General features: G+C 50.1%; 55 protein-coding genes (2 of these 55 running past the window's edge). 28 read left to right on the top strand and 27 right to left on the bottom strand.

All coding sequences use genetic code 11. From position 1 onward, the window contains the following. From sucC to O3681_RS05200, 6 genes are all read left to right on the top strand, one after another. Positions 1-377: the 3' end of an ADP-forming succinate--CoA ligase subunit beta gene (gene sucC, locus O3681_RS05225; RefSeq protein ID WP_371459443.1), read on the top strand. Its footprint begins 844 nt before the window's first position; only the last 377 of its 1,221 coding nucleotides appear in the window; its start codon lies off the left edge, out of view; the stop codon is at positions 375-377. Positions 378-387: 10 nt separating this feature from the next. Then, a complete protein-coding gene (sucD, locus tag O3681_RS05220) occupies positions 388-1,278 on the top strand; it encodes a succinate--CoA ligase subunit alpha (protein WP_002221113.1) in 891 nt (296 codons plus the stop codon). 192 nt (positions 1,279-1,470) lie between these two features. Further along, complete coding sequence (locus tag O3681_RS05215) at positions 1,471-1,905, top strand: DUF883 family protein (RefSeq protein ID WP_315611051.1); 435 nt, start codon at positions 1,471-1,473, stop codon at positions 1,903-1,905. A gap of 108 nt (positions 1,906-2,013) precedes the next feature. After that, positions 2,014-2,421, top strand: coding sequence for a phage holin family protein (locus tag O3681_RS05210; RefSeq protein WP_371459442.1), 408 nt, complete (start codon positions 2,014-2,016; stop codon positions 2,419-2,421). Then, positions 2,402-2,668, top strand: coding sequence for a hypothetical protein (locus O3681_RS05205; RefSeq protein ID WP_036491527.1), 267 nt, complete (start codon positions 2,402-2,404; stop codon positions 2,666-2,668). The genes O3681_RS05210 and O3681_RS05205 overlap by 20 nt, the downstream gene beginning before the upstream one ends. Positions 2,669-2,894: 226 nt before the next feature. Next, a complete protein-coding gene (locus O3681_RS05200; protein ID WP_371459441.1) occupies positions 2,895-3,707 on the top strand; it encodes a phosphatidylserine decarboxylase in 813 nt (270 codons plus the stop codon). Positions 3,708-3,791: 84 nt separating this feature from the next. Here the strand turns inward: O3681_RS05200 and znuD are convergent, their stop codons facing one another. From znuD to O3681_RS05185, 3 genes are all read right to left on the bottom strand, one after another. Beyond that, on the bottom strand, positions 3,792-6,080 hold the full coding sequence (gene znuD / locus O3681_RS05195; RefSeq protein ID WP_371459440.1) for a TonB-dependent zinc receptor ZnuD: 2,289 nt from the start codon (positions 6,078-6,080) through the stop codon (positions 3,792-3,794). Between the two features lie 218 nt (positions 6,081-6,298). Then, on the bottom strand, positions 6,299-6,781 hold the full coding sequence (locus tag O3681_RS05190) for a cupin domain-containing protein (RefSeq protein WP_128581507.1): 483 nt from the start codon (positions 6,779-6,781) through the stop codon (positions 6,299-6,301). Between the two features lie 101 nt (positions 6,782-6,882). Then, on the bottom strand, positions 6,883-8,292 hold the full coding sequence (locus O3681_RS05185; protein ID WP_371459439.1) for a leucyl aminopeptidase: 1,410 nt from the start codon (positions 8,290-8,292) through the stop codon (positions 6,883-6,885). A 157-nt stretch (positions 8,293-8,449) separates the two neighbouring features. Here O3681_RS05185 and lptF point away from each other — a divergent pair, with 157 nt between their 5' ends. The 4 genes from lptF to hflX all read left to right on the top strand — a co-directional run bounded on the left by lptF (position 8,450) and on the right by hflX (position 13,176). Continuing rightward, entirely contained in the window at positions 8,450-9,565 is a 1,116-nt protein-coding gene (gene lptF, locus O3681_RS05180) for an LPS export ABC transporter permease LptF (RefSeq protein ID WP_004519285.1), read from the top strand. Beyond that, positions 9,562-10,632, top strand: coding sequence for an LPS export ABC transporter permease LptG (gene lptG, locus O3681_RS05175; protein ID WP_063075941.1), 1,071 nt, complete (start codon positions 9,562-9,564; stop codon positions 10,630-10,632). Before lptF ends, lptG begins: the two co-directional genes overlap by 4 nt. 118 nt (positions 10,633-10,750) lie before the next feature. Continuing rightward, positions 10,751-11,971, top strand: a complete 1,221-nt coding sequence (locus O3681_RS05170) for a glycosyltransferase (protein WP_371459438.1) — start codon at positions 10,751-10,753, stop codon at positions 11,969-11,971. 44 nt (positions 11,972-12,015) lie between these two features. Continuing rightward, positions 12,016-13,176, top strand: coding sequence for a GTPase HflX (hflX, locus tag O3681_RS05165; protein WP_371459437.1), 1,161 nt, complete (start codon positions 12,016-12,018; stop codon positions 13,174-13,176). Between the two features lie 68 nt (positions 13,177-13,244). Here the strand turns inward: hflX and O3681_RS05160 are convergent, their stop codons facing one another. Then, positions 13,245-13,370: a hypothetical protein gene (locus tag O3681_RS05160; RefSeq protein ID WP_003678791.1), complete on the bottom strand. Its 126-nt coding sequence runs from the start codon at positions 13,368-13,370 to the stop codon at positions 13,245-13,247. A gap of 361 nt (positions 13,371-13,731) precedes the next feature. Here O3681_RS05160 and O3681_RS05155 point away from each other — a divergent pair, with 361 nt between their 5' ends. Beyond that, positions 13,732-16,218 (top strand): heavy metal translocating P-type ATPase, encoded by a 2,487-nt coding sequence (locus O3681_RS05155; RefSeq protein WP_371459484.1) that lies wholly within the window; start codon positions 13,732-13,734, stop codon positions 16,216-16,218. A 37-nt stretch (positions 16,219-16,255) separates the two neighbouring features. Beyond that, positions 16,256-16,696, top strand: a complete 441-nt coding sequence (locus O3681_RS05150) for a DNA polymerase III subunit chi (protein ID WP_371459436.1) — start codon at positions 16,256-16,258, stop codon at positions 16,694-16,696. A gap of 87 nt (positions 16,697-16,783) precedes the next feature. Here the strand turns inward: O3681_RS05150 and O3681_RS05145 are convergent, their stop codons facing one another. The 3 genes from O3681_RS05145 to rph form a co-directional block, all read right to left on the bottom strand. Then, entirely contained in the window at positions 16,784-17,434 is a 651-nt protein-coding gene (locus tag O3681_RS05145) for a hypothetical protein (RefSeq protein WP_371459435.1), read from the bottom strand. A gap of 337 nt (positions 17,435-17,771) precedes the next feature. After that, positions 17,772-18,992 (bottom strand): aspartate kinase, encoded by a 1,221-nt coding sequence (locus tag O3681_RS05140; protein WP_371459434.1) that lies wholly within the window; start codon positions 18,990-18,992, stop codon positions 17,772-17,774. Between the two features lie 171 nt (positions 18,993-19,163). Beyond that, positions 19,164-19,892, bottom strand: a complete 729-nt coding sequence (rph, locus tag O3681_RS05135; protein WP_003745651.1) for a ribonuclease PH — start codon at positions 19,890-19,892, stop codon at positions 19,164-19,166. Positions 19,893-20,029: 137 nt separating this feature from the next. On the opposite strand from rph, the gene O3681_RS05130 reads away from it, so the two are divergent. Beyond that, positions 20,030-20,917, top strand: a complete 888-nt coding sequence (locus tag O3681_RS05130; RefSeq protein WP_371459433.1) for a YicC/YloC family endoribonuclease — start codon at positions 20,030-20,032, stop codon at positions 20,915-20,917. Between the two features lie 204 nt (positions 20,918-21,121). Next, positions 21,122-22,072 (top strand): bile acid:sodium symporter family protein, encoded by a 951-nt coding sequence (locus O3681_RS05125; protein WP_371459432.1) that lies wholly within the window; start codon positions 21,122-21,124, stop codon positions 22,070-22,072. A 68-nt stretch (positions 22,073-22,140) separates the two neighbouring features. Here O3681_RS05125 and O3681_RS05120 read toward each other — a convergent pair whose 3' ends face one another. Next, a complete protein-coding gene (locus O3681_RS05120) occupies positions 22,141-22,686 on the bottom strand; it encodes a TIGR00645 family protein (protein ID WP_004519303.1) in 546 nt (181 codons plus the stop codon). A 195-nt stretch (positions 22,687-22,881) separates the two neighbouring features. Between O3681_RS05120 and O3681_RS05115 the strand changes: the two genes are divergently transcribed. After that, the gene (locus O3681_RS05115; RefSeq protein ID WP_371459483.1) at positions 22,882-23,652 is read left to right on the top strand and encodes a sulfite exporter TauE/SafE family protein; all 771 of its coding nucleotides are present in this window, start codon (positions 22,882-22,884) and stop codon (positions 23,650-23,652) included. 49 nt (positions 23,653-23,701) lie between these two features. Here O3681_RS05115 and O3681_RS05110 read toward each other — a convergent pair whose 3' ends face one another. The 4 genes from O3681_RS05110 to O3681_RS05095 form a co-directional block, all read right to left on the bottom strand. Next, complete coding sequence (locus O3681_RS05110; RefSeq protein WP_070645472.1) at positions 23,702-25,297, bottom strand: peptide chain release factor 3; 1,596 nt, start codon at positions 25,295-25,297, stop codon at positions 23,702-23,704. 213 nt (positions 25,298-25,510) lie between these two features. After that, a complete protein-coding gene (locus O3681_RS05105) occupies positions 25,511-26,653 on the bottom strand; it encodes an NADH-dependent flavin oxidoreductase (RefSeq protein WP_371459431.1) in 1,143 nt (380 codons plus the stop codon). Between the two features lie 118 nt (positions 26,654-26,771). Continuing rightward, positions 26,772-27,836, bottom strand: a complete 1,065-nt coding sequence (locus tag O3681_RS05100; protein ID WP_003745670.1) for a 2,3-butanediol dehydrogenase — start codon at positions 27,834-27,836, stop codon at positions 26,772-26,774. Between the two features lie 234 nt (positions 27,837-28,070). Then, positions 28,071-29,129 carry a histone deacetylase family protein gene (locus tag O3681_RS05095; RefSeq protein WP_371459430.1) on the bottom strand — a complete coding sequence of 353 codons (1,059 nt, stop codon included), beginning with the start codon at positions 29,127-29,129 and terminating at the stop codon, positions 28,071-28,073. Between the two features lie 177 nt (positions 29,130-29,306). Here O3681_RS05095 and yajC point away from each other — a divergent pair, with 177 nt between their 5' ends. From yajC to O3681_RS05075, 4 genes are all read left to right on the top strand, one after another. Further along, on the top strand, positions 29,307-29,573 hold the full coding sequence (gene yajC, locus O3681_RS05090; protein ID WP_003675720.1) for a preprotein translocase subunit YajC: 267 nt from the start codon (positions 29,307-29,309) through the stop codon (positions 29,571-29,573). Between the two features lie 75 nt (positions 29,574-29,648). Further along, positions 29,649-31,502 carry a protein translocase subunit SecD gene (gene secD, locus O3681_RS05085; protein ID WP_371459429.1) on the top strand — a complete coding sequence of 618 codons (1,854 nt, stop codon included), beginning with the start codon at positions 29,649-29,651 and terminating at the stop codon, positions 31,500-31,502. A 3-nt stretch (positions 31,503-31,505) separates the two neighbouring features. Continuing rightward, a complete protein-coding gene (gene secF / locus O3681_RS05080; RefSeq protein WP_003686183.1) occupies positions 31,506-32,441 on the top strand; it encodes a protein translocase subunit SecF in 936 nt (311 codons plus the stop codon). Between the two features lie 324 nt (positions 32,442-32,765). Further along, a complete protein-coding gene (locus tag O3681_RS05075) occupies positions 32,766-33,647 on the top strand; it encodes a carbohydrate kinase (protein ID WP_049330901.1) in 882 nt (293 codons plus the stop codon). Between the two features lie 80 nt (positions 33,648-33,727). Here O3681_RS05075 and O3681_RS05070 read toward each other — a convergent pair whose 3' ends face one another. From O3681_RS05070 to rimP, 5 genes are all read right to left on the bottom strand, one after another. Then, positions 33,728-34,285 carry a nitroreductase family protein gene (locus O3681_RS05070; RefSeq protein ID WP_371459428.1) on the bottom strand — a complete coding sequence of 186 codons (558 nt, stop codon included), beginning with the start codon at positions 34,283-34,285 and terminating at the stop codon, positions 33,728-33,730. Between the two features lie 110 nt (positions 34,286-34,395). Further along, on the bottom strand, positions 34,396-37,134 hold the full coding sequence (locus O3681_RS05065) for a calcium-binding protein (protein WP_371459427.1): 2,739 nt from the start codon (positions 37,132-37,134) through the stop codon (positions 34,396-34,398). Between the two features lie 351 nt (positions 37,135-37,485). Next, positions 37,486-40,380, bottom strand: coding sequence for a translation initiation factor IF-2 (infB, locus tag O3681_RS05060; protein WP_107723606.1), 2,895 nt, complete (start codon positions 40,378-40,380; stop codon positions 37,486-37,488). 11 nt (positions 40,381-40,391) lie between these two features. Next, the gene (gene nusA, locus O3681_RS05055; RefSeq protein WP_003678742.1) at positions 40,392-41,897 is read right to left on the bottom strand and encodes a transcription termination factor NusA; all 1,506 of its coding nucleotides are present in this window, start codon (positions 41,895-41,897) and stop codon (positions 40,392-40,394) included. Between the two features lie 27 nt (positions 41,898-41,924). Then, positions 41,925-42,356, bottom strand: coding sequence for a ribosome maturation factor RimP (gene rimP, locus O3681_RS05050; protein ID WP_199903854.1), 432 nt, complete (start codon positions 42,354-42,356; stop codon positions 41,925-41,927). Between the two features lie 343 nt (positions 42,357-42,699). On the opposite strand from rimP, the gene serC reads away from it, so the two are divergent. Then, on the top strand, positions 42,700-43,806 hold the full coding sequence (gene serC, locus O3681_RS05045; RefSeq protein ID WP_107723603.1) for a phosphoserine transaminase: 1,107 nt from the start codon (positions 42,700-42,702) through the stop codon (positions 43,804-43,806). Between the two features lie 61 nt (positions 43,807-43,867). Here the strand turns inward: serC and O3681_RS05040 are convergent, their stop codons facing one another. The 4 genes from O3681_RS05040 to rnhA form a co-directional block, all read right to left on the bottom strand. After that, positions 43,868-45,061 carry an LD-carboxypeptidase gene (locus O3681_RS05040; protein ID WP_070504482.1) on the bottom strand — a complete coding sequence of 398 codons (1,194 nt, stop codon included), beginning with the start codon at positions 45,059-45,061 and terminating at the stop codon, positions 43,868-43,870. A 73-nt stretch (positions 45,062-45,134) separates the two neighbouring features. Beyond that, the gene (locus O3681_RS05035) at positions 45,135-45,533 is read right to left on the bottom strand and encodes an HIT family protein (RefSeq protein ID WP_371459426.1); all 399 of its coding nucleotides are present in this window, start codon (positions 45,531-45,533) and stop codon (positions 45,135-45,137) included. Beyond that, positions 45,530-45,844 (bottom strand): hypothetical protein, encoded by a 315-nt coding sequence (locus tag O3681_RS05030; protein WP_070504477.1) that lies wholly within the window; start codon positions 45,842-45,844, stop codon positions 45,530-45,532. Before O3681_RS05030 ends, O3681_RS05035 begins: the two co-directional genes overlap by 4 nt. Positions 45,845-45,854: 10 nt before the next feature. Continuing rightward, positions 45,855-46,292, bottom strand: a complete 438-nt coding sequence (gene rnhA, locus O3681_RS05025; protein ID WP_049350717.1) for a ribonuclease HI — start codon at positions 46,290-46,292, stop codon at positions 45,855-45,857. 325 nt (positions 46,293-46,617) lie between these two features. Between rnhA and O3681_RS05020 the strand changes: the two genes are divergently transcribed. The 4 genes from O3681_RS05020 (at position 46,618) to tehB (ending at position 48,729) form a co-directional block, all read left to right on the top strand. Beyond that, on the top strand, positions 46,618-47,013 hold the full coding sequence (locus O3681_RS05020) for a DUF5376 family protein (RefSeq protein ID WP_070504471.1): 396 nt from the start codon (positions 46,618-46,620) through the stop codon (positions 47,011-47,013). Then, on the top strand, positions 47,010-47,360 hold the full coding sequence (locus O3681_RS05015; protein ID WP_070504467.1) for an EndoU domain-containing protein: 351 nt from the start codon (positions 47,010-47,012) through the stop codon (positions 47,358-47,360). The genes O3681_RS05020 and O3681_RS05015 overlap by 4 nt, the downstream gene beginning before the upstream one ends. Positions 47,361-47,362: 2 nt before the next feature. After that, complete coding sequence (locus O3681_RS05010) at positions 47,363-47,737, top strand: DUF5376 family protein (RefSeq protein WP_049330917.1); 375 nt, start codon at positions 47,363-47,365, stop codon at positions 47,735-47,737. Between the two features lie 122 nt (positions 47,738-47,859). Continuing rightward, positions 47,860-48,729, top strand: a complete 870-nt coding sequence (tehB, locus tag O3681_RS05005; RefSeq protein ID WP_371459482.1) for an SAM-dependent methyltransferase TehB — start codon at positions 47,860-47,862, stop codon at positions 48,727-48,729. Positions 48,730-48,785: 56 nt separating this feature from the next. Here tehB and O3681_RS05000 read toward each other — a convergent pair whose 3' ends face one another. Both O3681_RS05000 and O3681_RS04995 read right to left on the bottom strand, forming a co-directional pair. Beyond that, positions 48,786-49,286, bottom strand: a complete 501-nt coding sequence (locus tag O3681_RS05000; RefSeq protein ID WP_107723600.1) for a GNAT family N-acetyltransferase — start codon at positions 49,284-49,286, stop codon at positions 48,786-48,788. A 13-nt stretch (positions 49,287-49,299) separates the two neighbouring features. Then, positions 49,300-49,836 carry an isochorismatase family protein gene (locus O3681_RS04995; protein WP_371459425.1) on the bottom strand — a complete coding sequence of 179 codons (537 nt, stop codon included), beginning with the start codon at positions 49,834-49,836 and terminating at the stop codon, positions 49,300-49,302. A 153-nt stretch (positions 49,837-49,989) separates the two neighbouring features. Between O3681_RS04995 and argS the strand changes: the two genes are divergently transcribed. Further along, a complete protein-coding gene (gene argS / locus O3681_RS04990) occupies positions 49,990-51,708 on the top strand; it encodes an arginine--tRNA ligase (protein WP_371459424.1) in 1,719 nt (572 codons plus the stop codon). A 154-nt stretch (positions 51,709-51,862) separates the two neighbouring features. Here the strand turns inward: argS and O3681_RS04985 are convergent, their stop codons facing one another. Further along, complete coding sequence (locus O3681_RS04985) at positions 51,863-52,219, bottom strand: STAS/SEC14 domain-containing protein (RefSeq protein WP_003678720.1); 357 nt, start codon at positions 52,217-52,219, stop codon at positions 51,863-51,865. An 18-nt stretch (positions 52,220-52,237) separates the two neighbouring features. Then, positions 52,238-53,128, bottom strand: a complete 891-nt coding sequence (locus O3681_RS04980; RefSeq protein ID WP_188211391.1) for a DMT family transporter — start codon at positions 53,126-53,128, stop codon at positions 52,238-52,240. Positions 53,129-53,303: 175 nt separating this feature from the next. On the opposite strand from O3681_RS04980, the gene O3681_RS04975 reads away from it, so the two are divergent. After that, on the top strand, positions 53,304-53,651 hold the full coding sequence (locus O3681_RS04975; protein WP_003686176.1) for a hypothetical protein: 348 nt from the start codon (positions 53,304-53,306) through the stop codon (positions 53,649-53,651). A gap of 73 nt (positions 53,652-53,724) precedes the next feature. On the opposite strand, the gene O3681_RS04970 is transcribed toward O3681_RS04975, so the two are convergent. Beyond that, positions 53,725-54,477: a type II CAAX prenyl endopeptidase Rce1 family protein gene (locus tag O3681_RS04970; RefSeq protein ID WP_371459423.1), complete on the bottom strand. Its 753-nt coding sequence runs from the start codon at positions 54,475-54,477 to the stop codon at positions 53,725-53,727. Positions 54,478-54,684: 207 nt separating this feature from the next. On the opposite strand from O3681_RS04970, the gene O3681_RS04965 reads away from it, so the two are divergent. Then, positions 54,685-55,083, top strand: coding sequence for a DUF350 domain-containing protein (locus O3681_RS04965; protein WP_039861961.1), 399 nt, complete (start codon positions 54,685-54,687; stop codon positions 55,081-55,083). Positions 55,084-55,281: 198 nt separating this feature from the next. On the opposite strand, the gene O3681_RS04960 is transcribed toward O3681_RS04965, so the two are convergent. Beyond that, positions 55,282-56,112 carry an outer membrane beta-barrel protein gene (locus O3681_RS04960; RefSeq protein ID WP_371459422.1) on the bottom strand — a complete coding sequence of 277 codons (831 nt, stop codon included), beginning with the start codon at positions 56,110-56,112 and terminating at the stop codon, positions 55,282-55,284. A 429-nt stretch (positions 56,113-56,541) separates the two neighbouring features. Here O3681_RS04960 and O3681_RS04955 point away from each other — a divergent pair, with 429 nt between their 5' ends. Then, a protein-coding gene (locus O3681_RS04955; RefSeq protein WP_070838552.1) for an SPFH domain-containing protein crosses the window boundary here: on the top strand, positions 56,542-56,652 show its start. 903 nt of this gene lie beyond the right edge of the window; only the first 111 of its 1,014 coding nucleotides appear in the window; it begins with the start codon at positions 56,542-56,544; its stop codon lies off the right edge, out of view.

Here is a 56,652-nt window from a genome sequence, read left to right as displayed (position 1 = left end):
TTAACGGTGCCGGTTTGGCGATGGCCACTATGGACATCATCAAACTCAAAGGCGGCCAACCTGCCAACTTCTTGGACGTTGGTGGCGGCGCAACCAAAGACCGCGTGGTTGAAGCGTTCAAACTGATTCTGGAAGACAAATCCGTTAAAGGCGTATTGATCAACATCTTCGGCGGTATCGTACGTTGCGACATGATTGCGGAAGCCATCGTGGCAGCCGTTAAAGAAATCAACGTCAACGTTCCTGTCGTTGTTCGTTTGGAAGGTAACAACGCCGAACTCGGCGCGAAAATCCTGAACGAATCAGGTCTGAAACTGACTTCTGCAGACGGCCTGAATGACGCAGCCGAAAAAATTGTTGCAGCCGTAAACGCCTAAGGAGAAAAGAATGAGCGTATTGATTAATAAAGACACCAAAGTATTGGTTCAAGGTTTCACCGGTAAAAACGGTACTTTCCACTCCGAACAAGCTCTGGCTTACGGCACTAAAGTTGTCGGCGGCGTTACCCCAGGCAAAGGCGGTCAAACCCACCTGAACCTGCCTGTATTCAACACCATGAAAGAAGCCGTTAAAGAAACCGGCGCGGACGCATCTGTAATTTACGTTCCAGCTCCGTTTGTTTTGGATTCTATCGTTGAAGCCGTTGATTCAGGCGTAGGCTTGGTCGTTGTGATTACCGAAGGCGTGCCTACTTTGGACATGCTCAAAGCCAAACGTTACTTGGAAACCAACGGCAACGGTACCCGCTTGGTCGGCCCTAACTGCCCGGGTGTGATTACTCCGGGTGAGTGCAAAATCGGTATTATGCCGGGCCACATCCACACTCCGGGCCGCATCGGTATTATTTCCCGTTCCGGTACATTGACTTACGAAGCCGTGGCACAAACCACCAAACTGGGCTTGGGTCAATCAACCTGTATCGGTATCGGCGGCGACCCGATTCCTGGTATGAACCAAATCGACGCACTGAAACTCTTCCAAGAAGACCCAGATACTGACGCCATTATCATGATTGGTGAAATCGGCGGTACTGCGGAAGAAGAAGCAGCCGAATACATCCAATCTAACGTAACCAAACCTGTTGTCGGCTACATTGCCGGTGTTACTGCTCCTAAAGGCAAACGTATGGGCCACGCCGGTGCGATTATCTCCGGTGGTAAAGGTACTGCCGAAGAAAAATTCGCTGCTTTCGAAAAAGCCGGTATCGCTTACACCCGCAGCCCTGCCGAGTTGGGTACTACCATGCTGGAAGTGTTGAAAGCAAAAGGTTTGGCATAAGACCTAAGTCTTTAAGCTGAATGGAAAAGGCCGTCTGAAGTTTTCAGACGGCCTTTTTTAAATTTCATTTGCTTGTTTTCATAATAAGCACTTAATTTTATTTAAATTAACATTTATTTTAGAATAAACGGTTATAATTTATTAACAGATAAATATTCTGTAACCATATCAACCTATATCAAGGAGAAAAGCATGAAAAAACACGATTTTGAAGCACGTCGCGAGGCTTTGCTGAAAGACATCCGAGAAGTGATGGATGATGTGGAAGAGTTGTACCGCAATGGTGTTGAAGCCGGTTCGGAAGAGGGCAGTAAAGCCCGAGCCAAATTGGAAGAAAAATTGGCTGTGGCCAAAGAGCGTTTGAGCCGTTTTGAAGAAGAGGCCGGCGAACGTTTGCGCCATCATGCCGAGCGTGCGCGTGAGAAATACGAGCAGTTTGAAGAAGCGGCTCAGGAGCGTTTTAAAGAAGGCAAAGAGCGCTTTGCCGAATTTGAAGCTGATGCGGGCGAGCGTTTGAAACGCGGTGCCAAACACGCTGATGAAGTGGTGCATGAAAAACCATATTATGCGATGGGTTTTGCCGCATTGGCCGGTTTGGTTGTGGGTGTGTTGTTGAACCGCCGTTAATGCGAATATGTTAAGGCCGTCTGAACAGGCGTGCAATGAAATCATGGATTTCATTGCACCGTGCAGACGGCCTCTGCCTTATGTTTCCTGAGAAAAAGGATAGTTAAGATGGGAATTCGCCAGCGTTTTGAACATGGCAAGGCTTTGTTGAATCAGGGCGCGGATTTGCTGCTGCTGCGTTTGCAGGTATTGAGCTTGGATTTGACGCGTCAGGCGGAGAATGTGTTTCGTTTGGCGATTTGGCTGGTGTTGTCCGGCGCGCTGTTGATGGTGGGCTTGGTCGGTTTGCTGTTCGGCTTGAACCGCGTGCTGTCGGATATGGCCGCTTTGTGGGTATTTTTCGGCATTTTCTTTGTAAGCCTGTTGATTATTGCTGTATTGTTCCGCAAAGTATCGGCAGATTATCGGGAGCAGGGCAGTCGTGTGGCTGAAACCTTGCAGGATATTCGATCGGACATTGCGTATTTGCGCGGTGAGATAGATAAGGATGCGGACGATGAAGCAACAGGAGTATGAAGAAGCGCGCGAGCTGCTGCTTTTGGAAGCTAAGCTGGTGCGGCTGCGGATTGAAGCGGAAAATTTGAAACTGCGTAAAGCGGAAGAAGGTAATGCTCGGCAGACTAATCGCTTGGTAATGTTGGCCGATGTGGCGTATCAGTTGAGCCAAACGCGTTTGCTGTCTCAACGCGCTTTGTTTTCTACATCGCGCCGTCGGCATTGGATTTGGCTGGTATTGGCGGTCATACTGGGCTTATCGAGATAATCGAGGGCAGAGGTTTGGTCAAAATGATATTTGCGGCGAGTTGTTGGAGCGTGTGAGCCGCTGGTTGAGGACGCTGCGTCATTGTGTTGCTAAAACTGAAACTTTATCTATTTTGAGTATTTTTTACAAAAGATACCGGCCGTCTGAATATTTCAGACGGCCTCAATGTTTGGAGTTTCAGATATAATGGCGGCAATTTTGAAATTATTAAATGAAGGATAAGTGGATGAACCGTTTGTATCCCCACCCGATTATCGCCCGTGAGGGCTGGCCGATTATCGGCGGCGGTTTGGCTTTGAGCCTGCTGGTGTCGATGTGTTGCGGCTGGTGGTCTTTGCCGTTTTGGGTGTTTACTGTATTTGCTTTGCAGTTTTTCCGTGACCCTGCGCGTGAAATTCCGCAAAATCCTGAAGCGGTGTTGAGCCCGGTTGACGGCCGTATCGTGGTGGTCGAGCGCGCACGCGATCCGTATCGTGATGTCGATGCTTTGAAAATCAGTATTTTTATGAACGTGTTCAACGTGCATTCGCAAAAATCGCCTGCCGATTGTACGGTAACGAAAGTGGTCTATAACAAAGGCAAATTCGTGAATGCGGATTTGGATAAGGCCAGCACGGAAAATGAACGTAATGCGGTTTTGGCGACTACGGCTTCTGGTCGTGAAATTACTTTTGTTCAAGTGGCCGGTTTGGTGGCGCGCCGTATTTTGTGTTACACCCAAGCAGGTGCGAAACTGTCTCGCGGCGAACGCTATGGTTTTATCCGCTTTGGCTCGCGCGTGGATATGTATCTGCCTGTCGATGCGCAGGCGCAAGTGGCGATTGGCGATAAAGTCACCGGCGTCAGCACGGTATTGGCACGTTTGCCGCTGACTGCGCCGCAAACTGAATCTGAGCCTAAAGCCGCAGCTCCACAAGCCGCGCCAGTTTCACAAGCGACTCCGGCTGAAACAGTGGCAAGCCAATCTACCGAACAGCAGCAAATCGAAGCAGCGGCGGCTAAAATTCAAGCGGCTGTGCAAGATGTATTGAAAGATTAATAGTCAGTTTTAAATGATTGGTTAAAACAAGAAAAAGGTTTTCAGACGGCCGTCTGAAAACCTTTTTTGTTTGCCTGTCCGATTTTAAAACTTCACGTTCACGCCGCCGGTAAAGCTGCGACCCATTTGCGGCGTATCAGAGAGGAAGCTGCTGTGGGCGTAAACGGATTGGTTGAGCAGGTTGTCGGCTTTGACGTACCAATTCCACTCGCCATAGCGCGTATTGCGGCGGTAGTTTGCACCAAGGTTGAGCATATGGTGTCCGGGCGTGCGCGTTTCGTAGCGGGCGAGTTTGTTTTGGGCGAACACACGGTAGTAGTCCAAATTGGCATCGATGCGGTCGGTCAGTGCGGCTTTCAGATGGACGCCGAGGCGCGCAGCCGGAACGCGAGGCGCGTTTTGGTCGTCCTGTGCGATGAAAGGACGGTTGCCGTAGGCATCTTCTCTGCCGGGCAGGGAAGGCAGGTTTTTCAGACGGCCTCTGACGTAGTCGCCGGAAACGCCGATGCGGTAGCGCGGTGTCGGTTTGAAGTAGATTTCGCCTTCCGCGCCGTAGAAGTCCGCGCCGGATTGGTTGTAGCGCACGAGCTTCATTTCGCTGTCGTCTTCGATGGATTTGGGGCCGCGTCCGTCGTTTAAGGTTTGGGCGTAAATGTAGTTGCCGAAGCGGTTGCGGTAGAGTGCCAGATTGTATTGCCAGCGGTCGCCTTCGTAGCCCAGCGCGAGTTCGATATTGTTGGAACGCTCTTTGTTGAGGTGTTTGTTGCCGACTTCAAAGGTGTTGGTAGCGACGTGCTTGCCGTGTGCGTACAGCTCTTGCGTTGACGGCAGGCGTTCCTGATGGGATGCGGTCAGGCTGAGTTTGTGTTGGGGCGTGAAATACCAGTTGCCCGAAAGTGCGAACGAACGGGCGGTTTGGCGGTGCGCGCCGAGGTCGGGCAGGGGTTGGTTGTAGTAGTTTTCCCGATCAATCAATGCTTTGTCGTACTGGATGGAGGCTTTTTGTTTTTCCACGCGTACGCCGCCTTCAAGCGTGAAGTTGTCCCAGTTTGCCTGTTCTACACCGAAAAAGCTGTAATGGCGCACATTGTTGTCAATCAGCATCGGTTGTTGGACGGTCTCGGGAATGGCGGAAAGCGCGCTGGATTTTTGTCCCAAATATTGCACGCCCCAGCTGCCTTTCAGACGGCCTATGGGTTGGTGGCGCAACTCGATACGGGCGTTGTGTGTTTTGTTGTTGAAGAAGTTTTCTACTGCATCACCTGCTTTTTCGTCGTGGTGGTAGTCGTTGCGGTTCAGGTGTACGCGCAGGGCTTCAAAACCGGGGAATGGCTGCTTCCATTCGGCGCGGAGTTCGTAGTGTTTGTTGCGCAGGTCTATCCACGGTTTGCCGTTGTGGGCATGGGCGTGTGCATCATCGTCGTCGTGGAAGCCGCAGCTTAAGCCCGGATTGTCGTAATCGACATCTTCTTCGGTCAATAGGTGCGGATAAAGCTGCAAATAGCGCTTGTTAATCAAGCTCTTTTGCCAGATGATGTCGGCGTGGCAGTCGTCGTAGAGATGGCTGTGGGCAGGCAGGCCGTAGCGGTCGCGACGGTCGCTGTACGCTACGCCGAGAAAACCTTTATCCCCAACCCAAGACAGCCCGATGCTGCCGGTTTTTGAATCGGCATGGCTGTCGGGCAGTCGTTTCAGACGGCCTTCTTCTTTTTGATAGCGCGGTACGGCGTAATCGCCCGATTTGCGGTACAAGCCTTCGGTATGCAGCACGAAGTTGTTGCCCAGTCCGATATTGATGCCTGCGGATGTCAGTTTTTCCAAATTGCCGCTGCTCAAACGCAATCCGGCTTCGCCCGATACGCCGTTTTCAGGCATTTTTTCGGGGATTTTTCCATCGGCAACATCGACCAAACCGGCTACATTGCCCGAGCTGTACAAGAGCGTAACCGGGCCGCGCAGGATTTCGACCTGTTGCGACAAGGCACTGTCCACCATCAAGGCATGGTCGGGAGAGAAGTCCGCCATGTCGCCCGTTTCGCCGTGATGGTTCAGCACTTTAATCCGTCTGCCTGTTTGACCGCGAATAACGGGAGCGGACGCGCCGCCGCCGTATTGCGAGGCATGAATGCCCGGTACGCCGTCTAAAGCATCGCCCAAGTTGACGGCTTTTTGGCGCAAGGTATCGCCGGAGATGATTTTGTCGGAGGCGGTCGAAGTGTGCAGCAGCCCCGAAGTAGCGCGCGGACGGCTTTTGCCGACGACGGTAACCTCGTCCAAGTCAACCGACTGCTCGGTTTCATGCGCTTGGGAGAGGATGGGGGTGCTGATTAAAAGAATATATAAAACAATGGGTTTGAGTGTGGTTTGTGTCATTTTAGTTTCTCATCATATTTCGAAAGGCTGTTATTATATAACATTTCATTGTTTATATGATAAGATTTTTGAGAAAAAAGGCCGTCTGAAAACGAAGCGTGGTTTTCAGACGGCCTTTAGCTTGTATGTAGGTTTAAATGAAAACGGAACAATCTCTCTGCTGCCTGGTTTGGGTAAGGCAGAAAGTCATGGCAGATTGTTTGCTTTCATTGAAAGCATTACTTGGTTTCGGCAGCTTTAGCGCCAGCAGTCTCTGCAATCAAATCTAAGAATACCAACGGCTTTTTGCCGATATTTTTGAGTGCGTGGGACTGGCCGGGGCGGGCGATGGTAATGTCGCCGGCGCCGACTTCGGTTTGTTTGCCTTCGCTATCGGTAAACAGGCCTTTGCCGGATACGATGATGTAAACGTCTTCATTGCCGGTATGTTTGTGTTGCCCAATGGAGGCGCCCGGCGGTAATGTGAGCCAGCCGATTTCTTTGAATGCATCTTGTTCTGCGGTTTGATGGCGCGTGAAGGCAAAGCTGCCGAGTAGCGGGCCTTGACCTCCGGCTGCATTTTCGCGGTTCCATTCGGCTAAGTCGGCTTTTTTATACACTTGGATGCTGCGGTCGGTGGGGGTGGTTTGTTCGGCAGCTTGCGCGCTTATGGATGTGCCGAGCAGAAGGGTAACAGATAATGCGGCAAATAGTGGTTTCATGGTGGTTCTCCGTTTGTCAGGTTGAGTCAGATAATGCGGATTCCGTTTTCAGACGGCCTGCGGGGTTGAAATGTGTAACCCCGCAGGCTTCCCCCCAAGATTTATTTCACATTGCGCAAATAGTTCAACAATAAAGGAACAGGACGGCCGGTAGCGCCTTTTTCACCGCCGGATTTCCATGCGGTACCTGCGATGTCGAGGTGTGCCCATGGATAGTCTTCGGTGAAGTAAGACAGGAATGTTGCGGCAGTAATCGTGCCTGCACCCGGTGTGCCGATGTTTGGAATGTCGGCAAAGTTGGATTTGAGTTGGTCTTTGTAGGTTTCAAAGAGCGGCAGTTGCCATGCTTTGTCGTCCACATTGCGGGAAGCGGCCAGCAGGCTGTCGACCAAATCTTGATTGTTGCCCATCACGCCGCTGACGTCATGACCCAAGGCGATAATGCACGCGCCGGTCAGGGTGGCGACGTCGATAACGGCTTTGGGTTTGAATTGTTCGGCGTAAGTGAGCGCGTCGCACAAAATCAGACGGCCTTCGGCATCGGTGTTCAACACTTCGATGGTCAAGCCTTTCATGCTTTTCACGACGTCGCCCGGTTTGTTTGCCGCGCCGGAAGGCATGTTTTCGCAGGTGGCGACGACGGCGATGAGGTTGATCGGCAGTTGTAGTTTGACAGCGGCGCAGAAGGTGCTGATGACGGTTGCCGCGCCGCACATGTCGAACTTCATTTCGTCCATGTTCAGGCTGGGTTTGAGGGAAATGCCGCCGGTGTCGAAGGTAATGCCTTTGCCGACCAATACCACAGGTGCGGCTTCTTTGTCGGCCGCACCAAAATAGCTCAGTTCGACCAAATATGGATCTTCGACACTGCCTTTGGCGACAGACCAGAACGAACCCATGTTTTCTTTGATGTAGTCTTTTTCAATGATTTTAGCGTGTGCGCCCAATTTTTCGGCTTCGGCTTTGGCGGTACGCGCGAGGAATTCAGGCGTGCATTCGTTTGGTGCGGCATTGCCCAAGTCGCGGCAGAGGCTTTGTCCGTAAACTTGCGCTTCGGCAATGCGCAGGGCTTCTTTGACGGCGGCTTCGTGCGCGCTGTGGAACACGGCTTCTGCAAATTTGGCCGGTTTGGCTTCTTTTTTGTAGCGGTCGAAACGGTAGGCGGCATTGCCGAAAGCAATCGCAAACGCTTCGGCAATGGCTGCTGCTTGCGCTTCTTCAAAGGCGTGAACGTCCACATTGACCGTTTCTTGGTTTTGCGCCCATTTGGCGGCTTCGGCTGCGGCTTTGTTCAATGTGGCGCGGTCGGTTTTTTCGAGGCGGGCAACGGCAATGGCTTGCAAACCGTTGTCCGTCGGGATTTTGGTGTCGGCGAAATTTTGACCTTCTTCAAGGGAAGCGAAGAGGGCGAGGGCAGTCGGGTTGCTCAGTTGCGATGCGTCGGCGCAGACAAATAATTGCGCACCTGCCTGTTGAGCCTGCAAAGTTTCGGCTTTTGTGCTAAATTTCACGTTTATTCTCCTGATTGGAACGGTTGTCGGTTGTTCAGACGGCCTGTGACCAACCGTCCGAACAGATGAAAATCATTGTACTCCATTTGTGTCATGCCGTCTGAAGCCTTATTAATAAATATAGGTTTCCCATAAACCGTATACCACGCTCAATCTTATGATTTACCAAAGAAACTTTATTAAAGAACTTTCCTTTACCGCCGTCGGCATCTTTGTCGTCCTCTTGGCGGTATTGGTGTCCACGCAGGCCATCAACCTGCTTGGCCGCGCAGCCGACGGGCGTGTCGCCATCGATGCCGTGTTGGCCTTAGTCGGCTTCTGGGTAATCGGCATGACACCGCTTTTGCTGGTGTTGACCGCATTTATCAGTACGTTGACCGTATTGACCCGCTACTGGCGCGACAGTGAGATGTCGGTTTGGCTTTCCTGCGGATTGGCATTGAAACAATGGATACGCCCGGTCATGCAGTTTGCCGTGCCGTTTGCCATTTTGATTGCCGTCATGCAGCTTTGGGTGATGCCGTGGGCAGAGTTGCGCAGCCGCGAATATGCCGAAATCTTGAAGCAGAAGCAGGAATTGTCTTTGGTGGAAGCCGGCGAGTTTAATAGCTTGGGTAAGCGTAACGGCAGGGTTTATTTTGTCGAAACCTTCGATACCGAATCCGGCATCATGAAAAACCTGTTCCTGCGCGAGCAGGACAAAAACGGCAACGACAACATCGTTTTTGCCAAAGAGGGCAATTTTTCGCTGACCGACAACAAACGTACGCTTGAATTGCGCGACGGCTACCGTTACAGCGGTACGCCCGGCAAAGCCGATTACAACCGCGTTTCTTTCCAACACCTCAGCCTGATTATCAGCACTACGCCGAAACTCATCGACCCTGTATCACACCGCCGTACCATTCCGACAGCCCAACTGATTGGCAGCAGCAATCCCCAGCACCAAGCGGAATTGATGTGGCGTATTTCCTTGACCGTCAGCGTTTTGTTGCTGTGCCTGCTCGCCGTGCCGCTTTCCTATTTCAATCCGCGCAGCGGCCACACCTACAATATCTTGATTGCCATCGGTTTGTTTTTGGTTTACCAAAACGGGCTGACCTTCCTGCGTAACGCCGTGGAAGATGGCAAAATCCATTTTTGGCTCGGACTGCTGCCTATGCACATCATCATGTTTGTGATTGCCGTCGTCCTGCTGCGCGTGCGCAGTATGCCTAGCCAACCCTTCTGGCAGGCGGTTGCCAAAAGTCTGACATTGAAAGGCGGAAAATGAACCTGATTTCACGTTACATCATCCGTCAAATGGCGGTTATGGCGGTTTACGCCCTCCTTGCCTTCCTTGCTTTGTACAGCTTTTTTGAAATCATCAACGAAGTCGGCGATCTTGGAAAAGGCAGCTATAACGGCGCAAAATTGGGGCAGTATGTTTTAATGCAGATGCCTGCGCGCGCATATGAACTGATGCCGCTTGCCGTTTTGATCGGCGGCCTAATTTCTCTCAGCCAACTGGCTTCGGGCAGCGAGCTGACCGTTATCAAAGCCAGCGGCATGAGTACCAAAAAGCTGCTGTTGATTCTGTCGCAGTTCGGTTTGATTTTCGCCATTGCCACCGTTGCGCTTGGCGAATGGGTTGCACCCACGCTGAGCCAAAAAGCTGAAAACATCAAAGCTGCCGCCATCAACGGCAAAATCAGTACCGGCAATACCGGCCTTTGGCTGAAAGAAAAAAACAGCATTATCAACGTGCGCGAAATGCTGCCCGACCATACGCTTTTGGGCATTAAAATTTGGCAGCGTAATGATAAAAACGAACTGATCCAAGCGGCAGAAGCCGAATCAGCCGTTTTGAATCCTGACGGCAGCTGGCAGCTGAAAAATATCCGCCGCAGCATATTGGGCGAAGATAAAGTCGAGGTTTCTACTGCTGCCGAAGAAAACTGGCCGATTTCCGTCAAGCGCAACCTGATGGATGTATTGCTCGTCAAGCCCGATCAAATGTCTGTCGGCGAATTGACTACCTACATCGACCATCTGGAAAAAAACAACCAAAATACCCAAGTCTATGCCATCGCATGGTGGCGCAAGCTGGTGTATCCCGTAGCCGCATGGGTGATGGCGCTTGTTGCCTTCGCCTTTACGCCGCAAACCACGCGCCACGGCAATATGGGTTTGAAACTTTTCGGCGGTATCTGCCTCGGGTTGCTGTTCCACTTTGCCGGACGGCTCTTCGGTTTTACCAGCCAGTTGTACGGCGTGCCGCCGTTTTTGGCCGGTGCATTGCCGACGGTTTTGTTTGCACTGTTGGCGGTGTATCTGATACGTCGTCAGGAAAAAAGATAAGCAAAATAAACTTTAGGCCGTCTGAAAGGCAATCTTCAGACGGCCTGAGTATTTTGTGTGCAAAAAACAAAATGCTAAAGTAAAATAATACCTTTCCAAACCAATGCGGCTATTGAAAATGTCCCAAACCATCTGCTTGAATATGATTGTCAAAAACGAAGCGGCAATCATCGAAGAAACACTGGCCAACATCACCGACCACATCAAACTTGACTACTACGTCATCAGCGACACCGGTTCGACCGATGATACCGTCGGCGTGATCCGCCGCTTTTTCGATGCAAAGGGTATCGCGGGTGAGATTCATCATGATGGTTGGCAAAATTTTGCATACAACCGCAATCAGGCATTGAAACATGCAAAAGGCAAAACCGATTACGTGTTGATTTTTGATGCGGACGACCGCTTTGAAGGTAAATTGGAATTGCCCGAGCTGACCGCCGACCGTTACCGCCTCCGCATGAGAAATGCCATGGGCAGCGTGGTTTATTACCGTCCGCTGTTGTTGCGCAATGACGGCACATTCTACTGGCGCGGCGTGTTGCACGAGTTTATCGAAACCGACAAACAAGATACCAGCGAAGCCACACTTCATGGCGACTATACGGTTCTCAGCGGCCGTTTCGGCGCACGCAGCAATATGGCGAACAAATACCTGCTTGATGCGGTTTCGTTGGAAAAAGCGTTTTACAGTCCTGAAGATGAAGACCTGAAACCGCGTTACGCCTTTTACGCGGCGCGTTCTTATTGGGATTCTGATATGCCCGAGCGTGCGAGCGAATGGTTTAAAAAACGCATCGAGTTGGGCGGTTGGATCGAGGAAGTGACGGTTTCTTACCAACAGCTGGGCGAGTGCTACAAATTAATGGGCAAACGCGATGAAGCCTTGGCGACTTGGTTGGCAGGCTACGATTACAACCCGCGCCGTGCCGAGTGTCTCTACCTTGCGCAAACCATGCTGCGTCAGGAAGGGAAATACCGTATTTCCCATGCAATCGGCCTGATGGCGAAACGCATTCCGTTCCCGCAAGACGATATTCTTTTTGTCCAAAACAATGTTTATCAGTTGGACATCGACTATGAATTGTCGGTTACCGCTTATGCGGCCGGCGATTTGCGCCAAGGCTATGAGTCTTGCCGACACTTGCTCTTGCTGAATGTACGCGAGGCATTGACCACGGTGACCATGCAAAATATGTGGCTCTACCGCGAATACGCGCAAACCGAAACGCGCGAAGTATTGGAGCAGCTGGTGGCCGTAATGCAGCCTTATGCCGCGCAGGGCGGACGTTTGGCAGAAGTGACCGAATATTTCGCCGATATTTTGAAAAACCGTTAATCAGCACTTAGATCCCGCCGTCAGGCCGTCTGAAAGGAAATTTTTTGAGCAAGCGCAATCTGTTTTCCGTCGATAAATCTTTGGAAAAGCCCGAACGCGTCCTCTTGGTCGGCGTGATGCTGACGGCGGACTATTCCGGCGCGAACGAAACGCGCGAACGCGGCTTTCAGACGGCTTTGACCGAAGCGGCAGAATTGGTGAGCGCGGCCGGCGGTGATTTGGTTTCTATCGAAACTTCACGCCGCGACAAACCGCATCCGGCTTTGTTTGTCGGTACGGGCAAGGCGGAAGAGTTGGCGGCAGTGGTCAAGCAGCATGATGTCGGGCTGGTCGTGTTCAACCACGAACTCACGCCGACACAAGAGCGTAATCTGGAAAAAGAGCTTCAATGCCGCGTCCTCGACAGAGTGGGTTTGATTTTGGCGATTTTTGCCAAACGCGCCCAATCGCAGGAAGGTAAGTTGCAGGTGGAATTGGCCCAGTTGAACCATTTGAGCGGACGGCTGGTACGCGGTTATGGACATTTGCAAAGCCAGAAGGGTGGCATCGGCTTGAAAGGGCCGGGCGAAACCCAGCTGGAAACCGACCGCCGTTTAATCGGGCAAAAAATCACGGCATTGAAAAAACAGCTTGCCGATGTCCGCAAACAACGCGCCACGCGCCGCAAATCGCGCATGAGCGGCCGTCTGAAAACCTTTGCCATTGTCGGCTATACCAATGCCGGAAAATCTAGCCTGTTCAACCGCCTGACCAAAGCAGACGTATTGGCGAAAGACCAGTTGTTCGCCACTTTAGATACCACTGCGCGCCGGCTTTTCCTGTCGCACGAGGCGAGTGTGATTTTGACCGATACCGTCGGCTTCGTCCGCGATTTGCCGCACAAGCTGGTGTCGGCGTTTTCCGCTACTTTGGAAGAGACGGCGATGGCGGATGTGCTACTGCACGTCGTTGATGCGTCCAATCCCGATTTTGAACGGCAGATGGACGATGTCAACGAAGTCTTGGAAGAAATTGGCGCGCATGAGATTCCGCAATTAGTGGTGTACAACAAAATTGATTTACTGCCGTCGGGTATGCGTGAAGCCGGCATTTTGCGCGATAATTCCGGACAGGCGGTCGGCGTGAATATTTCCGTTGTCGAAAGTTTGGGCATGGACGGTTTGCGTGAAGCGATGATTGAATTGGCCGTACAGCCAAGTGCTTGATAGTATGGAATGAAACAAGGCCGTCTGAATGTTCAGACGGCCTTACCGTAAAATTCTAAATCTGAGGATTATGCCGACAGAGGGCTTTTCTTTTTGAACACGCTTTCGTAAAGCATCCAAGCGGCGAGGCTCAGGTATACGGTGCTGGACAAAATGCCGATAACGGCGAAGATAGGCATAAGGCGATCAATCATGGTGAGGTTTCCCAATAAGTTAGTTTTATAAGTAAATGTGTGTTTTTTGATTTCCGTCTTCGCGGAATGCCTAAAGTATGCTGCTTAAATGGATTGAGGTCAATAAAAAATGTATTAGGATTTTTAAAAAAGTTCCATTTTTACATTAAAATAATTGGAAGTTTTTAAAGATAAACGGTATTTATATGTTACCGTTCATCGTTTGATAAACGGTCAATACTTTGTTTTCCATATTTTTTACAAAGTCCGACAGCCTGTTAATTCAAAATTGAATGAAAAGAGGCGGAAAAACGCTTTTTGCTAAAATGTAACACCCTGAAACGATTGTTTCAGGCCGTCTGAAAAATAAATCGAACACATGATGACATCTCCCACACATCCTAAAAAAAACTGTTTCCATTGCGGACTTGAAGTCCCCGAGCATCTGCATCTGACGGTTCGTTTTGAAGACGAAGAACACGAAACCTGCTGCGCCGGCTGCCAAGCAGTGGCGCAGAGTATTATTGATGCCGGTTTGGGCAATTATTACAAACAGCGTACTGCCGACGCGGAAAAATCCGAATTGCCGCCGCCGGAAGTGTTGTCGCAATTAAAGCTGTACGATTTGCCCGAAGTACAGGCGGATTTTGTCGAGGTCGGCGCAGGGGATGAGCGCGAGGCGGTATTGATGCTGGGCGGCATTACCTGCGCCGCGTGTGTGTGGCTGATTGAGCAGCAGTTGTTGCGCATGAAGGGCGTAGTGCGCGTGGATTTGAATTACAGTACCCACCGCTGCCGCGTGGTGTGGGACAGCGCCCATATCGAATTGTCGGATATTTTGCTGAAAATCCGCCAAACCGGTTATACCGCCGCGCCTTATGATGCGCAAAAAATCGAAGTGCAGGCGCAGAAAGAGCGCAAGCAGTTTATCGTCAGATTGGCCGTAGCCGGCTTGGGTATGATGCAGACGATGATGTTTGCCCTGCCGACTTATTTTTACGGCGGCGACATCGAGCCGCTTTATTTGGAAATCCTGCATTGGGGCGGCTTTTTGATGGTGTTGCCCGTTGTGTTTTACAGCGCGTTGCCGTTTTACCGCGGCGCATGGCGCGACTGGAAAAACCGCCGTGTCGGCATGGATACGCCGATTGCCATTGCCATTGTGATGACCTTTATTGCGGGTATTTACAGCTTGGCCACCAACGCAGGGCAGGGCATGTATTTTGAATCCATCGCCATGCTGCTGTTTTTCCTATTGGGTGGGCGTTTTATGGAACAGATTGCCCGACGCAAAGCAGGCGATGCTGCGGAGCGGTTGGTCAAACTGGTTCCGGCATTCTGCCACCGTTTGCCGGCTTATCCGGAAAGCGAAGCCATCGAGGAAGCCGCGGTCGTCCGCCTCAATATCGGTGATACGATTGTTGTGAAACCCGGCGAAGTCATTCCGGTGGACGGTACGGTTTTATCCGGTGAGAGCGAAGTTAACGAAGCCATGTTGACCGGCGAAAGCCTGCCCATCGTGAAAAGGCCGTCTGAAAAAGTAACCGCCGGCACGCTCAACACCAGCAGCCCTTTAATCATCCGCACCGACCATACCGGCGGCAACACGCGCCTGTCCCATATCGTCAAACTGCTCGACCGCGCGCTGGCGCAAAAACCGCGTGCCGCCGAGTTGGCCGAGAAATACGCGTCCAGTTTTGTATTTGGCGAACTCTTGCTTGCGATTCCTGTTTTTATCGGCTGGGCTTGGTATGCAGATGCACACACCGCCTTATGGATTACCGTTGCCCTGCTGGTCATTACCTGTCCGTGTGCCTTGTCGCTTGCCACGCCGACCGCGCTGGCCGCTTCTACCGGTGCGCTTGCCAAAGACGGCATTCTCATCAGCGGCAAACAAAGCCTGGAAACGCTTGCCCAAATTGACGATGTCGTGTTCGATAAAACCGGTACGCTGACCAAAGGGCAGCTTTCCGTCAGCCGTATGTTGTCAGCAGGCCGTCTGGACGAAGTCCAAGCCCTTGCTATCGCCCAGGCATTGGAACAGCAATCCGAGCACCCCATCGCCCGTGCCATTTTGAACCATACGCTTTCAGACGGCCCTGTATCCGCGCTTGATGTGAAAGTGAAGCAACGGGTCAACCGTATTGGGTACGGTGTCAGCGCGCAAATTGAATTTGATGGCGAAACCCAAGTTTGGGCTTTGGGCAAAGCGGCGTTTGTTTCGGAAATTGCCGGTAATCTGCCTGAAACATTTGCCCATATCGACCACACAGGCGGCATTATTTTCTTGGGCAATCAAAGCGGTTTTCAGACGGCCTTTTTATTGGAAGACCAAATCAAAGACAGCGCCGCTGAAATGTTGCAAAACCTGAAACAGCACGGCATCCGTCTGCACCTTTTAAGCGGCGACCGTCAAGCTGCCGTAGCCCAAGTCGCGCAAGAGCTGGGATTGGATGCCTATCGTGCCGAAGCCACGCCGGAAGACAAGCTGGCTTATGTGGAAAATCTGCAAAAACAAGGACGTAAAGTCATGATGATTGGCGACGGGATTAACGATGCCCCCGTCCTTGCCCAAGCCGACGTATCGGCCGCCGTGGCCACGAGTGCCGATGTGGCGCGAGACGGGGCCGATGTGGTTTTGCTCAATGATGATTTGAACGTTTTGCCCGTGATGATGGAACAGGCACGCCGTACCCATCAAATCATCCGCCAAAACCTGACTTGGGCGAGCGCATACAATCTGGTTGCTGTTCCGCTGGCCGTGTTTGGTTACGTTACCCCGTGGATCGCCGCACTCGGTATGAGTTTCAGCTCGCTGCTGGTGTTGGGCAATGCCTTGAGATTGTTGAAAACCAAAAAGGCCGTCTGAAAACGGCAAATCCATTGCTCAAACGAAAGAATACGCCATGCCTAAAGCCACTTTTTATACACACGTTGCCCAGCCGGCCGCCTTTGCCTGCCGCCTGATTGCGCGCGCCATATGCGATGGCGGGCAGATTTTGGTGTGGTCGGATTCTGCTGCGGCAGTGCAGCAACTAGATGTTGATTTGTGGCAGCAGATTCCCGAAAGTTTTATTCCGCATGAAGTCTGGCTTCCTACCGACCCCATGCCGTCTGAAACGCCGGTATTGCTTGCGTTTGGAAACGCATTGCCGAATATTCCGCAGGATCGCACGGTTTTAAACCTGTCTGCCGATTTCTGGAGTCAAGCCCAGGTCATTCCAAACCGTATCCTTGAAATTGTCGGCAACAGCTTAGAAGATTTGGCCGAAGCCAGAGACCGTTTCCGAGCGTATCGTCAGAGTGGATTCGAGATTGAGCATTTTTCGAGAGAAGGGAAGGATTGAGCGTTGGAGATATTCAAGGCCGTCTGAATATAAACAAAGGGACATTTTGATGATGTCCCTTTCTGCTATTTATTGGAAACAATAGGCTTATTGGGAATATTTCTTGCCTAAGGCTGTGGCAGCCTTTTCTACTTCTTGATTGGCTGCACGCAGGGTTTCTTGCAATTTTTGAGATTTGTCTTGGAAATCTTTGGCAAATTTGAGCGAATCTTTATCTTTGCCATCGATAGTCAACTCAGAAGAATACTTACCTGCATAAATCATCAGGTTGTTGGCAGCACTGCTGACTTGCAGTGTACGATCCATAACTGCTTTGATTTCAGGATCTTTGATATCGAGAGCAGCTGCGCTCTGATGGAATTGTTCCAGTGCGGCTGTCAGTTTGTTCATCTGCTCCAAAGCTTCTTTTTCTTTACCTTGGCTGGCCAGTTGTTGCAATTCTTGTCCTATTTTGCCGATGTTTTGTGCTTCTTCACCAGTGGTGAAATGAATGAATTTTTGTAATTCGGCAAGACCGTCCGGGGATTTTTTATCGGAAATGACGATAGGTTCGGCCAGTTTAGGATCTGCTTCAGGGAATTCGCTCAGGGCTTTTTCGTATTTGTTGGCCGGGCTTGATTCGCTTTGGGCAACTTGTTCTGCCGGTTTGTCGCTGCTGCCTTTATTACCGGAGTCGCCGCAGGCTGCCAGCAGGGAAGCGGTCAAGATTAGCATACCGAATTTGTTTAATACGTTCATATTAGGATTCCTTCTTAAGTTAGGAGAAAATTGGGGGAAATTTGTTTTTATTGATGAGCATAGATAATTGTTTGTACTTTTGTTCTATTTTATTACAGATTTGTTTATTTTTCTCAAATTAGGTTAAGTGGTATGTTTTTGGAATTAAACGGCGAAGGTGGATGGTTGTAAAATATTGAACATATAATGAAATTAACAAGGGTAATAATAAGCTAGGCTACACTGTTTTGAGCTAAAGTAGATTTTTTTTATTAAGATGTTGTTGATTTATGTAATGGAAATAAAAAAAGCCATCTGAAACAATAAAGTTTCAGACGGCCTTTTTGACTGGTTGGAATTAGTTGCCTAAGTCGAATGCTTTATGCAGAACGCGGGTGGCCAGTTCCATGTATTTTTCGTCAATCAGGACGGATACTTTGATTTCGGAAGTTGAAATCATTTGGATGTTGATGCCTTCTTCTGCGAGGGTGCGGAAGATTTTGGCGGCCACGCCGACGTGTGAACGCATGCCCAAGCCGACGGCGGAGACTTTGCATACGGTGTCGTCGCCATCGATGCAGGCGGCGCCGATGCTGTCTTGGCGTTGTTGCAGGAGTTCGATGGTTTGTTTGTAGTCTCCACGTGGAACGGTGAAGGAGAAGTCTGTTGTGCCTTCGCTACCGACATTTTGGATGATCATGTCGACTTCGATGTTGGCATCGGCAACTGCGCCGAGGATTTGGTAGGCAACGCCGGGTTTGTCGGGTACGCCGCGTACGTTGATGCGGGCTTGGTTTTTGTCGAATGCGATACCGGTTACGGCTGCTCTTTCCATGTTGTCGTCCTCTTCAAAGGTAATCAGGGTGCCGTTGCCACCATTTTGCAGGCTGCTGAGTACGCGCAGGCGCACTTTGTATTTTCCGGCGAATTCTACGGAGCGGATTTGTAAAACTTTTGAGCCGAGGCTGGCCAATTCGATCATTTCTTCGAATGTGATCGTGTCCATGCGGCGTGCTTCGGGTACGACGCGCGGGTCGGTGGTGTAAACGCCGTCCACGTCGGTGTAAATTTGGCATTCGTCGGCTTTGAGGGCTGCGGCGATGGCAACGGCAGAGGTGTCCGAACCGCCGCGGCCGAGGGTTGAGATATTGCCTTCGCTGCTGATGCCTTGGAAACCGGCTACGATAACGACTTTGCCCTCGGCGAGATCGGCACGCATTTTTTCGTCATCGATGCTTTCGATGCGGGCTTTGGTGTGGGAAGTGTCGGTTTTGAGGGCAACCTGCCAGCCGGTGTAGCTTTTGGCGTCAACGCCGATGTCTTTCAGGGCCATGGCCAGCAGGCCGATGGTTACTTGTTCGCCGGTGGCAAGGACGACGTCCAGCTCGCGCGGATCGGGATGTTCTTGCATTTCGTGCGCCAGGGCGACCAGTCGGTTGGTTTCGCCGCTCATGGCGGATACGACGACTACGATGTCGTGTCCTTCGGCGCGGGCTTTGGCGACACGTTTGGCTACGTTTTTGATGCGTTCGGGCGAGCCTACTGATGTGCCGCCGTATTTATGTACGATTAACGCCATGTTTCGTGCTTTCTTGTGGGGTTTGTCGGGCAGCTTGGTTTGCTGGAAAAAGGGTTATTATTACTATTTTTTACATGAAATTCAAGGATGGGACGCGCTTTTTTGAGTAAATGCGCATAAATGGACGGGGTTAAAAAAGGCCGTCTGAAATCTTTCAGACGGCCTTGCTGCTTATCGGGACAAAAGGGCGGCTTTTTGGTGTTGGACCAATTCGGCAATGCCTTTATGCGCGAGGGCAATGAGTTTGCCCAATTCTTCGATGCTGAACGGTGCGCCTTCGGCCGTACCTTGGATTTCGATGATTTTGCCGGATGCGGTCATGATAATGTTGACGTCGCTGTCGCAGCCTGAGTCTTCGGGATAGTCCAAGTCCAAAAGCGGTACGCCGCCCACCACGCCGGCGGAAACGGCGGCAACGGCTTCGCGGATGGGGTTTTCGCTGATGAGGCCGTCTGAAAGGAGTTTGTCCACGGCGATTTGCAGGGCAACGTAGGCGCCGGTAATGGAGGCGGTACGCGTGCCGCCGTCGGCTTGGATGACGTCGCAGTCAATCAGGATTTGGCGTTCGCCGAGTTTTTCCATATCGACGACGGCACGCAGGGAGCGGCCGATCAGGCGTTGGATTTCTTGTGTGCGGCCGGACTGTTTGCCTGCGGCGGCCTCGCGGCGCATACGGGAGGCAGTGGAAGCAGGCAGCATACCGTATTCGGCCGTTACCCAGCCTTGCTCTTTACCGCGCAGGAACGGTGGGACATTTTCGTCGATGGAGGCGGTGCAAATCACTTTGGTGTTGCCGCACTCGATGAGGCAGGAGCCGTCGGCGTGGGGAAGAAAGTTTGGGGTAATTTTGATGTTGCGCAGGCTGTCGGCGGCGCGGCCGGTGCGTGTGTAGTCGCTCATGATGGTCCTTTGGGGAAATAAAAAACAGGTTGCCTTGAATTATAGAGGAATTTGGCGGCAAAGGCCGTCTGAAAATCGGCAGTCGGGTGTGTTATAGTATCCGTACTTTCACTCGTATTTGAAAACGGAGTAAAACCATGGCTACAAGACGAAATATTCAAATCCACAGCATGACCGGCTTTGCCAATGCCGCAGGCGAATGCGGCGGCAAGCGGATTAATTTGGAAATCCGCGCGGTCAACCATCGTTATTTGGATGTCCAATTCCGTATGCCGGAAGAGTTGCGCTATTTGGAAGGCGCGTTGCGCGAGCAGATTGCCGCAGCCGTGGCGCGCGGTAAATTGGAATGCCGCATCCAGCTGCAGGACGCATCCTCGGGCGGACAGACTTTGGAGGTCAATCAGGATTTGGTTGCCCAACTGGCGCATTTGAACAAAACTTGGCGCAAGGAGCATGATTTTGCCAAATTGAGCGTGGCCGATGTTTTGCGTTTTCCCGGCGTTTTGGCGGGTCAGGGCGAAGATGCCGAAGCTTTGGCCAAAGGTGTTAAAGATTTATTGACCAGCGCGTTGAAAGAGTTTGCAGCAGCTCGCAAACGTGAAGGCAAAAAACTGGGCGAGCACCTGTTGCAACGCCTGGACGGCATGGAAGAGATTGTGGACGCTTTGAACGAATTGTTCCCCAGCCTGCTTCAGGCGCATATGGACAAAGTCAAAGCCCGTTTGGCAGAAGCCGTCGGCAATATCGACAACGACCGTTTGCAACAGGAATTTGCTTTATTCATCCAAAAATCCGATGTGGATGAGGAATTCAGCCGTTTGCGCACCCATATCGCCGAAGTGCGCCGCATCGTTACCGAAGGCAAGGGCAGCGCAGGCAAACGTTTGGATTTCCTAATGCAGGAACTCAACCGCGAGGCCAATACATTGGGCAGCAAGGCCATCGCCGCCGAATGCACGCAAGCGTCGGTTGAACTGAAAGTCTTAATCGAACAAATGCGCGAACAGGTTCAAAATATCGAATAAATCGATAACGAACAGATAAAACAAGGCCGTCTGAAAAGTTTCAGACGGCCTTTGTGTCGATATGGGACGGAACCGGTTGAGTTTATTTTTAAACATTATTGGAGGCGGGCTTCTTGTTTCGTGACTGTTATTGCGCTAAAGAGTTAACATGTGTTAAATTATGGCAATTATTGTCATGATAAGAACATACAAAGGAGTAAAAACATGAACTTTCTAACCGCAATCAGTCGGCAAATGACCCGCTTCACCGCCCTGATTATCGTCCTTGCCTCCATCATCGCCTTTATTGAGCCTGCCACTTTTTCATGGGTAAAAGGCGATACGCAAGTTGTCGTACTCGGCATCATCATGCTCGGTATGGGCATGACTTTGGGCAAAGAAGATTATCAAATTCTGGCGCAACGTCCGCTCGATATTTTTATCGGTGCCATCGCCCAATACACGATTATGCCCTTGCTCGCCATCGGCATTGCCAGAGCCTTTGACCTCTCGCCCGGATTGACGCTGGGTTTGGTTTTGGTCGGTACCTGCCCGGGCGGTGTTTCGTCCAATATCATGAGTTTTTTGGCTAAAGGCGATGTTGCCTTTTCGGTTGGCATGACCACTGTTTCTACCGTCCTCGCGCCTGTGATGACGCCGCTGTGGATGACTTATTTGGTCGGACAAACTGTCGAAATGGACGGCTGGGGTATGTTCAAATTTATGCTGCTCGTTACCCTGTTGCCCGTCGTTATCGGTTCTGCCGCCAATATCTTGCTACATAGAAAACACTGGTTTGAAGACGTGCGCGCGATTATGCCGGCTGTTGCCGTTGTCGCATTTGCCTGTATTGTCGGCGGCGTTGCTGCCGTTCACGGCCATCGTTTCGCCGAGTCCGCCTTCGTTATGGTACTCGCCATCGCTGCCCACAACATCGGCGGCTACATCCTCGGCTATTACAGTGGCGCGCTGACCGGCATGAACACCGCCAAAAAACGCACCCTTGCCATCGAAGTCGGTGTACAAAATGCCGGACTTGCCACTGGTTTGAGCGCTAAATTCTTCCCCGGTAATGCCGAGTCTGCTGTTGCCGCCGCCGTTGCCTGCGTTTGGCACTCTGTATCGGGAACGGTTTTGGGCAATTTGTTTGCCTGGTGGGACAAGCGTAAGCAATAAGCTGTAAACATTGCCAGATAACAAAAGGCCGTCTGAAATATTTCAGACGGCCTTTTGATTGCTTTTTATCAATGCGCTTTATGCGTCGTGCTGTACACGATTTTGTCTGTTAAAGCCATGGCGAGGGCGGAAATCAGGAAACAGATGTGGGTAATACATTGCCACATGATTTGTTTTTCCGACAGATTGGCGGCGTTGAGGAAGGTTTGCAGCAGATGGATGGAGGAAATGCTGATGATGGACATCGACAGCTTAACCTTCAAAACCGAAGCATTGACATGGCTGAGCCATTCGGGTTGGTCGGGATGTTCGTCAACGTGTAGGCGGGAAACGAAGGTTTCGTAGCCTCCGACAATGACCATGGTCAGCAGGTTGGCAATCATCACGACATCAATCAGGTTCAATACGGCGATCATGATGGTGTTTTCATCCATGATGCTGAAATTGGATACCAAGTGCCACAAGGATTTGAGGAACTTACAGGCATAAATGACTTGGGCGATAATCAGGCCTATATAAATCGGCAGTTGCAGCCAGCGGCTGGCGAAAATGAAATGCGCGAAGATGCCCATTCGGTCGTGGGCTGTGCGTTTGGTCGGGGTGGAATGTTCCATATAATGTGTTGTGTGTAGGAAAGATAAGGGGCGGCATTTTAATGGAAAAATTTTTAAGCTGCAATTTGAGCGGCTGAATTGAAAAAGAAAGGCCGTCTGAAAACAGGATATGGTTTCTTATTTTCAGACGGCCTTGTAGGTTGTCGGAATAGGCAAATACGCGCAAAATCGCTTTGCTTTTTAGAGATGGACATTATGCTTGCAGATTCGTTTTTTTATTATCTGGTATTGGTTGGCTTTGCCGCCGGGCTGATGGATGCGGCGGTTGGCGGAGGCGGACTGTTGCAGATTCCAGGATTGTTCAACCTATTGCCAAATGCTATGCCTGTGGCCTCGGTGATGGGTGTCAATAAATTTGCTTCCTGCTGCGGCACGTTGACCGCGACGGGGCAATATCTGCGCCGAATCCCCGTACCGTGGAAAATGCTGCTGCCTGCCGCGGCGTTGGCATTTGCCGCTTCATATTTGGGCGCGAAAACGGTGGTGTATTTCCCTGTGCAATACATGAAACCGGCAATGTTGGTCATCATGATTGCCATGTGTCTGTACACTTTTTTGAAAAAAGACTTGGGGCAGACGGTGCGCACTGAAAAGCTGACACGCCGCGAAACTTTATGGGGCTTATTTTTCGGCGCGTTAATCGGGTTTTACGACGGCGTGTTCGGGCCGGGAACGGGCAGCCTGCTGGCTTTTGTGTTCGTCCGCTTTTACGGCTACGATTTTCTGGCGGCGAACGCCTCGGCAAAGGTCATCAATTCGACCACCAATCTTGCCGCGTTGAAGTTTTTTATTCCGCAAGGCCATGTTGTGTGGGCATGGGCGATACCGTTGGCAGCGGCGAACTTGTGCGGCGGCGTGGTCGGCGCGCGCTTGGCAATGCGCGGCGGAACCAAACTGCTGCGTTACGGATTTATGTTGCTGCTGTGTCTGACCATTGGGAAGTTTGCTTGGGATTTATTGGGTTGATATCAAATGAAAAAAAGGCCGTCTGAAAGTTTCAGACGGCCTTTGCGTTTTACAGTTTAACCGAATGCTCGCGTGTTTCGTGGAATACGATGTCCGGCCAGCGTTCTTGCGTCAGATTCAGGTTGACGCGGTTAGGCGCGAGGTAGGCGAGGTTGCCGCCTGCGTCTATCGACAGATTGCCTGCATTGGCTTTTTCAAATTCCGCCAGCTTTTTCTTGTCTTCGCACGATACCCAGCGCGCCGACCAGATGGATGCACTGTCAAAGACGGCTTCTACGCCGTATTCGTTGGCGAGGCGCGAGGTAACGACTTCAAACTGCAACACGCCGACCGCGCCCAAAATCAAATCTGCGCCGCTCATCGGTTTGAAAACCTGTACCGCGCCTTCTTCGCCAAGCTGTTGCAAACCTTTTTGCAGTTGCTTGATTTTCAGCGGATTTTTGATGCGTACGCTGCGGAACAGTTCGGGCGCGAAGAATGGGATGCCGGTAAACGCCAGTTGCTCGCCTTCGGAGAAGCTGTCGCCGATTTGGATGTTGCCGTGGTTCGGGATGCCGATGATGTCGCCGGCGTAGGCTTCTTCCACCAGCTCACGGTCGTGGGACATGAAGGTTACTACGCTGGAGGCGGCGATTTCGCGGTTGATACGCAGGTGTTTCATCTTCATGCCGCGCTCGAATTTGCCGGAGCAGACGCGCAAGAAGGCGATACGGTCGCGGTGTTTCGGGTCCATATTGGCTTGGATTTTGAAGATAAATCCGGAAAACTTCGGCTCGTCCGGCTCGACCATGCGTACGGTCGCATCCCGCGGTTTCGGCGCGGGCGCCCATTCAATCAATGAATTGAGGATTTCCTGAATACCGAAGTTGTTAATCGCCGAGCCGAAAAACACGGGTGTGAGTTCGCCGGCGAGGAATTCGTCGAGATTAAACTCGTTGGAAGCCGCCTGCACCAATTCGATTTCGTCGCGCAACTGTTGAATTTCCAATGGAAAGCGTTGTTCCAATTCAGGATTGTCGATGCCTTTGATGATGTCGAACTCGTGCGGCAGACGCTCGCCACCTGCGTCGAAGAGATAGATTTCATCGTTCAGGATGTGGTACACGCCTTTGAAGTTTTTGCCCATGCCGATAGGCCATGTGACGGGCGCGCAGCGGATTTGCAGGATGTTTTCCACTTCGTCCAGCAATTCCAGAGAATCGCGCACTTCGCGGTCGTATTTGTTCATGAACGTAACAATCGGCGTATTGCGCAGGCGGCAGACGTTCAAAAGTTTGATGGTTTGCGCTTCCACGCCTTTTGCCGCGTCGATGACCATCAAGGCGCTGTCAACGGCGGTCAATACGCGGTAGGTATCTTCGGAGAAGTCTTGGTGTCCCGGCGTGTCCAAGAGGTTGACGGTGTGGTCTTTGTAGTCGAACTGCATCACGGACGAAGCCACGGAAATGCCGCGCTGCTTCTCGATGTCCATCCAGTCGGAGGTAGCGAATTTGCCGGTTTTCTTACCTTTCACCGTACCCGCGCTTTGAATCGCACCTGAAAACAGCAGCAGTTTTTCGGTCAACGTGGTTTTACCCGCGTCAGGGTGGGAGATGATGGCAAACGTGCGGCGGCGGCGCACTTGGTCGAGGATTTCTTGGGACATGGTTTTCTTTGCAAAAAGGTTCAGGCCGTTTTTTCAGACGGCCTGAAGGATATGGGTGTTGGAAAACAGGCTAAAATAAGGGCGTGTGTAACACGCCCTGCAATAGATTGAAAGATGCGGAATTGTACAAAAAAATGCTTGATAATTCAATGTTTGTACCAAAACAAAGGCCGTCTGAAAAGTTTCAGACGACCTTTGTTTATGAATCGATGATTAAATATCCATCGGTTTCCATTCCACACCTTTTACCGGCGGCAGCCATGATTGCGTACCGCTGGAGGCAAATCCCCACAAGGTGTCGGGGAGGCCGTAATGGTCGGCGCGCGTTGGATCGAGTTGCGTTTCGATTTCATCTTCGCGGCCTTCACGGATTTGTGTGGCGATGTGCGGATTAATCATCACGGTTTTGCCCAATGCGATAAATTCTGCCCAGCCGGTTTCATAGGCGGCCAAAATTTGGTCGGCGGTAAACAGGTTGCCCACGCCGATAAGCGGCAGTTTGCCGTTGATGCGTTCGTGGATAAACTGCATACGGGTTTGGGCGGTATCGCCGCCGCGACGGATTTTTTTATCAAATTCCCACAGGGAAACGTGCAGATATTGCAGAGGTTTTTGTACCAATGCGTCAATCAGTGCGCCGGTTTCGGTCATGGTTAAGCCGTCATCGCCCGGCTCTTCGGGGGAGAAGCGGTAGCCGATGATGAAGTCGTTGCGCTGGTGTTTTTCACGGACGGCAACTACGGCATCGATAACGGCCAGAGGGAAGCGCATTCTGTTTTCCAAGCTGCCGCCCCATTGGTCGTTGCGGCGGTTGCTTTGGGCAGAGTAAAACTGTTGGATTAAATAGCCGTTCGCGCCGTGGATTTCCACGCCGTCAAAACCGGCACGAAGCGCCAAATCGGCGGCTTGCGCATAAGAGGCGATGAGTACTTCGACTTCTTCTGCGGTTGCTTCGCGTGCGTGTTCGGTTTCGCTGGCAGAAGCGCTGATTTTGTCGAGACCGTCCAAAAGGTCATCAATGGCTTTGGAACCGCCGTGATGGATTTGCAAAATCGCTTTTGCGCCTTGCTGTTGCAGGATTTGTGCGGTTTCTTTCAGGCTGTCGAGGCAGTGTTCGCCTGTGGCTTCAGGTTGGCCGTGAAAGGCTTTGCCGTCTTTTTGAACCAAAGTGGCGGCAGTGATAAACATGCCCATATCGCCTGCACGGTTGCTGAGGAAGGTACGCTCTTGGTCGCTGATCAAACCGTCGGTTTGTGAGCCGAAATGGGTCATGGGGGCGACGACAAGGCGGTTTTTGATGGTTACGCCGTTATTGAGGGTGTATGTTTGGAAGAGTGGGGCGTATTTTGGATTCATGAGATTTTGCTCTTGATAAGTGAATGGTTGGCAGAGGATTGGGCCATTCAGGAATTTATCAAGTACACAGGCCGTCTGAAAAGTTTCAGACGGCCTGTTTATTCTTTAAGCCTTAGGATTAAAGATTAGGATTAACAATGATTTTTACTGCGGATTCGTTGTTGTGGATCAAGCGCTCGAAGCCTTCGGAAATCAATTCGTCCAGTTTGATGCGTTGGGTGATGAAAGGCTCAAGGTTGATTTTGCCTTCTTCAACCAATTTGATGGTTTCGGCGTGGTCGTTGCAGTAGGCGATGGTGCCGCGCACGTCCAGCTCTTTCATCACAACGCTGTGGACGTTGATGGTAGCGGGGTGGCTCCAAATGGATACGATGACGACTTTCGCAGTCGGACGGCATGCTTCGACCATGGTGTCCAGCACTTTGTTCACGCTGGTGCATTCGAATGCGACGTCTACGCCTTCGCCGTTGGTCAGTTTTTTCACTTCTTCAACGACATCGACTTCGGATGGGTCGAGGATGTAGTCGGCCACGCCGGCTTCGCGTGCTTTGTCTTTACGTGCTTTGCTCAATTCGGTGATGATGACTTTGATGCCTTTGGCTTTCAGTACGGCAGCCAACAGCAAACCGATTGGACCTGCGCCGCCGACCAATGCGACATCGCCTTCTTTCGCGCCACTGCGTACATAAGCATGGTGGCCGACAGACAGAGGCTCAATCAAAGCAGCTTGGTCTAATGGGATTTTGTCGGAAATAGGGTGTACCCAACGGCGTTTGACGGCGATTTTTTCAGACAAGCCGCCACCGCAACCGCCCAAGCCGATGAAGTTCATGTCTTTGGAGAGGTGGTAGTTGCTGCCTTCGCCGGTCGGTACGTCATCGCGGATGATGTAGGGTTCGACAACAACGTGTTGGCCGACTTTGATGTCGTCCACGCCTTCGCCGACGGCATAAACCACGCCGGAAAATTCGTGACCCATGGTAACTGGCGCAGACTCGCCGGAGATTGGGTGCGGATGGCCACAAGGCGGAATGAAAATCGGGCCTTCCATGAATTCGTGCAGGTCGGTACCGCAGATACCGCACCAAGCAACATTGATGCCGACAGTACCCGGAGCTACGGTTGGCTCGGGAATGTCTTCGATGCGGATGTCGCCTTTGTTATAAAAACGTGCTGCTTTCATTGTAACGCTCCTTTTTTAAAGTGGAGGCCGTCTGAAAAAGACGGTCAATTGGGGAAAGGGAAGCAGTGTGGCGTGTGAAATGTTTTTATTGATATGTTTTATGTTTGTTATTTTACTACTGATAATATGGAAATGGTTTGTCTTTGCTCAAATTAAAGTTTGTAAATGAAAAAAAAAGGCCGTCTGAAATGGATAATCTGTTTTCAGACGGCCTGTGGCAATAGTTTGAATGCGTTATGGTGTAAGATTGTTACTTTTGCCGCGCTTCAGATGCTTTTGGTAGGCGATGACGTAGTCGGCCTTGCTTAAGCCCGCCAATACGCGGATGTGGGCGGCGGCGGATTTAGACATGGATTCCAAGGTATATCCGCCCTCCAGTACGGAAATGACACGTCCTTGACAGCTTGCCGTTGCTTGGACGATTTTGTGCGTCAGCCAGGCAAAGTCGGCTTCATGCAGGTTCAGACGGCCTGTTTCGTCTTGTTTATGCCCGTCAAAACCTGCCGAAAGCAACACCAACTCGGGGCGGAAGGCCGTGAGCTTGGGCAGCCATTGTTCGCGGATGGTCGTGCGGAAGATACGGCTGCCTGTGCCCGGTTTGAGGGGCGTATGCAGCATATTCTTATTGCCGGCGTATTGTTCCGCCTGAGGGAAGGGAAAGATGTCGGTTTCAAACAGGTTGAAAAACATCACGCGCGGATCGTCTTGGAGAATCTCCGCCGTACCATCGCCGAAGTGGACGTCGAAATCGATGATGGCGATGCGTTGCAAGCGGTATTGGGCAATGGCGTGCATCACGCCGGCGGCAACGTTGTTGATCAGGCAAAATCCGCCGGCGCTGTTGCTGTGGGCATGGTGGCCGGGAGGGCGGATGGCGCAAAAAGCATGCCAGGCCTTTTTGTTCATCACCATATCGACTGCCTTGACAACGGCTCCGGCCGCAAAACGGGCGACTTGGAGGGAGTCGTGGCAGATGACGGTATCGTCGTCGATACGGTGGATTTTACCGGGGAGCGGCTGGGCGGCTTCCAATTCGTGCAGATAATTGCGCGAGTGGACCAATGCCAGTTGCGCATCTTTGATTTCGGGTGCTTCAGCGGTTTGCAGGCGACGCCAAATGCCTTCTTGTTTTAAGGCGGTTTGAATGGCGCTGATGCGTTCGGGCCTGTCGGGATGGTTGGGCCCCGGCTGGTGCTGTAGGAATATCGGATGCGAAATCCATACGGTGCGGGCGTTTTTGCCAAGCAAACGGCGTAGGCGGGTGCTGATGCGCCAAAGGATTTTTTTGAACATGGAACAGTATGTGTCGGACAAGTCGTAAAGACTGCTAAATATGGTTAATAAATACGGAAATGCTTGGAAATTTTTCAGACGGCCTTTAGAATAGCTCAATTTTGCAGTCCAACCAATGTGTTTGATTGCAGTGTGCAGTTTTTTACTTAATCTAAAACTTGAAAGAACGGATATATTATGAATCAAGCAGTGGCTCAATTTGCCCCTTTAGTGCTGATCATGGTGGTGTTCTACTTCCTGATTATGCGTCCTCAACAAAAGAAATTCAAAGCGCACCAAGCGATGTTGGCCGCTTTGAAAGTCGGCGATAAAGTCGTTTTGGCAGCAGGTTTCAAAGGCCGTGTGACCAAAGTCGGCGAGCAATTCTACACTGTCGACATCGGTCAAGGTGCGAAAATCGAAGTGGAAGTTGAGCGCAACGCGATTGCCGCGAAAGCCGAATAATCCGTTTTTTTGCAAAAAGCCGCCTCATTTTCCGAGCGCGGCTGTTTGCCTTTATAAATAAAGCAAAGGTTTACCATGAACCGTTATCCTTTATGGAAATACCTGCTGATTGCGTTCACGATTGTGGTTGCGGCTGTTTACTCGCTGCCCAACCTTTTCGGTGAAACGCCTGCCGTACAGGTATCGACCAACCGACAAGCCATCGTGATCAACGATCAAACCCAGTCTAAAGTGGATGCTGCGCTGAAACAGGCAGGTATTCAGACTGATGGTATGTTCATCGTCGACAACTCGCTGAAAGTGCGTTTCAAAGATACCGAAACGCAATTGAAAGCGCGCGACGTCATCGAAAATACTTTGGGCGAGGGCTATATCACCGCGCTCAACCTGTTGGCAGACAGCCCTGAGTGGATGGCGAAAATCAAAGCCAATCCGATGTTCCTGGGTCTGGACTTGCGCGGCGGCGTGCATTTCACCATGCAGGTGGACATGAAAGCCGCGATGCAGAAAACGTTTGAACGTTATTCCGGCGACATCCGCCGCGAATTGCGCCGCGAAAAAATCCGTACCGGCACGGTGCATCAGACTGAAAACGGTCTGATCGTGCCTTTGCAAGATGCTACTGATGTACAAAAAGCCTTGCCTCAGTTGCAAAAATTGTTCCCTGAAGCCACGCTGCTGCCGGATGGCAACAATATCGTGCTGACTTTGTCTGAAGAGGCAATCAATAAAGTACGTTCTGATGCAGTTAAACAAAACATCAATACGTTGCACAACCGTGTGAACGAATTGGGCGTAGCCGAACCGGTTATCCAACAATCCGGCCTTGACCGTATTGTCGTACAGCTGCCGGGCGTGCAAGATACTGCCAAAGCCAAAGACATTATCGGCCGTACCGCGACTTTGGAAGTGCGTATGGTGGAAGACGATCCGATCAAATTGCAAGAAGCTTTGAACGGCAATGTACCGGCTGGTTATGAGTTGCTGTCAAGCGGTGGCGATCATCCGGAAACTATCTTGGTCAACAAACAAGTTGAACTGACCGGCGACAACATCAACGACGCGCAACCTAGCTTTGACCAAATGGGCGCGCCTGCCGTGAGCCTGAGCCTGGATAGTGCGGGCGGCAGCATTTTTGGCGAATTGACTTCGGCCAATGTGGGTAAACGTATGGCTATGGTGTTGATCGACCAAGGTAAATCCGAAGTCGTTACCGCACCTGTCATCCGTGCCGCCATTACCGGCGGCCGCGTGGAGATTTCCGGCAGCATGACGACAGCCGAAGCCAACGATACTTCATTGTTGCTGCGTGCCGGTTCGCTGGCCGCACCGATGCAGATTGTCGAAGAACGTACCATCGGCCCGTCTTTGGGTAAAGAAAACATTGAAAAAGGTTTCCACTCTACCTTGTGGGGCTTTGCCGCTGTTGCTGCATTCATGGTGATTTACTATCGCTTGATGGGTTTCTTCTCTACCATTGCCTTGAGTACCAATATCTTGTTTTTGGTGGGTATTTTGTCTGCCATGCAGGCAACGCTGACCTTGCCGGGTATTGCCGCCTTGGCTTTGACCTTGGGTATGGCGATTGACTCCAACGTGTTGATTAATGAACGTATCCGTGAGGAACTGCGTGCCGGTGTCGTACCGCAGCAGGCCATCAACCTCGGTTTCCAACATGCTTGGGCAACTATTGTCGACTCCAACTTGACCTCCCTGATTGCCGGTATCGCTTTGTTGGTATTCGGTTCCGGTCCTGTACGCGGTTTTGCGGTCGTACACTGTATCGGTATTCTGACTTCGATGTATTCATCCGTGGTCGTGTTCCGTGCTTTGGTCAACTTGTGGTACGGCCGTCGCCGCAAATTGCAAAATATTTCCATTGGTGCGGTGTGGAAGCCGAAAGCTAAAATGGCAGAAGGCAAGGAGTAAAACATGGAATTATTTAAAATCAAACGCGATATTCCGTTTATGAGCTACGGCAAACTGACGACCTTTATTTCGTTGGTTACGTTTATCGCCGCCGTGTTCTTTTTGGTAACCAAGGGCTTGAATTTCTCTGTCGAATTTACCGGCGGTACGGTGATGGAAGTCCAATATCAGCAGGGCGTGGATGTGAATAAAACGCGCGAACGCCTCGATACGCTGAAAATGGGTGATGTACAGGTTCAGGCATTGGGTACGAACAAACACATCATGATTCGCCTGCCGAACAAAGAAGGCGTAACGTCTGCACAGCTGTCCAACCAAGTAATGGATTTGCTGAAAAAAGACAATCCTGATGTTACCTTGCGCCAAGTCGAATTCATCGGCCCTCAAGTCGGTGAAGAATTGGTTACCAATGGTTTGATGGCATTGGGCTTCGTAGTGGCAGGTATTATTATTTACCTGTCCATGCGTTTTGAGTGGCGTTTTGCAGTATCGGCGATTATTGCGAATATGCACGATATCGTGATTATTCTCGGCTGTTTCGCCTTCTTCCAATGGGAATTCTCATTGACTGTCTTGGCAGGTATCTTGGCTGTTTTGGGTTATTCTGTGAACGAATCCGTGGTGGTGTTTGACCGTATTCGTGAAAACTTCCGTAAGCCGCATATGCGCGGCCACACTGTGCCGGAAGTCATCGACAACGCAATTACCGCGACCATGAGCCGTACCATCATTACCCACGGTTCGACCGAGGCAATGGTTGTTTCTATGCTGGTGTTCGGCGGTGCGGCCTTGCACGGTTTTTCTATGGCGCTGACCATCGGTATCGTGTTCGGTATTTACTCTTCCGTATTGGTTGCCAGCCCGCTCTTGCTGATGTTTGGCTTGAGCCGTGAGAACATTGCCAAAGAAGTGAAGAAAAAAGAAGAAGTTGTAGTTTAATCGCTGTAATACTTCAATAAAGGCTGTCTGAAAATTGATTGAATCAGTTTTCAGACGGCCTTTTGTATTTAAATTTCAGAATGTTTTGTTTTAATGAAATAGGAGGGGATAAATGTGAAAGAAAAAGAAAAAATAGGAACAATATAATTTTGTGATGAATCAAGTTTATTGTCTGATATCCCCTTAATTGCTTGTCAGTCCCAATATTTTAAAACATAATACTTTTGCCCCCGATGCTGGAGTTTTACTACAAGTACATGATTTGCAAAAAATCTGTCGGGAGTGCAGACCCTGCCAATCAACCTCAAAAAAGGAAGGCCAAGAATGAAAGTAACCAGTTTCGGCGAAGTGCTGTGGGACGATTTTCCAAACGGGAAGGTATTGGGTGGTGCACCCTTGAATGTTGCTGTCCGTTTGCAGTCTTTGGGTATCGATGCTGTCATCATCAGTCGTCGCGGCGATGATGCCGATGGCGAAGAATTGCTACGTCAAATTCAAAGTAAAAACGTCAATACTGATTATTTGCAGGTTTGTCACGAATGTGCGACCAGTTTGGTGAAAGTACACTTGGACAAGTCTGGCAGCGCGTCTTATGAGATTGTTTATCCTTGCGCGTGGGACAGGATTGCGGTTGATGATGCGGCAATCAAACGTGTGGCAGAATCAGATGCCTTCGTTTTTGGCAGCTTGGCAACCCGCGACGAGGTTTCGCGTAAAAGCTTGGCGGTTTTGCTGAAAGAAGCCAAATTCAAAATTTTTGACGTTAATCTGCGTAAGCCTCATTACGATATTGACCGCTTGCTTGAGACCATGAAACAGTCCGATATGGTCAAACTTAATGATGATGAGTTGTATGAATTGGCTGCGGCTTACGGTTCTCCTTATCACAGCATCGAGCAAAATATCGGCTACCTCGTTGAGCTGACCGGCGTCAAAATCTTGTGTGTGACTTTGGGTAGTCATGGCGCGGTTTTGTATAAGGACGGCGAGTTGTACCGTCATTGCGGTTTCCGCGTCAAAGTAGTGGATACTGTTGGCTCCGGCGACAGCTTTCTTGGTGGTTTGACTTACAAGCTGCTCAATAATGCGCCTCCTCAAGAAGCCATTGCTTTTGCTTGTGCGCTGGGTGCATTGGTGGCTTCACGTCATGGCGCGACGGCGGATATTTCTTTGGAAGAAGTTGAAGCGTTCATGAATCCTGCTTGATATTTTGACAAGAGATATAAAAAGGCCGTCTGAAAAACCATTAAATCAGGTTTTTCAGACGGCCTTAGTATTTTCAGGCTTTACCAATAAGTTGTAAAACATTCTAAGTTGGTATTTTTCGGGCCGCTTCCTTCTTCGGTCGGCGAACCAATCATCATCAGGCCGATGATTTTGTCTTTGTCGGCACACTCAAATGCTTCGCGCAACAATGGGCTGTTGACCCACATGCCCGTAATCCAAACGTTGTCGAAGCCTTGAGCAGAAGCAGCCAGTTGCAATGCGTAGGCGGCGCAGCCGGCAGTCAACATTTGTTCCCATTCGGGTTTGGGTTTTGCTACTTCACGGTTCGGCACGAATGTAACGCCGATAATCATAGGCGCCATGTTGCCGACGCGTTCGGCCTTTTTCATGGCATCATCGCCGAAGTTGAGTTCGGTAACGGTCTTGCTCAAAAGCTCGCGGAAACGTTGCAAGCCGGCTTCGCTTTGAATAACGGTAAAGCGGAAAGGGCGCATATTGCCGTGATCAGGAACTTGCGTTGCCGCTTGCAGCATTTGTTCCAGTTGCTCGGCATTGGGTGCCGGAGCAGTCAGTTTTTTGGAAGAGCGACGCGTGGTGAGGAGATTTAAGGCATCCATTTTTAGTCTTTCTTGTGAACTAGAATGAGAATAATTATATAGCGGAAAGATAAATAAATCAGCAAAGGATTAAGGCCGTCTGAATTAAGGTTTCAGACGGCCTTTGGATTTTACAGGATACCGTTGTTTTGTGTATTTTCAGTAATCAGTGCTTTGCTAATTTCGTCGGCGGTGTAGCTCTTACCGTTTCCGAATACAAAGCTGTCGACATTATTGTTGGCAATGTCATGGATGGTCAGGGTGTCGCCTGTATCTTTGATGGTTAAGATCCAATCATCTCCGGTTTTCAACTGTAAATCTTTCAGCGTAAGCCCTTCTTTGAAAAGGACTTGGGTATCGCTGCCACCATACGGATTGAAGGTGTCGTTGCCGCTGTTTCTGCCAAACATGATAACGGTGTTGTCGGCACCCGGGTCGGTAATGGTATCGTTGCCGCCGGCTGTATCGACGATGTTGATGCCTCGGCCCAAAGTAATGGTTTCATCGCTGCGGTTGCCCCTGTATTCGACAACAGAAGTGTAACGCGACAAATCTAAATCGCTGTTGTCGCTGTCGGCGTGGATGGTGTGGTTGAAGTTGTTGTACACATCGCGGTTGAGTTCTTCAACGGGTTGGCCGGTGTATTGGACGATGTTTGTGTTGCCGATCATGTGCGGGATAGACAGTTTGAAGTGGTTGATTAGCTCGCCGGTGCTGTATGAGGTATTGCCGTCAAACTGAAACTCGGAAATCGCACCATAAATACCGCTTTGGTTTTTGATGGTTAAAACATCGTCTGTGCCTTTAATGCGGATATGCCAAGTATCACCATCCAACAGGGGATTGGAGACAAATTGGTTGCTGTCGGCCATGTCGGCAATCCCGGTTTTGTCGTAACTTTTTTCAACGGTAATTTCAAGGTCATCAAGGGTAATGCCGCCGGTAAATTTTATGATGTTGGCGTTGAGCGTGTGCAGGCCAGCCTCGTTGTCGAAACCGAAGTTGTAGTCGAAAATGGTGTCATGGCCGTAACCTTTTCCGAAAACATAGGTATCGTTGTGTTCACCGCCTTCCAGATAATCATTGCCTGCGCCGCCGTCGAGAAAGTCGGCGCCGACATGGGCATAGAGTTTGTCGTTACCGTTGCCGCCGTAGAGTTTATCGTCGGAAGCGGGTTCGTTGCCGTAATAGGTTTCGCTGTGTTCGCGCAAGATGTCATCGCCGTCGTGGCCATAAAGGGTGTCATGGCCGTCGTTGCCGCCGTCGATTTCATTGTTGCCTGCATTGCCATGCAAGGTATCGTCGCCGTTTGTGCCGACAAATTTAATGGCTTCGGCTTTCAGTGCTTGGAAGGCTTGTTGGAACTGCGCGGCAGTGTAAGTTTGGTCGTTGAATTGGAAACGGTCGATGGAGATGCTGCCATCCGCGCCGATTTGGTTTTGAATCAAGGCTGAACCTTGCTCCGAAGTAATTTCCCAGCTTTGGCTGCCATCATCGTTATGAATGGTCTTCAGGTTGAGCTTGGCATTGTTCAGGCCGTCTGAGAACTTGAGGGTATTGATGCCGTGGTTGTCGATAATGGTATCGTTGTCGCCGTAGATATAGGTATCGTTTCCGGCACCGCCTTTCAGAATGTCTTTGCCGTTGCCGCCCAGCAAAATGTCGTCGCCAGCATCACCGTTGATGACATCGTTACCGTCGCCGCCATCCAGATAATCGTTGCCGTCGCCGCCATTGAGGTTGTCGTTGCCACCCATGCCGTAAACGGTATCATCACCGCGTCCGCTGTTGAGGCGGTTGCGGCCTTCGTTACCGGTCAGAATGTTATTGCTATTGTTGCCGGCGGCAAAAATATTGGCTGAGCCGGTCAAGGTAACATTTTCGACGTGGGTAGCGGCAGTATGGGAAATGCTGCTGAATACGGTATCTTCGCCGCCGCCGGCTTTTTCAATCACCACATCTTTTACATCATCAATGTAGTAAGTATCATTGCCGTCCCCACCTTCCATAATGTCGGAACCGGCCTTGCCGTCGATAATATCATCACCGGATGTGCCGATCAGGTGGTCATTGCCGTCGCTACCATCGATGGTTTGACCGCTTTCGGTATGCTCAGTCAGGGAAATATCGAAATATTTGGCAAAGCTGTTTACATCCAGTTTTTGTGTGCCGATGATGAATTGGGAGACTGCCGGTGTTGTACCGTTTTGAGTGTATTGGTTTTTGATGGTTAAAACGGCGTTGCTGTTTTTCACGGCAATCAGCCAGTCATGACCGCCGGTTTCATTGTTTCGGACTTCAACGGTTAAATCGTTAAGGCTCAGGTCGGTATGAAAGCGGATGCTGTTGTGGCCTTGATTGTCGATGATGGTGTCTTGCTCGCTTTTTGCAGAGAAAAGGTAGGTATCGTCGCCTTCGCCACCTTCAAGCACATCATTGCCTGCTTCGCCGTTGAGGGTGTCATTGCCTGTTTCACCAAAAAGATGGTCGTTGCCTTCTCCGCCGTTGATGAAATCGTTGCCGCCGCCGCTGTAAACGATGTCGTCACCGCGGCCGCTGTTGAGGCGGTTGCGGCCTTCATTGCCGATGAGGATGTTGTTGCTGTTGTTGCCTGCGCCGAAGATGTTGGCTGTACCGGTCAAAACAAGGTTTTCAACGTGGTTTGGAAGGGTATAGCTGACGTTGCTGTAAACCGTATCATCGCCTCCATTTGGGTTTTCAATGATTTTATCGTCGTTGCGGGTTACATAATAAACGTCATCTCTCGAAGTACCTGTTGTTGCTTGTGCAAGGGGAGATGGCTGCAATTGCTCTAAATGTCGTAATTCAAATTGCGCATTGCGGATGCGCATTGCTTTTTCGATTATCATGATATTTTCTTTAGATATTGATGAGAGTAACAAGGAAGTAAACGTATCCGGCATATGGCCGGTATTGCTTAATTTGTATTGTGTTTAGGCTGTATATACTAGTGCCGAAATTTGATAAAAACAACAGAAACGTTAAGATATGACAATATATAGAGAGCCTTATCAGGCTTAGTTTGCCGTCTATTCTTTTGCCAAATGGCTTTGCCTTGTGCGGCTGTTTTGTTTCTTATATACCACACATCAATTTCCATAGTTTCAAACTATGAATGGTTGTAAAAAGGCCGTCTGAAAAAAAAGAAGCAGGTTTCGCATTGCAAAACCTGCTTCTGATTTTTCAGACGGCCTGTCTGATTACAGAGTACGGGCAACTTCGACGATGTCGAAACATTCGAGTTGGTCGCCTTCCATAATCTCGTTGTAGCCTTTGAGCATCAGACCACACTCGAAGCCCATGCGGACTTCTTTGACGTCATCTTTGTAGCGTTTCAAAGAAGACAGCTCGCCGGTATGGATAACCACGTTGTTGCGGATGAGGCGGACATGGGAATCGCGTTTGACCACACCGTCGGTAACCATACAGCCTGCAATATTGCCGACTTTGGAAACGGAGATGACCTGACGGATTTCGACCGTACCGGTTACTTGCTCTTTCTCTTCCGGAGAGAGCATACCGCTCATGGCGGCTTTCACGTCGTCGATGGCATCGTAAATGATGTTGTAGTAACGGATTTCCACGTTTTCATTCTCAGCCAGTTTGCGTGCGGAAGCATCTGCACGGACGTTAAAGCCGATGATGAATGCGCCGGAAGCAATGGCCAAGTTGACATCAGATTCGGTAATGCCGCCAACGCCGCTGTGCAACACGTTCACTTTCACTTCGTCGGTGGACAGTTTTTTCAGGCTGCCCGCCAAAGCTTCGTAAGAACCTTGTACGTCTGCCTTGATGATGACAGACAAGGATTGGGCTTGGTTTTCGCCCATGTTGTTGAACATGTTTTCCAGTTTCGCAGCCTGTTGTTTAGCCAAGCGCACGTCGCGGTATTTGCCTTGACGGAAGAGGGCGATTTCGCGCGCTTTTTTCTCGTCGGCCAATACCATTGCGTCTTCGCCTGCGTTCGGTACGTCGGACAAGCCGAGGATTTCGACAGGGATAGAAGGGCCGGCTTCATTGATGGCTTTGCCGTTTTCGTCAACCATCGCACGGATTTTACCGAATGCAGTACCGGCCAGCAGCATATCGCCTTTTTTCAGCGTACCGCTTTGAACCAGTAATGTGGCAACTGCGCCGCGGCCTTTGTCCAAACGTGCCTCAACGATGATGCCTTTTGCAGGTGCATCGACTGGGGCAGTCAGTTCCAAAACTTCGGCTTCGAGCAAGACTGCCTCGAGCAATGCATCGATGTTCAGGCCTTTTTTAGCGGAAACGTCGATAAACTGTACATCGCCGCCCCATTCGTCAGGCACGACTTCGTGTGCAGTCAGCTCTTGGCGGATACGCTCTGGGTTGGCGGCTTCTTTATCGATTTTGTTAACGGCAACCACCATCGGTACGCCCGCGGCTTTGGCGTGGGCAATCGCCTCGATGGTTTGCGGCATCACGCCGTCGTCGGCTGCTACAACAAGAATCACGATATCGGTTGCTTTCGCACCGCGCGCACGCATGGCGGTAAACGCTTCGTGACCCGGAGTATCCAAGAAGGTAATCACGCCGCGAGGGGTTTCAACGTGGTATGCACCGATGTGTTGGGTAATGCCGCCCGCTTCGCCTTGTACCACTTTGGCGCGGCGGATGTAGTCCAGCAGGGAAGTTTTACCGTGGTCAACGTGACCCATCACGGTAACAACCGGTGGACGCGGCAATGCTTCGGCTTCTACTGCTTCAACGCCTTCATCCAAGAATGCTTCAGGGTCGTCGGCTGCGGCAGGTTTGCCGATATGGCCGAGTTCTTCCACCACAATCAGGGCAGTGTCTTGGTCGATAGATTGGTTGATGGTTACCATCATGCCCATTTTCATCAGGGCTTTCACCACTTCGACGCCTTTAACGGCCATTTTGTGTGCCAAGTCGGCAACGGTAATGGTTTCAGGTACCAAAACTTCGTGTACGACAGGTTCGGTCGGCGCTTGGAAGGCGTGTTGGTTTGGCTCAAGTTTGAGTTTTTTGCCTTTTTTGCCGCCGCGTACGCGTTCGTCCTCGCCATTGCGTGCATTGTTGCGGTCACGGCCACCTTTGCCGCCTTTGCCTTTGGCGTTACGGCCTTGGTTTTCTTCGTCACGGTCACGACGGTCTTCTTTTTTACCGCGCGCGTTGTGTTCGGATTTGCCTTCGCCGGATGCCGCTTTTGCTTTCTCGGCAGGTTTGTTGCGTTCGCCTGATTTGGCTTCTTTAGTAGGTTTTGAGTCTTGATCGGCCTGTTGTTTCATGGCTTCGCGGCGTGCTTGACGCTCTTGTTTTTCTTTCAACAAGGCTTCTTGGTGCGCACGCAGGGCGGCGGCACGACGGGCCTCTTCATCGCGTTGAGCCTGTTCTTCCACGCTGACGACAGGTTGCGGTACGGCAGGAGCGGCAGGTTTGGCTGCTTTTTTCGCTTCTTTGCCTTTGCCGCCTTTGTCTTGTTTGGCTTTGGCAGGTTTTTTGGCTTCGGCTGGTTTTTCAGCTTCAACGGATTTTTCAGACGGCTTGTTGTCTGCTTTAGCTTCAACTTTTGCTTCGGCCTTGGCTTCTACGGCTTCAACCGGTTTGGCTTCTTCTTTTTTGGCTTCGGCAGGTTTGCCTTCCGCTTTTGGTGCGGCTTTGGCTGCTTTCAGTCTGGCTGCTTCGGCCTCTGCTTTGGCACGGGCTTCGGCCTTTGCGGCAGCTTCTGCTTCAGCTTTGGCTTTTTCTTCGGCAGCTTGAGCGGCTGCTTTTTCTGCTTCGGCTTTTTGGTTTTCCGCTGCTACTTTGGCTTTGGCTTCCGCTGCCAATTCTTCGGAAGAAGGAATGGTAACGGCACGGCTGCGGCGGCGTGTTTCCACTTTTACGCCGTCAACGGTGCTGACTTCGGTTTTTTTGCGGCGGATGCTGATGGTGCCGCTGTTGCTGCCGTTTTTCTTTTGCAGGTAAGCAGTCAACAGTTGTTTGTCGTCAGTGGTTATGCTGTCATTACCGCTGTTTTTATTGACCCCGGCTTCTTTCAATTGTTTAAGCAAATCATCGACGGGGCGGTTTAGTTCGGCGGCAAATTGCGCTACGGTTGTATTACTCATTCAGTACCCCCTTAGTTGTTTTCTTCAGTAAACCAGTGTTCGCGTGCAGCCAAAATCACTTTTTTGGCTTCTTCTTCGTCAACACCGGTAATTTCGACCAATTCGTCAACAGACAATTCGGCCAGATCATCGCGTTGGGTAACTCCGGCTTCGGCCAGTTTGCGCAACATATCGGAATCTACGCCGTCCAAATTGCGCATGTCTTCAGACACTTCACCCAGTTTTTCTTCTGCGGCGATGGTAATGGTCAGGATCGCGTCGCGTGCGCGGTTACGCAGGGTTTCAACGATTTCTTCGTCAAAGCCGTCAATCGAGAGCAATTCTGCCGCTGGAACGTAAGCAACTTCTTCCAATGTGGCAAAGCCTTCTTCCACCAAAATATCGGCGGTTTCGTCGTCGATGTTCAAGTGGGTGGTGAAGAGGTTGCGGATAACGGCGTCTTCAGCGGCATTGCGTTCGTCTGCTTCTTCAACGGTCATGATGTTCAGCTGCCAGCCGGTCAGGATGGAAGCCAGGCGGACGTTTTGACCGCCGCGGCCGATGGCCAGCGCCAGTTGGTTTTCATCAACGATCACGTCAACGGCGTGTTTGTCTTCATCAATCACGATGCGGCTCACTTCGGCAGGAGACAGCGCATTCATCACGAATTGGGCAGGCTCAGGAGACCACAATACGATGTCGATGCGTTCGCCGGACAATTCGTTACTCACAGCGTTAACACGGGAACCGCGCACGCCGATACAAGTACCTTGCGGGTCGATGCGTTGGTCGTTGGCTTTAACGGCAACTTTGGCGCGTTGGCCGGGATCGCGTGCTACTTCGCGGATTTCCAACAGGCCGTCTGCAATTTCAGGCACTTCGTTGGCGTAGAGTTTGGCCAAGAAGTCGCCGCTGGTACGGCTCAAAATGACTTGTTTGCGGCCGGTATTGCCAATTTCGTCCACACGCAGGAAGAGGGCGCGGATGCGGTCGCCGCTGCGGAAGTTCTCGCGCGGAATCATTTCTTCGCGCGGAATCAGTGCGTCGAGTTTGCCTGCGACGACTTCAACGATGATGCCGTGGCGCTCGACGCGTTTTACCGTACCGGAAACGATGTCTTCTTTAGAAGCGAGGAACTCGTTCAGGTTTTGCTCGCGCTCCGCATCACGGATGCGTTGCAGGATGATTTGTTTGGCAGTTTGCGCGGCTTGGCGGCCAAAACCTTCGTTTGGCAGCTGCTCTTCGTAGTATTCGCCGATTTGGATGGTGGTGCCGGGAATTTCTTCTTGGATTTCCTCGATGGTTTTTTCTACGTCGGGGTAGGTGTAGTCTTCATCGGCAACAATCAGCCAGCGGCGGAAGGTTTGGTATTCGCCGGTATCGCGGTCGATTTCGACGCGCACGTCCATGTGCTCGCGGTCGGCTTTTTTCTTGGCAGCAGTAGAGAGGGCGAATTCAAGGGCTTTGAATACGACTTCCGTTTCAACGTTTTTTTCACTTGCCAGCGCTTCGGCCAGCTGTAACATTTCGCGACTCATTTTCTAGAATCTCCAAGTAATCGGTTTTTAAAATTTAAATTCGGGGCGCAAACGGGCTTTGTCGATATTGCTCAATTCGATTTGGGCAGTTTTGCCGTCGAAAGAGACGGTAACGATGTCGTTTTCGCAAGATTCGATACGGCCGATGAAGTTTTTCTGACCATCAATCGGCAGGCGTGTTTTGATTTTGGCGTTCTGGCCGGCAAAGCGCATGAAATCGGCGGCTTTTTTCAGCGGGCGGTCAAGGCCCGGGCTGGAGATTTCCAAACGTTTGTAGTCGATGTCTTCAACCATAAACACGCGGCTCAGATGGTTGCTGACGGTGGCGCAGTCTTCGACGGTGATGCCGCCTTCTTTATCGATGAAAACGCGCAAATCGCCTTGTGCGGTCAGTTCGAAATCGACCAGCTCGTAGCCCAAGCCGGGCAGGGTTTTATCAAGAATGCTTTGAATATCCATGCTTCTCCAGAAGTACATAAACAAAAAAATGGCCGCGCGGCCATTTTTCGTGTGATTTGAAAAATGGCCCTATTATAACTGTTTTCAAGATAAAAGAAAAGTGTTGATTTGGCGTGGATTTTTTGAAGTGATTGCTTAAATGTAAAGGGGAGGGTTGAGGCCGCCTGAAAAGGAAATTGTTGACAAGTTTTGATATGGTGTTTCTAAAATTATTTTGGAAAACAAATAATTGGTATTGCTTTGTTTTCAGACGGCCTTGTATTTCCGGATTTTTCGTGCTTGCACAATGTGCAAGGCGGTTCTACAATTTCTTCATACCCACCGAATAAGAAAGAAGGCCGCCATGTCCGCACACCCGATTTACAATTTTTCCGCAGGTCCTGCCGTATTGCCGGAAGCGGTATTGCGTACCGCACAACAGGAAATGCTCGACTACAACGGTACGGGTTTCCCTGTGATGGCGATGAGCCACCGTTCGGATATGTTTTTGAGTATTCTGCATCATGCCGAACAAGACTTGCGCCAGCTTTTGAATATTCCGTCCAACTATAAAATCCTGTTTTTACAGGGTGGCGCGACCACGCAATTTAATATGGCGGCCATGAATTTGGCGCACGGTTTTGCGACTGCCGACGCGGTGGTAACGGGCAACTGGAGCCGTATTGCCTATGAACAGATGAGCCGTTTGAGTAATGCCGAAATCCGTTTGGCCGCGCATGGTGGCGAGCAATATGCCTATAAAAACCTGCCTGCGGTGGAGGATTGGGATGTCAACCCAAATTCCGCGTTTGTTCATTTTGCGATTAATGAGACCGTAAACGGCTTGCAGTATCAAAACGTCCCCAAACTTTCAGATGGCCTGCCACCGCTGGTGTGTGATATGTCGAGCGAGATTTTGTCTCGTGAGTTTAATGTGTCCGATTACGGCTTGATTTATGCCGGCGCGCAAAAAAATATCGGCCCTGCCGGTGCGACAGTGGTCATTATCCGCGAGGATTTGCTGGAGCGTTGTCCGAACGATATTCCCGATGTGTTCAACTACCGCTCCCACATCAACCGCGACGGTATGTACAACACGCCGTCTACCTATGCGATTTATATGTCGGGTTTGGTGTTCCGCTGGCTGCAAACGCAGGGCGGTGTGAAAAAAATTGAAGCGGTCAATCGAATAAAGGCGCACACCTTGTATGAGACGATAGATGGCAGCGGCGGTTTTTACATCAACGATATTCATCCTGATGCGCGCTCCAAAATGAACGTGGTCTTCAAAACCGCAAGCGAAGACTTGGACCGCCGCTTTGTGTTGGAAGCAGAGTTGCAGGGCTTGTGCCTGCTTAAGGGCTATAAAACCGTCGGCGGTATGCGTGCCAGCATTTACAATGCGATGCCGCTTGAAGGTGTGAACGCGTTGGCCGACTTTATGAAAGATTTTCAACGGCGTTACGGTTAAGATGAAGATAAAAAGGCCGTCTGAAACTGGGTTTCAGACGGCCTTTTGATTTGAACAAGCCTTATTCGGTGACTTCTTCAGTGATGCTGTCGCGGTAGATGGTGCTGTCGTAAGTCGGAACAGGAGGCGGCAGCAGGCTGTCGAGTGTCAGCGCGGAAGGGTTCAGCGTAGGGTAGCCGCTGAAGGTAACGGAATAACCGCCGTTGCCGGTACTGCGGATTTTGGCATACGCGCCCAACGGGAAAGTGGTTTTGTTGGTGATGTGGCCGAATGGGAAACCGGTCAACACAGGAATTTTGGCGGTGCGCGAAATGTGGTTGACGACGGCGGAGAAATCGTAGCTGGAGTCGTACACGTCGCGGATGGTACCCATGCGGAAATCGCCGAAGATGATAGCGCGTTGTTTTTGCAAAACACCTGACAGATAAAGCGTATTGAGCATGCGCTCGATGCGGTAGGGTTGCTCGCTGACGTCTTCGATAAAGAGGATGCCGCCTTGAATGTCGGGCATGTAGGGCGTGCCGGCGAGGGAGGCGAGAACGCTGAGGTTGCCGCCCCACAATGTGCCTTCTACGTTGACATCGGCGCGTTGGATGGTCGGAACATCAATGATGTTGACGTTGTTGGTTGTGCCGCGGATGAAAGAATCCATGGTAAAGACGCTGGGGTCTGCTTTGCCGAATTCGCTGTACACCATTGGGCCTGCAAAGCTCATCATATTGCCTTTGGCCAACAGGGCGAGTTGGACGGCGCACACGTCGCTGAAACCGAAGAACAATGTGCCGCGTTCGCGCATTCTGGCGCCGAGTGAGGCAAAGTCGATTTGCGGCAGGATGCGTGCCGCGCCGTAGCCGCCGCGCAGGCCCATCAAGACTTTAGGCGTTTCGACGCGGCCGCTGGCAACTTCTTGGAAGTCGGCGGCGCGTTGGGCGTCGCTGCCGGCAAAGCGTTGGTAACGGCGGCTGCCTGCCTGTTGGTTGGTCACGGTAAAGCCTGCGTTGTAGAGGCGGGTCAGGCCGGTGGTTACGCGGTTGGGGTCTTCGGCGAAGCCTGACGGCGCAACAACGCGCAGGAGGTTGTCGCCGGAACGTGGCGGATGGGGTTGCTTAGGTTGCACGGTTTTGGCTTTCGCGGTGGTAGAAGTGGTTTTTGTTTGCGGCGTGGTGGTCGTGCCTGTGCCGCAGGCTTGCAACAACCCTGCGCCTGCCGCGGCAGAGCAGGTACGCAGGAAATGGCGGCGCGTGGTGGAGTTCATTGAGGTTTTCCTTTCGTTATATGTTCAGACGGCCTGAACTTGGCGTGTCGGACCTTACAGGCCGTCTGAAAGTTTAAGCGATTAAGTTTTTGATTTGTTCCGGCCAGTTTTCAGGCAAGGCCATACCGTGTTCGCGTACGGGCGCGGCCCAAATCGGCGCGGGGAAGTTGGCGTCGTTTTCAAAGCGGGCGATGACGTGCCAATGCAGATGGGGCACAACATTGCCGAGGCTGGCCAAATTGATTTTGGCCGGGCGGAAGACTTGGCGCATTGCGGCTTCAACTTGATACACCATTTCCATGATTTCGTTGCGTTCGGCAGGGGAAAGGTCGGTCATCTCGGAAACATGGTCATTCCAAATCACGCGGCAGAATGCCGGTGCGCCGACTTCGTTGTGGACGGCGATAACGTGCAGGTTGGGCGTTTGCAGCAAAATGTCTTCGTTGTCGGCAGTGCAGATGGGGCAGGTCATGGGTTTTTCTTTCTCAGTCTGAATAGGAATCGGATGATTTCAATCAGAATTTTTAGAACGAGGTAAATAGCAGTCAGCGTGATGAATGCGAAAAGCCACGGTTTGGGTATAAACCACCAAAATAAATAGGAAGGCGTGATTAAGTCGTCACATTCTTCGGCACTCTCAATGTGATCGCACAATCCAAAGTTAAAATAATCATTGACATCATGAAAGGGCGAATAGGCGAACATAAGTGCTTTTGGTGTCACACAAATCAATGCAATGATAGCAATCCAAAAGAATGGTTTGAGATGTTTGAGTGCAGTCATGGACGAAGTGTTATGCAAATTTTGCTGCACCGCGGTTGGCGAGCTCGTCGGCTTTTTCGTTTTCAGGGTGTCCGGCGTGGCCTTTGACCCACGTCCAGCGGACATCGTGCTGTTGAACCAGACTATCCAGCTCTTTCCATAAATCGTCGTTTTTAACCGGTTTTTTGGCGGCGGTTTTCCAGCCGTTTTTTTTCCAACCGTGTATCCAGCTTTCCATGCCGTTTTTGACGTATTGCGAGTCGGTGCAGATGACGACTTGGCAGCGGCGTTTTAGAGATTTCAGTCCTTCGATGACGGCGGTCAGCTCCATGCGGTTGTTGGTGGTTTCGGCTTCGCCGCCGAACAGTTCTTTTTCGTGCGTGCCGTAGCGCATAAATACACCCCAGCCGCCTGCGCCGGGGTTGCCTTTGCATGCGCCGTCTGTGTAGAGGTAAACGGGTTTATCCATGGGCATGTCTTTGTCGAATAAGGCGGTATCATAACATAAGGCCGTCTGAAATATCGGCAAATACGGTTTGCACGTGTAAAATACCCTGCACTTTATCACTCGTTAAGTGGCGCGGGATTGGCGTTAGTTAAGGCTAGAGGGATGTTGAAATCCAAGACTAAAAATGCGGTTAATTAATCAGAAGATATAGCTAAATATAGGAGGAAATCGAAATAAAGGATTGAATGAAAGGATTTCTAATCGCCAAAAAGATCATTACATCAACGAGCAAGAAAATAAAAATGTTTATAAGGTAACAGCGCCAATTGATTTTAAGTAGAAAAATATGAGAATTATATTTGAGTATTATTTTAATGAGGTAAAAAAAGAATTTATTCCAACATGTGACTCAGAGTTTAAGGGGGATTATACACCGTTAATATCTTATTTGAATGATGACTTAGGAGATAAAATTGAATATAAAGAATTTCTTAAGGATATTCTGAATATTTTGATAAGTAATAGAGAAGAGGATATATCTTCTAATTCTTGGGGAGTGGATGTAGTAGGAGATGATGTTTATATATTCTTTTTATATGATTCAGATAATAAGCAATATCAAATTAAACTACCTAAAATAGAATTTATCTTTATTATTAGACGATGGATTGATTTTTTAAATAAATCGATTAAGGACTCAAACTACCAAGAAGTTATCGACTCAGAGGATGCTTATAAATGACAGTCATGATCGGTGGACATGCCGCCTTAGGCAATATACGTGTTGATCGGATATTATATACTTATCCAAATGGCGTATATCTTGCACAAATTTCCGCTTTTGATAGTGAAACTAATCAATATATGACTAAAACTAACAATAATGGGGAGACCTTGATGTTTCCTCAAACGTGGACGGCAGATCGTATCAAAGTGGAAATTAATTCTGCTTATATGAATCAAGTAGATGATTTAGATTCTATTCGTAAAGCTGAAGGTATGTGGGTTGGCATTTCAAATTCAGACGTACGTGTAGAAGGTTATACCTATCCTGTCGTCACGGCTTTCCCAAGTGCTGAGCAGGAGTAAAGATGAAACTTATTTTTACGTATATTCAACATAAAGGGCAAATTATTCCGGCTTGCTATTTGGAAGAAAATCACCAATTAAATCCATTAACCGGCTATTTGAATGATCCAATGGGTGGTCCAAATTATTTCTCTTTTTTGGATCATTCATTGTCAATCTTAACAGATGAGACGATTCAAGAAGCGGATATTTCTTCCAATTCTTGGGGTGTTGAGGTGATGAACGATCAAGTGAATTTTTATTTTCTCTTTGCTCAAGAAGAGGAATCACTTTATCTCACTTTGCCTCGTGGAATTATGGTTGATGTGTTAAGGTTATGGCTGATTTTCCGAAGCCAAGAACCTGAAGAAGGCTTAATACAGCACTTAGAGTTCTAGATTGGAAGGACGGTCAATTATCAAAGAGTTTTAAAATATCTCAAAATTGCCTGCACTTTATTGCCATTCAGAAAGCCTTGGCAGAAGCCGTGTTGAAACCGTCAAAATAGAAAGGAAACATGATGAGCGAACAGCAAGAATTGTTTTGTTACAAACAGATGCCGGTGTGGACGGCGGACGAGATTCCCGAAGCTTTGTTGTTCAAACACAATACTGCTGCCGGTACTTGGGGCTGCCTCAATGTCCTCCAAGGCCGTCTGAACTTCAATGAAGTGGACGAGGCGGGCAATGTTACGGCCACGCACGAGCTGACGCCTGAAAGCGGCGATTGGATTATCCATCCGCAAGCATGGCACTTTATCGCGCCGCAAACGCAAGATACGGAAATCCAACTGTCGTTTTACTGCGAGGCGGCGGACTATTTCAATAAGAAATACGGCATGAGCGCGACACATTCGGCTGTCCGTGCCGCCGAAGGCATCGTGCCCGTCGGCAAGGTTTTGGATATGGGCTGTGGTCAGGGCCGCAATGCGCTGTATTTGGGTTTGAAAGGTTTTGACGTTACCGCTGTCGATAATAATCCGAACGCGGTTCAAAACGTGGAAGAGCTGGCGCGTATTGAAGAATTGAATGTCCGCGCGTTTGAATACGACCTCAACGCCGCCAATATTCAGGAAAACTTCGATTATATGGTGGCGACCGTGGTGTTTATGTTCCTGATGCCGCGTTACGTTCCTGACGTGATTGCCAATATGAAGGAACACACCAACCCCGGCGGTTACAACCTGATCGTGTCTGCGATGGATACGGAAGATTTCCCTTGCCCGATGCCGTTCCCGTTCAAGTTCGGCGAGGGCGAGTTGCGCGAATACTATAAGGATTGGGAATTGGTAGAATACAAGGAAGAGTTGGGTTCGATGCACGCGAAAGACGAATTTGGCAATCCGATTCAGTTTAAATTCGTCACTATGCTGGCGAAGAAACCGGAATAAAGGTTTTGCCGTCAAAAGGCCGTCTGAATTCAGTTTTCAGACGGCCTTTGTCGTAATCAATCCACAATCCTTTTGCCCAAAATCACCACGTCTGCCAACATGGTTTCCAAATCGCAGACTTGCGGCAGCCGCCCCCATTCTTCAAAACCGAAACGGTGAAACAGGTTCAGGCTCGGATAGTTGTGGCCAAACACAAGCGCGATGACGTTGTGGATGCCTAAGGAAGGTGCGCGTTCGAGCATGTGCCGCAACAGGATTTTGCCCACGCCTGCGCCGCGCATATCGTGGCGGACATAAATGCTGACTTCCGCGCTAATGTGATAGGCGTAGCGCGGATGGTAGTCGCTGAAACTGCCCCAGGCCAATATGGTGCCGTCGGCATCGTAAAGGGCGTAGATCGGGCGTTTGTCCGTGTGCGCGGCAAACCATATTTCGCGTTCGGCAACCGTGGTCGGCGACAAATCGGCCGTAGATTGGTGCGTGGCCACGGTGCTGTTGTAAATATCGACGATGGCGGGCAAGTCTTGGCGCAGGGCAGGGCGGATGGTGTATTGCATTTCAGACGGCCTGTTATTGAATCAGTTTGGAGATAGTCTTAAAGGCCGGATGTTTGGCATCGCCGAGCAGTTGGAACAAAATACTTTCGACATTGGAAACGATAATGCCTTGACGGCTCATTTGCGCCAAACCATTGTCGCGGTTGGCCGTTGTACGCGAGGCGGTGCATTCAAAAGGCAGGGATACGGCGTAACCTTGCGCCTTCAAATCCAAGGCCGTCTGAAGCATACAGATATGCGCTTCTGCGCCCACCAAAATAATGTTTTTGATGTCGTTTTTGCGTAATATTTCCTGAATTTCAGGTAAAAACGCCGAGAATTGGGTTTTTTCGACAACAGGCGTGCCTTCGGGCAACAGCAGCGATACAGCGGATACGGTGTTGCCCAAACCTTTCGGATATTGTTCGGTTACGGCAAAGGGTACGTCCAAAGCCGTCAAGCCTTGAATCAGCAGGCGGCAGCGTTCCAACATTTCGTCCGCGCCGGAAAGGGCGGGCAGCAGGCGTTCTTGAATATCGACAATCAGACAAAGCGTATTTTTTGGGTTCATGGCTTTTCCTTTCAGACGGCCTTTACAGCAAAATCGTTGAATCAGAATGCAATCATATAACAAGCCGCTGGAAAAGTATTGCAGCTTGCCCTGTTTTAAAGCCCGAAATTCTTTTAAAATACCGCCTGATTTGAATTGATAGAGACCGACAACATGAATTTATACCAAACCGTCGAACGTGAAGCCCAAGCAGCCTTTGCCGCTGCCGGTTTGCCCGACAGCCCCGTTGTATTGCAGGCGGCGAAAAATCCCGACTTCGGCGATTTCCAAATCAACGGCGTGATGGGTGCGGCGAAAAAAGCCAAACAAAATCCGCGAGAGTTGGCGCAAAAAGTGGCCGAAGCATTGGCCGACAATGCCGTGATTGAAAGCGCGGAAGTCGCCGGCCCGGGCTTTATCAACCTGCGCCTGCGTCCTGAATTCCTTGCGCAAAACATTCAGACGGCCTTGAACGACGAGCGTTTCGGCGTAGCGAAAACTGACCAACCGAAAACTGTCGTTATCGACTATTCTTCGCCTAATCTGGCCAAAGAAATGCACGTCGGCCACCTGCGTTCCAGCATCATCGGCGACAGCATTTCGCGCGTATTGGAATTTATGGGCAACACTGTCGTCCGCCAAAACCACGTCGGCGACTGGGGTACGCAGTTTGGCATGTTGGTCGCTTATTTGGTTGAGCAGCAAAAAGACAATGCCGCGTTTGAGCTGGCGGATTTGGAGCAGTTTTACCGCGCCGCCAAAGTGCGCTTTGACGAAGATCCTGCCTTTGCTGACACCGCGCGCGAATACGTTGTGAAACTGCAAGGCGGCGATGAAACCGTGTTGGCGTTGTGGAAACAGTTTGTCGATATTTCGCTCTCGCACGCCCAAGCCGTTTACGACACGCTGGGCTTGAAATTGCGCCCTGAAGACGTGGCGGGCGAATCTAAATACAACGACGATTTGCAGCCCGTAGTCGATGATTTGGTCGAAAAAGGTCTGGCAGTCGAAGACGACGGCGCGAAAGTCGTGTTCTTGGACGAGTTCAAAAACAAAGAGGGAGAACCTGCCGCATTTATCGTGCAAAAACAAGGCGGCGGCTTCCTTTATGCTTCCACCGACTTGGCGTGTTTGCGCTACCGCGTCGGCACCCTTCATGCCGACCGCCTGCTGTACGTCGTCGACCACCGCCAAGCCCTGCACTTTGAGCAACTCTTTACCACTTCCCGCAAAGCAGGCTATCTGCCGGAAGATGTAAAAGCCGAGTTTATCGGCTTCGGCACGATGATGGGCAAAGACGGCAAACCGTTCAAAACGCGCAGCGGCGACACCGTGAAACTGGTTGACCTGCTGACCGAAGCAGTCGAGCGCGCCACCGCTTTGGTGAAAGAGAAAAATCCTGAATTGGGTACAGACGAAGCAGGTAAAATCGGCAAAACCGTCGGCATCGGCGCGGTCAAATACGCCGATTTGAGCAAAAACCGCACCAGTGATTATGTGTTCGACTGGGACGCCATGCTTTCGTTTGAAGGCAACACCGCCCCCTACCTGCAATACGCCTACACACGCGTACAAAGCGTGTTCCGCAAAGCAGGCGAATGGGACGCAAATGCACCAACCGTTTTGACCGAACCTTTGGAAAAACAACTGGCCGCCGAGCTGTTGAAATTTGAAGACGTACTGCAAAGCGTGGCAGATACTGCGTATCCGCACTACCTCGCCGCCTACCTCTATCAAATCGCTACCTTGTTCAGCCGCTTCTACGAAGCCTGCCCAATCCTGAAATCAGAAGGCGCAACCCGAAACAGCCGCCTGCAACTGGCGAAGCTGACCGGCGATACGCTGAAACAAGGCTTGGAGTTGTTGGGTATTGATGTGTTGGATGTCATGTAAGTTTTTGAATAAAAACGATGAAAGGCCGTCTGAAACTTTGCAGGTTGCAAGGTTTCAGACGGCCTTTTTTATGCTTTGACAGATGTCGTGATGCCGTTGTTTGAGCCTAAGCGGTTTTATATTTGCTCAATAATGCGTTCAGACGGCCTTATCTTTATTTCAAATTGCTTGCCAACAACCAAGCCTGTGCTTCGGCAGCGTCGCTGAAATATTTGGGATGTTGGTTGGTCAAGAGGCTGGAAAGGCGCGCGCCGAGTTTAATCCAAATGTCGTCGGTAATGACGGCAACGCGGCCGAAGTCGGTTTCATGTTGGTTGAGGAATTTGATTTGCTCGACCGCCATATCGATAGTGAAGTCTTTCAGCATGGACAAGTCCAACAGGATGTCGGGCAGATGGACTTTTTGTTTTGCGGCCAACAAGGCTTCTTCCAATTGGCGGAAATCGTCCAAAGTGAACTCGTTGTACAGCGCTACGTTTAAGCCGTAAGATTGTTCGCGGATGGAAATCATGGTGTTCTCCTTGTTAAATTATTGCTTCATCAGAAATTTTTTGATTGAGGCCGGAGTAAAGCTGCTGAACACGCCGCCTGCAACAATGATAACCATGCCGGCGGCTTCCTGCCAAGTGATTTTATCGCCGAAAAGCAATACGCCGGATAGAGCGGAGAAAACGACGGTCAGGTAGGAAAGCGAGGCAACGGTAAATTTCTTGCCGACCTTATAGGCGCGGGTCATGGCCAATTGTGCAATCATGGCGGAGATGCCGATGCCGGCCAGATAGGGCAGGGAAGACACGGTCAGCGGATGCCAGCCTGTGATGGTACTCCAGACTGCGCCCATAATCAGGCCGGTAAGCGAGAGGTAAAACACCACGCGCCAGCCTGGCTCGCCCAAAAGCGAGAGTTCGCGCACCTGCAAATACGCCCAGCCCGACATGGCGCCACCTGCCAAACTGACCAGCGCGGCAAACTCCTGTCCGCCTTGAAAAGATGGGTTGAGTAACAGGATAACGCCGATAAAGCCCATAACCAAAATGGCTTGGGTATAAAGTGTAATTCGTTCTTTTAAAATGAAAAATGAAAAAATGGCCAGCCAGATGGAGGATGTGTAGTTGAGCGTGACGCCTGTTGCCAGCGGCAGATGCATGACGGAATAAAATGTGCACATCATGGCAAGCGTGCCGATGACGCTGCGGTTGAGATGGGTTTTCCAATACGGCGTGGAAAACGTGTTGCCTTGCGCTTTGGCCATGATGCCTAAGAACAGGGTGGAGACCAGCATGCGCCAAAAGACCAGCTCGCCGCTGGAAAAGCCGAATTGCGTTGAGGCGGCTTTGATGGAGAGGTTCATGACGGTAAAGCCGAGCGCGGCAATAACCATCCATGCCGAGCCGAGTGGATCTTTTCTGACGGTTTCCATTTGATGGGTGTGTAAAGCGATTTTATTAATAATAAAATATTATACAGGTCAATCAGGCCGTCTGAAAAATATCGTTGGGTTTCAGACGGCCTTTTTGTTAGAAAATGAGAATTATTATTGAATAATGAAGTGGGTTTTTATAGAATGGAAGCTCTGTTTTCAAGAAAGGCTTGTTATGAAAGTTTCCAATATTTCTGCCGTATTGCTGTCCGCTTTGTTTTCCGTTGCCGTTTCTGCCGCGCCTTTGGGAGAGGTTTCTTCAGAAAACGGTAAGATTTTCAGCGGCGAAAATTACATGGTTGTTAAGAAAGACATGAAGAAAGGGGAGCAGATTAAGCCGCACGATCATCCGGGTTTTAAAACGCTGATTTTTGCCGTTGGAAAAGGAAGTTTTGATGTGACGTTGAATCAGACTGAAAAACATACTGTCGGCGCAGGCTCGGTGTTACGGTTTGGCGGCGATGCAGTGATTGAGGCAGTTGCAACCGAAGATGCCGATGTAGCAATTACTTTGATTAAGTAAACCGATAGAGGATAAAAGGCCGTCTGAAAAATGATGTTTCAGACGGCCTGGTTTATTCAGTCAACCATTGCCATTAAGCGCAAATCAAATAGATGAAGCCGGAGCCGAAGATATCTGCTAAGGCGTGAATCAGGAAAAACGGCAGCAGGTTTTTAACTTTGTATTTGTAGAAAAAGTAGTACATCAAGCCGAAAATAACGCCGATAACGGTCGCCCAAAGCATGCCTTGATAAGTATGGAAGGAGACGCGCACCAAGGTCGAATAGGCCAATGCCTGCCATTTGTATTTGTCTTCCACGCAGGTTAAAAGGCCGAGGAAACAGAATTCCTCATAAAAGCCGTTTAAAAGGCCGTAGAGGATGGCCATCGGCGCAAGGGCGGCGAATTTATCGAAGATGGATAATGGTTTGATGTATTGGAAGATTTCAGTGGTGAAGTAATTGTAGCCGCCGCTTAATGAAGTTACCGCATCGGCGGTCAGACCCATCAGGATAAAAATCACAGGCGTCCAAAACAATACGCCTAAATTAAAGCGAATCGGCAACTGTTTGAAGTCGAAACGGCGGATAATGAGGTAGATCAGAGCAATAGCAAGCAGCGTCAACTGCAGGCTCATGTTTTCCGAATAAGCCACGCCGGTTACCGCAGTATCGCGCGCCTCTTCGGCAACGGCGGCTGTTTCTACTTGCGGCATCAGGCTGGCGATATAAAGTTGGGTGGAGCGGTAAGCAAATTGACCGAACAGAATGGCGGTTACAATCAGCATGTCAAACCAGCGCAAATGGCGCAAAGGCTCTTTAGGGCGGATAGCGGCAAGTATGTTCATATTCTTACTCTTTGCTCTAAATAAATAACGGTGCGCAATAGTTACATAAACATACAAAAATCGTCAACAATTATCACAATAAAACATGAATTAAAAAACAGACCGTTTCAGACGGCCTGAAGCGCTTCTAAAAATGCCATATTTTCCGAAGGGTTTATCTTCAAAAATATGGCATAATCACTTTATTGCAAACCAAGGAATCTTATCGTGAGTATTTCTCTGTCCCAATATCTGCTCTACCTGCAATACATGTTGGCAGGTATCGCCATGACCGTTGTTTTTGCCGCCGTATATCTGCGGATTACACCCGTTGAAGAATTGCGCCTGATTAAAAACGGCAACCTTGCCTGCGCCTTATCATTTGGCGGCGCGTTGGTCGGTTTTTGTCTGACACTGGCTTCAAGTATTGCCCACAGCGTCAGCTTCATCGATTTTATCTTGTGGGCCCTTGCCGCAGCCGTAATTCAGATTTTTGTCTATTTCGCTGCGACAATGATGATTAAAGGCGCTACCGCAGAGCTCATCGGCAACAATGTTGCCGTCGGCGCGTTATTTGGTGCAGTGTCCATTTCGATTGGCATTTTGAACGCTGCTTGTTTGACTTGATGTTGATGGTCGGTTGGATAGTAAAAGATGTGCTTATCCTAACTCTTGCCTAGAGAAATTATCGGTAGATTTTTTTTGACGGATGATGTCTTATTGCCTGATGGTATTAGGGAATGATGAGATTTGGGAGGCATCAAAAAATTCAGACGGCCTATTATATAACAAGGCCGTCTGAAACGTTTCAACTACTTCGTTAAATTAGAATGAGTATTGCAATCTTACACCTGTTTCTCGGGTGCGGTTTTTAGGTTCGATCGCGCCCAATTGAACGAAGCCATAGTCTTCTGTAACGGTAAAGTTTGAATCTTTGACTTTCCAGCCGCGATAGAACGGGGTCAGGGTGATTTTAGAACCGTTAGAGAATTTTTTAGATACAGGTACTTCAACCTCAATACCTTGTCCACCGCCTTGTTTCATTCTGGTTTCTTCTCGATTTGGCTCGTAAGAATACTGGCGGCCCTTAACGGCACGATTGTAGGCAATACGAGGAGCAATCTCAAAGTTTGCTGGAAGTGCGATATTTACACCGGCATTGATTTGCGCATATGTGGTTCGGTTTTTGCGGTCATAATCATCAGGATCGACACGTCGGCTCAAATCTCTCAGAACACGGTGTCCCAAGCCTGCACCGGCAGTCAGGCTAAAGCGATCGTTAATCGGGAGTGTATATTCGTATAAGGCACGGATATCGTATGCGCGGCGAGGTGCATCTTTGAGTGTGGCAGAACCATAACCTGTGGATTCACCAAATCCATTTTGGAAGCTTCCTGTGTAATCTGATTTACCACGGGAATAACGGCCTTCCAATTTTGCCGCATGGTGATCGTTGAAACGGTATTTAACCCCCGCATTAATAGACCACAGGTTGCCTTTTTGTTGCATTATTCGGCTACCATCTTGTTCATATTCGCGATAGGTTTCGTTGTAATATTCGCTGCCAACGGTAAATTCAACAGGGCGGGCAGCCTGTGCGCCTACTGCAGCAGACAGTGCTAACACAGCAAGACAGAAATGAGCAGAATTTTTCATGTAAATTCCTTTTAGTTTGGGAAAACAGTGTGATAATTTAGTGTTATTGCATGGCAAAGTTTATAATATTTAATGAATATTAACAATGCTGATGGGGTAATATATTTACTTCTATTATATTCTTTAATGATTTATCGCAAATATTTGTCTTTTTTATGAGACAGTATGGATAAAAAACCTGGAAATAGTGTAAAACTGAGTCGGTAAGAGGTTTAATTTCGAAGTTTTCAAAAGTTAATATCTATATAGTTATTATTTAGTTTGCGATAAAAGTATATGCGGCCACCCACTCTATTCCCATGCATAAAGACATTTTGAATGTTAATATCGTATGACATTCTATTTATATAAAATAAGCGATATTACCGACCAGGCAAATTGACCTGACTGCCCATAAGTTATCCCTTCTTCTTCAAATAAGGAACTGCGATGTTCAACTTTATCAAGAAACAGTTTATCGACGTCATTCAATGGCCGAATCCCGATGACAGCCTGCTGATGTGGCGTTTTCCGATTGCCGATGAGGAGATCCAAAACGGT

Origin of the sequence: Neisseria sp. 27098_8_158, from assembly GCF_041433145.1 — a bacterium.
Taxonomy (GTDB): Bacteria; Pseudomonadota; Gammaproteobacteria; order Burkholderiales; family Neisseriaceae; genus Neisseria; species Neisseria subflava_E.
The sequence above is the reverse complement of the archived record's forward strand: the minus strand, read 5'-3'. Positions and strand labels throughout refer to the sequence as shown.

Bases quoted from the DNA above. Each gene is read 5' to 3' on its own strand.
- sucD (WP_002221113.1), top strand. From the start codon at position 388: ATGAGCGTATTGATTAATAAAGACACCAAAGTATTGGTTCAAGGTTTC.
- O3681_RS05215 (WP_315611051.1), top strand. From the start codon at position 1,471: ATGAAAAAACACGATTTTGAAGCACGTCGCGAGGCTTTGCTGAAAGAC.
- O3681_RS05210 (WP_371459442.1), top strand. From the start codon at position 2,014: ATGGGAATTCGCCAGCGTTTTGAACATGGCAAGGCTTTGTTGAATCAG.
- O3681_RS05205 (WP_036491527.1), top strand. From the start codon at position 2,402: ATGAAGCAACAGGAGTATGAAGAAGCGCGCGAGCTGCTGCTTTTGGAA.
- O3681_RS05200 (WP_371459441.1), top strand. From the start codon at position 2,895: ATGAACCGTTTGTATCCCCACCCGATTATCGCCCGTGAGGGCTGGCCG.
- znuD (WP_371459440.1), bottom strand. From the start codon at position 6,080: ATGACACAAACCACACTCAAACCCATTGTTTTATATATTCTTTTAATC.
- O3681_RS05190 (WP_128581507.1), bottom strand. From the start codon at position 6,781: ATGAAACCACTATTTGCCGCATTATCTGTTACCCTTCTGCTCGGCACA.
- lptF (WP_004519285.1), top strand. From the start codon at position 8,450: ATGATTTACCAAAGAAACTTTATTAAAGAACTTTCCTTTACCGCCGTC.
- lptG (WP_063075941.1), top strand. From the start codon at position 9,562: ATGAACCTGATTTCACGTTACATCATCCGTCAAATGGCGGTTATGGCG.
- O3681_RS05170 (WP_371459438.1), top strand. From the start codon at position 10,751: ATGTCCCAAACCATCTGCTTGAATATGATTGTCAAAAACGAAGCGGCA.
- O3681_RS05160 (WP_003678791.1), bottom strand. From the start codon at position 13,370: ATGATTGATCGCCTTATGCCTATCTTCGCCGTTATCGGCATTTTGTCC.
- O3681_RS05155 (WP_371459484.1), top strand. From the start codon at position 13,732: ATGACATCTCCCACACATCCTAAAAAAAACTGTTTCCATTGCGGACTT.
- O3681_RS05150 (WP_371459436.1), top strand. From the start codon at position 16,256: ATGCCTAAAGCCACTTTTTATACACACGTTGCCCAGCCGGCCGCCTTT.
- O3681_RS05145 (WP_371459435.1), bottom strand. From the start codon at position 17,434: ATGAACGTATTAAACAAATTCGGTATGCTAATCTTGACCGCTTCCCTG.
- O3681_RS05140 (WP_371459434.1), bottom strand. From the start codon at position 18,992: ATGGCGTTAATCGTACATAAATACGGCGGCACATCAGTAGGCTCGCCC.
- rph (WP_003745651.1), bottom strand. From the start codon at position 19,892: ATGAGCGACTACACACGCACCGGCCGCGCCGCCGACAGCCTGCGCAAC.
- O3681_RS05130 (WP_371459433.1), top strand. From the start codon at position 20,030: ATGGCTACAAGACGAAATATTCAAATCCACAGCATGACCGGCTTTGCC.
- O3681_RS05125 (WP_371459432.1), top strand. From the start codon at position 21,122: ATGAACTTTCTAACCGCAATCAGTCGGCAAATGACCCGCTTCACCGCC.
- O3681_RS05120 (WP_004519303.1), bottom strand. From the start codon at position 22,686: ATGGAACATTCCACCCCGACCAAACGCACAGCCCACGACCGAATGGGC.
- O3681_RS05115 (WP_371459483.1), top strand. From the start codon at position 22,882: ATGCTTGCAGATTCGTTTTTTTATTATCTGGTATTGGTTGGCTTTGCC.
- O3681_RS05110 (WP_070645472.1), bottom strand. From the start codon at position 25,297: ATGTCCCAAGAAATCCTCGACCAAGTGCGCCGCCGCCGCACGTTTGCC.
- O3681_RS05105 (WP_371459431.1), bottom strand. From the start codon at position 26,653: ATGAATCCAAAATACGCCCCACTCTTCCAAACATACACCCTCAATAAC.
- O3681_RS05100 (WP_003745670.1), bottom strand. From the start codon at position 27,836: ATGAAAGCAGCACGTTTTTATAACAAAGGCGACATCCGCATCGAAGAC.
- O3681_RS05095 (WP_371459430.1), bottom strand. From the start codon at position 29,129: ATGTTCAAAAAAATCCTTTGGCGCATCAGCACCCGCCTACGCCGTTTG.
- yajC (WP_003675720.1), top strand. From the start codon at position 29,307: ATGAATCAAGCAGTGGCTCAATTTGCCCCTTTAGTGCTGATCATGGTG.
- secD (WP_371459429.1), top strand. From the start codon at position 29,649: ATGAACCGTTATCCTTTATGGAAATACCTGCTGATTGCGTTCACGATT.
- secF (WP_003686183.1), top strand. From the start codon at position 31,506: ATGGAATTATTTAAAATCAAACGCGATATTCCGTTTATGAGCTACGGC.
- O3681_RS05075 (WP_049330901.1), top strand. From the start codon at position 32,766: ATGAAAGTAACCAGTTTCGGCGAAGTGCTGTGGGACGATTTTCCAAAC.
- O3681_RS05070 (WP_371459428.1), bottom strand. From the start codon at position 34,285: ATGGATGCCTTAAATCTCCTCACCACGCGTCGCTCTTCCAAAAAACTG.
- O3681_RS05065 (WP_371459427.1), bottom strand. From the start codon at position 37,134: ATGATAATCGAAAAAGCAATGCGCATCCGCAATGCGCAATTTGAATTA.
- infB (WP_107723606.1), bottom strand. From the start codon at position 40,380: ATGAGTAATACAACCGTAGCGCAATTTGCCGCCGAACTAAACCGCCCC.
- nusA (WP_003678742.1), bottom strand. From the start codon at position 41,897: ATGAGTCGCGAAATGTTACAGCTGGCCGAAGCGCTGGCAAGTGAAAAA.
- rimP (WP_199903854.1), bottom strand. From the start codon at position 42,356: ATGGATATTCAAAGCATTCTTGATAAAACCCTGCCCGGCTTGGGCTAC.
- serC (WP_107723603.1), top strand. From the start codon at position 42,700: ATGTCCGCACACCCGATTTACAATTTTTCCGCAGGTCCTGCCGTATTG.
- O3681_RS05040 (WP_070504482.1), bottom strand. From the start codon at position 45,061: ATGAACTCCACCACGCGCCGCCATTTCCTGCGTACCTGCTCTGCCGCG.
- O3681_RS05035 (WP_371459426.1), bottom strand. From the start codon at position 45,533: ATGACCTGCCCCATCTGCACTGCCGACAACGAAGACATTTTGCTGCAA.
- O3681_RS05030 (WP_070504477.1), bottom strand. From the start codon at position 45,844: ATGACTGCACTCAAACATCTCAAACCATTCTTTTGGATTGCTATCATT.
- rnhA (WP_049350717.1), bottom strand. From the start codon at position 46,292: ATGGATAAACCCGTTTACCTCTACACAGACGGCGCATGCAAAGGCAAC.
- O3681_RS05020 (WP_070504471.1), top strand. From the start codon at position 46,618: ATGAGAATTATATTTGAGTATTATTTTAATGAGGTAAAAAAAGAATTT.
- O3681_RS05015 (WP_070504467.1), top strand. From the start codon at position 47,010: ATGACAGTCATGATCGGTGGACATGCCGCCTTAGGCAATATACGTGTT.
- O3681_RS05010 (WP_049330917.1), top strand. From the start codon at position 47,363: ATGAAACTTATTTTTACGTATATTCAACATAAAGGGCAAATTATTCCG.
- tehB (WP_371459482.1), top strand. From the start codon at position 47,860: ATGAGCGAACAGCAAGAATTGTTTTGTTACAAACAGATGCCGGTGTGG.
- O3681_RS05000 (WP_107723600.1), bottom strand. From the start codon at position 49,286: ATGCAATACACCATCCGCCCTGCCCTGCGCCAAGACTTGCCCGCCATC.
- O3681_RS04995 (WP_371459425.1), bottom strand. From the start codon at position 49,836: ATGAACCCAAAAAATACGCTTTGTCTGATTGTCGATATTCAAGAACGC.
- argS (WP_371459424.1), top strand. From the start codon at position 49,990: ATGAATTTATACCAAACCGTCGAACGTGAAGCCCAAGCAGCCTTTGCC.
- O3681_RS04985 (WP_003678720.1), bottom strand. From the start codon at position 52,219: ATGATTTCCATCCGCGAACAATCTTACGGCTTAAACGTAGCGCTGTAC.
- O3681_RS04980 (WP_188211391.1), bottom strand. From the start codon at position 53,128: ATGGAAACCGTCAGAAAAGATCCACTCGGCTCGGCATGGATGGTTATT.
- O3681_RS04975 (WP_003686176.1), top strand. From the start codon at position 53,304: ATGAAAGTTTCCAATATTTCTGCCGTATTGCTGTCCGCTTTGTTTTCC.
- O3681_RS04970 (WP_371459423.1), bottom strand. From the start codon at position 54,477: ATGAACATACTTGCCGCTATCCGCCCTAAAGAGCCTTTGCGCCATTTG.
- O3681_RS04960 (WP_371459422.1), bottom strand. From the start codon at position 56,112: ATGAAAAATTCTGCTCATTTCTGTCTTGCTGTGTTAGCACTGTCTGCT.